The sequence below is a fragment of the Vibrio sp. HI00D65 genome (genome assembly GCF_001635455.1).
In the GTDB taxonomy this organism is placed as follows: Bacteria; Pseudomonadota; Gammaproteobacteria; order Enterobacterales; family Vibrionaceae; genus Vibrio.
This window is the reverse complement of record NZ_LWEH01000091.1, coordinates 1-57,671: the sequence shown is the minus strand read 5'-3', so window position 1 is coordinate 57,671 and position 57,671 is coordinate 1. Positions and strand designations below refer to the sequence as shown.

At 42.9% G+C, this 57,671-nt stretch carries 43 protein-coding genes and 1 pseudogene (1 of these 44 running past the window's edge); 20 read left to right on the top strand and 24 right to left on the bottom strand.

Going from position 1 to position 57,671, the window contains the following annotated elements; translation table 11 throughout:
* The 3 genes and pseudogenes from A3712_RS08875 to A3712_RS08865 form a co-directional block, all read left to right on the top strand.
* On the top strand, window positions 1-1,065 hold the 3' portion of the coding sequence (locus A3712_RS08875) for an ATP-binding protein (RefSeq protein WP_063523130.1). Its footprint begins 660 nt before the window's first position; 1,065 of the gene's 1,725 nt are visible here — the last part of the coding sequence; its start codon lies beyond the left edge, outside the window; it ends in the stop codon at window positions 1,063-1,065.
* Between the two features lie 683 nt (window positions 1,066-1,748).
* Window positions 1,749-2,337, top strand: a pseudogene (locus tag A3712_RS08870) (outer membrane beta-barrel protein).
* Between the two features lie 324 nt (window positions 2,338-2,661).
* Entirely contained in the window at window positions 2,662-3,264 is a 603-nt protein-coding gene (locus A3712_RS08865; RefSeq protein ID WP_063523129.1) for a DUF2971 domain-containing protein, read from the top strand.
* A 92-nt stretch (window positions 3,265-3,356) separates the two neighbouring features.
* Here A3712_RS08865 and A3712_RS08860 read toward each other — a convergent pair whose 3' ends face one another.
* The 4 genes from A3712_RS08860 to matP form a co-directional block, all read right to left on the bottom strand.
* Complete coding sequence (locus A3712_RS08860; RefSeq protein ID WP_063523128.1) at window positions 3,357-4,577, bottom strand: hypothetical protein; 1,221 nt, start codon at window positions 4,575-4,577, stop codon at window positions 3,357-3,359.
* Window positions 4,578-4,720: 143 nt separating this feature from the next.
* On the bottom strand, window positions 4,721-5,032 hold the full coding sequence (locus tag A3712_RS08855) for a hypothetical protein (protein ID WP_063523127.1): 312 nt from the start codon (window positions 5,030-5,032) through the stop codon (window positions 4,721-4,723).
* 105 nt (window positions 5,033-5,137) lie between these two features.
* Window positions 5,138-5,446 (bottom strand): DUF3634 family protein, encoded by a 309-nt coding sequence (locus A3712_RS08850; RefSeq protein WP_063523126.1) that lies wholly within the window; start codon window positions 5,444-5,446, stop codon window positions 5,138-5,140.
* Window positions 5,447-5,469: 23 nt separating this feature from the next.
* Window positions 5,470-5,925, bottom strand: a complete 456-nt coding sequence (matP, locus tag A3712_RS08845) for a macrodomain Ter protein MatP (protein WP_063523125.1) — start codon at window positions 5,923-5,925, stop codon at window positions 5,470-5,472.
* Between the two features lie 189 nt (window positions 5,926-6,114).
* On the opposite strand from matP, the gene A3712_RS08840 reads away from it, so the two are divergent.
* A complete protein-coding gene (locus A3712_RS08840) occupies window positions 6,115-7,767 on the top strand; it encodes an AAA family ATPase (RefSeq protein ID WP_063523124.1) in 1,653 nt (550 codons plus the stop codon).
* A gap of 70 nt (window positions 7,768-7,837) precedes the next feature.
* Window positions 7,838-8,353 (top strand): bifunctional 3-hydroxydecanoyl-ACP dehydratase/trans-2-decenoyl-ACP isomerase, encoded by a 516-nt coding sequence (gene fabA, locus A3712_RS08835; protein ID WP_004742305.1) that lies wholly within the window; start codon window positions 7,838-7,840, stop codon window positions 8,351-8,353.
* A 247-nt stretch (window positions 8,354-8,600) separates the two neighbouring features.
* Here the strand turns inward: fabA and rmf are convergent, their stop codons facing one another.
* The 14 genes from rmf to A3712_RS08765 all read right to left on the bottom strand — a co-directional run bounded on the left by rmf (window position 8,601) and on the right by A3712_RS08765 (window position 30,047).
* Window positions 8,601-8,774: a ribosome modulation factor gene (gene rmf, locus A3712_RS08830; RefSeq protein WP_004742306.1), complete on the bottom strand. Its 174-nt coding sequence runs from the start codon at window positions 8,772-8,774 to the stop codon at window positions 8,601-8,603.
* Window positions 8,775-8,937: 163 nt separating this feature from the next.
* A complete protein-coding gene (locus A3712_RS08825) occupies window positions 8,938-10,680 on the bottom strand; it encodes a DUF3466 family protein (RefSeq protein ID WP_063523123.1) in 1,743 nt (580 codons plus the stop codon).
* A 9-nt stretch (window positions 10,681-10,689) separates the two neighbouring features.
* On the bottom strand, window positions 10,690-12,606 hold the full coding sequence (locus tag A3712_RS08820) for an ABC transporter ATP-binding protein (protein ID WP_063523122.1): 1,917 nt from the start codon (window positions 12,604-12,606) through the stop codon (window positions 10,690-10,692).
* Window positions 12,584-12,844, bottom strand: a complete 261-nt coding sequence (locus A3712_RS08815) for a glutaredoxin family protein (protein WP_082856206.1) — start codon at window positions 12,842-12,844, stop codon at window positions 12,584-12,586. Before A3712_RS08815 ends, A3712_RS08820 begins: the two co-directional genes overlap by 23 nt.
* A gap of 25 nt (window positions 12,845-12,869) precedes the next feature.
* A complete protein-coding gene (gene rlmKL / locus A3712_RS08810; protein WP_063523120.1) occupies window positions 12,870-14,990 on the bottom strand; it encodes a bifunctional 23S rRNA (guanine(2069)-N(7))-methyltransferase RlmK/23S rRNA (guanine(2445)-N(2))-methyltransferase RlmL in 2,121 nt (706 codons plus the stop codon).
* Window positions 14,991-15,497: 507 nt separating this feature from the next.
* On the bottom strand, window positions 15,498-16,049 hold the full coding sequence (locus tag A3712_RS08805; RefSeq protein ID WP_008221983.1) for a cell division protein ZapC: 552 nt from the start codon (window positions 16,047-16,049) through the stop codon (window positions 15,498-15,500).
* A gap of 220 nt (window positions 16,050-16,269) precedes the next feature.
* Window positions 16,270-17,280, bottom strand: coding sequence for a quinone-dependent dihydroorotate dehydrogenase (gene pyrD, locus A3712_RS08800; protein ID WP_063523119.1), 1,011 nt, complete (start codon window positions 17,278-17,280; stop codon window positions 16,270-16,272).
* Window positions 17,281-17,579: 299 nt separating this feature from the next.
* Complete coding sequence (locus tag A3712_RS08795) at window positions 17,580-22,421, bottom strand: NAD-glutamate dehydrogenase (protein ID WP_063523118.1); 4,842 nt, start codon at window positions 22,419-22,421, stop codon at window positions 17,580-17,582.
* A 228-nt stretch (window positions 22,422-22,649) separates the two neighbouring features.
* The gene (locus A3712_RS26645) at window positions 22,650-22,868 is read right to left on the bottom strand and encodes a DUF2835 domain-containing protein (RefSeq protein ID WP_082856205.1); all 219 of its coding nucleotides are present in this window, start codon (window positions 22,866-22,868) and stop codon (window positions 22,650-22,652) included.
* A 220-nt stretch (window positions 22,869-23,088) separates the two neighbouring features.
* Entirely contained in the window at window positions 23,089-25,695 is a 2,607-nt protein-coding gene (gene pepN / locus A3712_RS08785) for an aminopeptidase N (RefSeq protein ID WP_063523116.1), read from the bottom strand.
* A 217-nt stretch (window positions 25,696-25,912) separates the two neighbouring features.
* The gene (locus A3712_RS08780; protein WP_063523115.1) at window positions 25,913-26,596 is read right to left on the bottom strand and encodes a hypothetical protein; all 684 of its coding nucleotides are present in this window, start codon (window positions 26,594-26,596) and stop codon (window positions 25,913-25,915) included.
* Window positions 26,597-26,840: 244 nt separating this feature from the next.
* Window positions 26,841-28,835: a carboxy terminal-processing peptidase gene (gene prc / locus A3712_RS08775; RefSeq protein ID WP_063523114.1), complete on the bottom strand. Its 1,995-nt coding sequence runs from the start codon at window positions 28,833-28,835 to the stop codon at window positions 26,841-26,843.
* Between the two features lie 17 nt (window positions 28,836-28,852).
* The gene (gene proQ, locus A3712_RS08770; RefSeq protein ID WP_004742319.1) at window positions 28,853-29,476 is read right to left on the bottom strand and encodes an RNA chaperone ProQ; all 624 of its coding nucleotides are present in this window, start codon (window positions 29,474-29,476) and stop codon (window positions 28,853-28,855) included.
* A gap of 97 nt (window positions 29,477-29,573) precedes the next feature.
* The gene (locus A3712_RS08765) at window positions 29,574-30,047 is read right to left on the bottom strand and encodes a GAF domain-containing protein (protein WP_063523113.1); all 474 of its coding nucleotides are present in this window, start codon (window positions 30,045-30,047) and stop codon (window positions 29,574-29,576) included.
* A gap of 90 nt (window positions 30,048-30,137) precedes the next feature.
* Here A3712_RS08765 and A3712_RS08760 point away from each other — a divergent pair, with 90 nt between their 5' ends.
* The 4 genes from A3712_RS08760 to rsmF all read left to right on the top strand — a co-directional run bounded on the left by A3712_RS08760 (window position 30,138) and on the right by rsmF (window position 37,501).
* Window positions 30,138-31,934, top strand: a complete 1,797-nt coding sequence (locus tag A3712_RS08760; protein WP_063523112.1) for an ABC transporter ATP-binding protein — start codon at window positions 30,138-30,140, stop codon at window positions 31,932-31,934.
* Between the two features lie 66 nt (window positions 31,935-32,000).
* Window positions 32,001-33,275 carry a paraquat-inducible protein A gene (locus A3712_RS08755; protein ID WP_063523111.1) on the top strand — a complete coding sequence of 425 codons (1,275 nt, stop codon included), beginning with the start codon at window positions 32,001-32,003 and terminating at the stop codon, window positions 33,273-33,275.
* Window positions 33,262-35,919 (top strand): PqiB family protein, encoded by a 2,658-nt coding sequence (locus A3712_RS08750; protein ID WP_063523110.1) that lies wholly within the window; start codon window positions 33,262-33,264, stop codon window positions 35,917-35,919. Before A3712_RS08755 ends, A3712_RS08750 begins: the two co-directional genes overlap by 14 nt.
* A 160-nt stretch (window positions 35,920-36,079) precedes the next feature.
* Window positions 36,080-37,501: a 16S rRNA (cytosine(1407)-C(5))-methyltransferase RsmF gene (gene rsmF / locus A3712_RS08740; RefSeq protein ID WP_063523108.1), complete on the top strand. Its 1,422-nt coding sequence runs from the start codon at window positions 36,080-36,082 to the stop codon at window positions 37,499-37,501.
* Between the two features lie 305 nt (window positions 37,502-37,806).
* Here rsmF and A3712_RS08735 read toward each other — a convergent pair whose 3' ends face one another.
* Window positions 37,807-38,715, bottom strand: a complete 909-nt coding sequence (locus A3712_RS08735; protein WP_197465805.1) for a CvfB family protein — start codon at window positions 38,713-38,715, stop codon at window positions 37,807-37,809.
* A 28-nt stretch (window positions 38,716-38,743) separates the two neighbouring features.
* Here A3712_RS08735 and A3712_RS08730 point away from each other — a divergent pair, with 28 nt between their 5' ends.
* Window positions 38,744-40,099: a hypothetical protein gene (locus A3712_RS08730; RefSeq protein WP_063523107.1), complete on the top strand. Its 1,356-nt coding sequence runs from the start codon at window positions 38,744-38,746 to the stop codon at window positions 40,097-40,099.
* Window positions 40,100-40,199: 100 nt separating this feature from the next.
* Here A3712_RS08730 and A3712_RS08725 read toward each other — a convergent pair whose 3' ends face one another.
* Together A3712_RS08725 and A3712_RS08720 are read right to left on the bottom strand one after the other, a co-directional pair.
* Window positions 40,200-40,685 (bottom strand): PaaI family thioesterase, encoded by a 486-nt coding sequence (locus A3712_RS08725; protein ID WP_063523106.1) that lies wholly within the window; start codon window positions 40,683-40,685, stop codon window positions 40,200-40,202.
* A 178-nt stretch (window positions 40,686-40,863) separates the two neighbouring features.
* Complete coding sequence (locus tag A3712_RS08720) at window positions 40,864-41,751, bottom strand: putative PEP-binding protein (protein ID WP_063523105.1); 888 nt, start codon at window positions 41,749-41,751, stop codon at window positions 40,864-40,866.
* A 207-nt stretch (window positions 41,752-41,958) separates the two neighbouring features.
* Between A3712_RS08720 and A3712_RS08715 the strand changes: the two genes are divergently transcribed.
* Window positions 41,959-43,017: a 3-deoxy-7-phosphoheptulonate synthase gene (locus A3712_RS08715; RefSeq protein WP_063523104.1), complete on the top strand. Its 1,059-nt coding sequence runs from the start codon at window positions 41,959-41,961 to the stop codon at window positions 43,015-43,017.
* 11 nt (window positions 43,018-43,028) lie between these two features.
* Window positions 43,029-43,511, top strand: a complete 483-nt coding sequence (locus A3712_RS08710) for a YajQ family cyclic di-GMP-binding protein (RefSeq protein ID WP_063523103.1) — start codon at window positions 43,029-43,031, stop codon at window positions 43,509-43,511.
* Window positions 43,512-43,698: 187 nt separating this feature from the next.
* On the opposite strand, the gene A3712_RS08705 is transcribed toward A3712_RS08710, so the two are convergent.
* On the bottom strand, window positions 43,699-44,640 hold the full coding sequence (locus A3712_RS08705) for a precorrin-2 dehydrogenase/sirohydrochlorin ferrochelatase family protein (protein WP_063523102.1): 942 nt from the start codon (window positions 44,638-44,640) through the stop codon (window positions 43,699-43,701).
* 480 nt (window positions 44,641-45,120) lie between these two features.
* Between A3712_RS08705 and A3712_RS08700 the strand changes: the two genes are divergently transcribed.
* The 6 genes from A3712_RS08700 to A3712_RS08675 all read left to right on the top strand — a co-directional run bounded on the left by A3712_RS08700 (window position 45,121) and on the right by A3712_RS08675 (window position 50,826).
* Complete coding sequence (locus A3712_RS08700) at window positions 45,121-46,149, top strand: amino acid ABC transporter substrate-binding protein (RefSeq protein ID WP_004742333.1); 1,029 nt, start codon at window positions 45,121-45,123, stop codon at window positions 46,147-46,149.
* A gap of 147 nt (window positions 46,150-46,296) precedes the next feature.
* A complete protein-coding gene (locus A3712_RS08695) occupies window positions 46,297-47,502 on the top strand; it encodes an amino acid ABC transporter permease (RefSeq protein WP_063523101.1) in 1,206 nt (401 codons plus the stop codon).
* Between the two features lies 1 nt (window position 47,503).
* The gene (locus A3712_RS08690) at window positions 47,504-48,601 is read left to right on the top strand and encodes an amino acid ABC transporter permease (RefSeq protein WP_004742335.1); all 1,098 of its coding nucleotides are present in this window, start codon (window positions 47,504-47,506) and stop codon (window positions 48,599-48,601) included.
* A gap of 22 nt (window positions 48,602-48,623) precedes the next feature.
* On the top strand, window positions 48,624-49,388 hold the full coding sequence (locus A3712_RS08685) for an amino acid ABC transporter ATP-binding protein (protein WP_004742336.1): 765 nt from the start codon (window positions 48,624-48,626) through the stop codon (window positions 49,386-49,388).
* Window positions 49,389-49,671: 283 nt separating this feature from the next.
* On the top strand, window positions 49,672-50,337 hold the full coding sequence (locus tag A3712_RS08680) for a Bax inhibitor-1/YccA family protein (RefSeq protein WP_008223498.1): 666 nt from the start codon (window positions 49,672-49,674) through the stop codon (window positions 50,335-50,337).
* Window positions 50,338-50,496: 159 nt separating this feature from the next.
* The gene (locus tag A3712_RS08675; protein WP_063523100.1) at window positions 50,497-50,826 is read left to right on the top strand and encodes a TusE/DsrC/DsvC family sulfur relay protein; all 330 of its coding nucleotides are present in this window, start codon (window positions 50,497-50,499) and stop codon (window positions 50,824-50,826) included.
* A 44-nt stretch (window positions 50,827-50,870) separates the two neighbouring features.
* On the opposite strand, the gene yccX is transcribed toward A3712_RS08675, so the two are convergent.
* Window positions 50,871-51,158 carry an acylphosphatase gene (yccX, locus tag A3712_RS08670; RefSeq protein WP_063523099.1) on the bottom strand — a complete coding sequence of 96 codons (288 nt, stop codon included), beginning with the start codon at window positions 51,156-51,158 and terminating at the stop codon, window positions 50,871-50,873.
* 87 nt (window positions 51,159-51,245) lie between these two features.
* On the opposite strand from yccX, the gene A3712_RS08665 reads away from it, so the two are divergent.
* Both A3712_RS08665 and A3712_RS08660 read left to right on the top strand, forming a co-directional pair.
* The gene (locus A3712_RS08665; protein WP_063523098.1) at window positions 51,246-52,649 is read left to right on the top strand and encodes a methyl-accepting chemotaxis protein; all 1,404 of its coding nucleotides are present in this window, start codon (window positions 51,246-51,248) and stop codon (window positions 52,647-52,649) included.
* A gap of 150 nt (window positions 52,650-52,799) precedes the next feature.
* Window positions 52,800-53,993, top strand: coding sequence for a class I SAM-dependent methyltransferase (locus tag A3712_RS08660; RefSeq protein WP_063523097.1), 1,194 nt, complete (start codon window positions 52,800-52,802; stop codon window positions 53,991-53,993).
* Between the two features lie 55 nt (window positions 53,994-54,048).
* On the opposite strand, the gene A3712_RS27715 is transcribed toward A3712_RS08660, so the two are convergent.
* On the bottom strand, window positions 54,049-57,671 hold a 3,623-nt coding region (locus A3712_RS27715; protein ID WP_443083589.1), incomplete at its 5' end, for a hypothetical protein.

Here is a 57,671-nt window from a genome sequence, read left to right as displayed (position 1 = left end):
TTAAGAACGCCACTTAACGCCATCATTGGGCTGATCGACACATTAAAGTCGACCCAGCTAACAGAAGAACAACAGTCTATATTGCTAAATATGAGCACATCGTCTGAGCTTCTGTTAGCTATCATCAGCGATGTATTGGACTTTTCCAAAATTGAATCTGGTTGTTTCTCGCTAGCACCACAATGGAGCAACGTAAGAGACACTGTAACTTTTGTTTTGTCAGAACAAACAAAGGCTGCAGACAGCAAAGGTCTAAAGCTCACAGTGTCTAGCTATATCCCAGATGGTGAACTTCACTATATAGACCCAAGTCGTTTAGCGCAGATATTGTTTAACCTGATCGGAAATGCCATTAAATTTACGGAGCACGGACACGTCCATGTTTCCATAAAATACCGGCAGAGTTCGTTTTATATAACCGTTGAAGATACCGGAATTGGAATTAGCTCACAGCAGCTATCGTTGTTGTTCAGTCCATTTGTGCAAGCAGATAGCACAATAACGCGAAGGTTTGGCGGCACGGGGTTAGGTTTAGCGATCACCAAGCGCTTAGTTGAGTTAATGCGTGGACGAATATCAGTAGACAGTGAGCCGGGGAAAGGTTCAAAGTTCGAGGTTCAATTACCAGTACTCACCAGAGTGACGAACAGCTGCAACCAACTGGGAGATGGTGATTGTTCTAGAAAACTCAGAAGTCGATACTCGGTACTGGTCGTGGAAGACAATCCAACAAACCAGATGGTGATTAAGTTAATTCTAACGAGGCAAGGCCACGAAGTTTTCGTCACAAGTAACGGTGAAGAAGCGATAGGCTTTATACAAGACAACAAAGATTCCATAGACATAATCCTGATGGACGTTTCAATGCCGGTCATGGATGGTTTAACCACAACCAAATACATGAGAAAGGCAAACATCCAAACGCCAATTGTGGCTCTGACCGCACACACATCAGTTGAAGATAAATGTTCATGTTTAGATGTTGGTATGAATGATTTCGTAACCAAACCAGTAAGAACAAAAGAAATAACAGAAGCTATAGATAGACTAATGCTTGAGATCTAATAAACGTATTCTTAATCGAAGATTAGGTAATATGTTTATTAGGTATTTTATGGTAAATAACCATTATGGTTAAATACACAGTGTAAGATGACTAGAAACGAAGGCAGGGCATCAGATATTGAGCTCTGCCTTATGACTACCAAGCTACATTTAACATAATATACATAATACGCAGTGGTTGTGTGTAAAATCTTCTTGATGTTATAAGCTCCGAGGCCTCAACAAACTGAAAAGCCTGAATAACCCATACTGCTCGCGCATTCCAAGATCTCCAACACATTACTGGTGCCTAATCTGGATTGCCGATTACTTAGTTGGGCTCTTGCAAGTTGAGCTCGCTTCAAGCTCTATCAATTTACATCGTTCTCATTACTCAGGCTTAATTAGCTTGTTTCTGATACTCAAAGGAGATTCTTAGTAAGCTACATAGCATTAAAAATGTGTCCGTAGTTAATTGCACTGCAGTAAACTGTGTAAAAGTGACAACGCAACGTGTTTACTATCCATATTAATCACTTTGTTTGGTGCTCTTTTCATACCTTGTCTTAAATGTGAGATGTTGATACTTCCATTACCTAAAAGGTATTAAAATCATATGTTTAGACAGGTTTCTTATTAACTAATAAATCTTTAGTTTGATAGCATGTTCGCGAAATCAATAACTTACTAAATAAAGGTTCTATATGAAAAACAGTATGGTCGCCCTATCACTATTCTCTATTTTCGCAATGAACTCGGTCGCGCTTGCTAGTGACAAAGAGAACTCAAAAGAGCGTGGCCAATTCTATATTGGCGCAGATATCGGCTTGCATAATGAAACCTAATCAGAATATCTTGGTCGTTCAATTGAAGATTCATCTGACCTGTCTGATCTCAGCTATAACCTAGTTGGAGGCTTCGAATTCAATACACACGACGTTGTTAAATTGGGGCTGGAAGCCGAATACCGCAAACTTGGCAAAGTAACTTATAACGAGATAATGGATATCGAAGGTCAGGCTTTCTTCATCAACGTCAAGCCAAAATTCATTGTTGAAGGCGACGTATTAGATTTGTACGTGTCCCTATTGGCTGGTGTCGGATCTATGGATATGGAGGTCAAAGCTTTGGGAGCATCTGCGTCTAACTCTGAAGCAGCATACCAAGTTGGTGCTGAGCTTGGTTTCAGATAATATCGACATTCATCTTGGCTACCGAAATGCACGAGTTGAGATCGACAGTGTCGATATCTCATCGCAAACCGCCTACGTTGGAGCTCGCTACAAGTTTTAATCCCTTCAAATAACCGTTATTAGCCCATTTGAGTAAAGCTTCGCTATTCAAAGCAAGCTTTACTACCGGTTTTAAGTCCTTTGTCATGATTTAACAAACTCAAACGTTACGTTGTATCTTGTTTAACGTTATTCTGGAAATCTTAAGGGCGACGTATGGCAAAATAAACCACCTAAACAGGCCACTATTTCGTGTTTAAATTATGATCTATCAAACAGTTATGATTAAAAATAAGTTGATTAAGCAATCAAATGCTGTGCATTTGGAGTTGCATTACCAATTAAAGTGTTAACATCAGACAATGTTGTAAACTAGGTGTTTGATATGTTGCCTAAACTTTATAAGTTCAGATCGCTCCATGATAGAAATATACAATCTATATCCGAGTGTTCCTTGTGGTTTGATTACGCTAAATCTTTTAATAACCCTTTTGATTCTAACCACATCTTCAGCCAATGCCTTCAAAATGATTTTAAGGTGATGTGTTTCTCACAGTCCAGCGATCACCCAATACTGTGGTCTCAGTATGGTGATAACTTCAAAGGTATGTGTATTGAATATGACCTGAACTTTTATGAGGGTGACGCAAACCTAAACTGCTTCGCGGTCCAATATGAAAACCATCCAAACAATATTTGTTTACCCTTGTTAGAGAATTTACCGCCATTACGCTTAGGTACCGAACTCTTTAAGGTAAAGCACTCCAATTGGCGCTATGAACGAGAATATCGCTGGGTGCTGCCTAACGAAGAGCTTAAAGGCAATAAATTGTTTCTTAACAAGCAGTGCCTGACTTCAGTCATTCTCTCAGAGCACGCTCCGGCGGATAGAAAGCTTAAACTGCTAATGACATGCCAACGTTTAGGTATTCCAGTCAAACAAGCAATAGCCAAACAGGACTCATTCACCTTTGAAGTCGTTTGTTAAAACCTACCTATGATAATTCCTCGGATTGTCATTACCACAAAGGTGACAGTGTAGCTAAAAGAAAAAGAGCCACATCAATTGTGGCTCTTTCATTACATCTTGTCGGTGATTTTACCTGGTACCCTATTCTGCATTTGCTCAATCGTCGTTGCTGACATTTGAACATTCCAGAACCAATAAGGTCTGTGCTTAATATTAAAGAAATCACTATTGCTCAATGCTTCAAAAATTGAGAACTTTCTTCCTTGAGCCAGTGCTGCTCCGTAGAGGGTTCTTTTTAACACTGGAATATCGTTCACTTCCTCTAACAACGCTCTCTTTATAAATTGGTTTCCAAGACTCCAATCAATGAATTCGACGAGGTTCTGAAGCAGTTTCAGCTCAAGTTGCTCTACCATAGACTCCAGAAACTGAGTATTTGGGATGACTTCAGCACAAGCGTAATATTCTTCATGCCTGTCACTAGCATCTCGATAACCGAGCATAGTTTTCACCAAGGCATCTTCGAAAGTTGAAGAAAAGTGATTACAAATCAAAAACAAAGGTAACACTCTCAAAACCCCAAGAAGGATACCAACGTTCGTATCTTTAACGGACGTTTCTTGTAGCCTTATACGCGTAGCATTTGAAGCCACCACCAAGTGTTGCCAAACCTTGGGTACAATATGCTTGATATTGCCGTCGTTCCACTTGATCAGCTGTTGGCTCATCAATAATGGAAACAACAACCGACAGTTCTCTATACCAATTTGCCTTGCTGCAACTTTAGGATCGAGTATTATTTTCGATTTCTTGCCGTACTTCTCTGTAAACTCACGATTGGAAACAAACTCAACAAGACTCGAGCTAAGTCCCCGACTCTCTGATGAAATTTTGTGTAACTTGGAAAAGTTCAAAGATGGAGAATACGCCGCACTCGCAAACTGATTGTAATCCGGCAATTGTGTGAGCAGAGGGCTTATCAGTGTACTTTGAAGCTTCTCTAACATGAGCGCTGAAGCCGCGTCACTCACATCGTCAATAACATAACGAAGTGTTTGTTGTTTGGCCGCTACCTTCTCACGTTTGGCATTGACTCTATCTTGTTCACAACGCAAAAGAATACGTTGATTATGTGAGATTCGGTCTGCCTCATTAAAGATGACGCTCTCGCAGTATCTATTTTCTAAGCTAAGTAGCGTGTCGACCGTGGATTGGTCAAGTTTATACTTTTCAGATATTAACCACTTAGTAAAACGAGTCTCAACGTTAATTGAAACTTTTCTAGAGATCTCTATGACTTCTGGGGGGTAATTTTTATTTGCTAGCAACAACCGAGACTTTCCTTTGCCCTAATCTTCTTGGCAGCCTATGCCGACTCTATAAGTGAGCTAAATATTAATAGAAATTAGAGATTGGTTCACGAAATTGTTTCATTAAAATTATAATCATTTAGTTATAGTGCATCAGGTGGTGGTTATTCTGATATGTGGAGACGAATATATTTCTCAGGAAAGCTGTACTTAAACTTTTTACACTTCGGCAAGTGCTTTTTAGCCGCTTTACAGATTTTGCTATCTCCAGATGTTTTAACCTTTTTGATTCGTGCATAACCTTTAGCGTGCTTCATCTCAATCATAAGATCACAATACCCTTCTAGCTCAATATGACTCTGGTTGAGACCTTTAAGAACGCTGGTTTTGATCTTTTTTGCGACTGGATTAATCAAAGAGTCATCTGAAAATGCTATTAGTGGCAAACAACACAATAAAAGTAATAGATATCTCATACTGTTCTCTATTCGTAAAAATTGAAAACAGTATGAAGACGATAGAGAGGTGTTTAGGACTAACTTAGTATGGTGTTGTATTAGACAACACGTAATTACCAGAGATTACGCTTTCTTTGAGCCTTTCGATTTAAAGCCGTTATGCGGGAACACATTACGAATTCTCTGTTGAACATTCTTTGGTACATCCTTAGTGAACTTCAGATTGTAACCAGAGCGTTTCGCATATACTTTCAGTTCACCTTTAAACGCATTATTGTGGCCAATCTCTTGAAGGTTGTGTTTGAAACTCGGTGGTAGATGACCTTTGACTTGCTCAATAGCCCCATCATTGAATTTTATTTTTAGCACTGGCCTATCAACAGCAACCAGCCAAAATATCAACACTGCACCAATTAAGATTACATACATCATAACGTCACCACAAATATTGATGGTTACTTATCGTCAGAAAGAAGCTTGCTTAAATCTTCTTTAAGACTCGTTACCGTTTTACTCGCCTGTTCGCTGCGAGATGCTTCACTTACCAGGTATTCGATGGCGTCAGACAAGGTGCAGCCCAACTCATTCGCTCTTTGGGATAGCTTTTCCCAGACGCGATAATCGAGGTCGATCGATTTCTTTTTGGTATGAACTTGCTCAGCGTTAAAATGGCGTTTGCGCTTCGCTCTGATCGCTTGCTTCAGCTTGTTATCAAGCTCTGGAGACATGTTTTCGGAGATCCATTTAAGTACGCCAGTTGGTTGATGCTCAAGCTTTAACAGCGCTTGTATCGCAACCTCAGCTTCACTTGAATCAATATGACAGGTGATCGATTCGCCTTCTTTCCATTTTTTGACCAGATAGTTCCATTTCCAACCACATTCCAAGTTTTCAAGTTGCTGATATTTCATGTCTAATCTCGCGTGTTAATTCTAGTGACAGCGTAACCCAAAATGGACTATTTAACAATTATTGTCTTGAAAGAATAGACCAAAATCATACTTATATTCACTCTGTGATTGATCGCGTCGATATAGAGCTACAACCGAGATCAGTTTTTCTATATACTCCCTACCTTGTTATCCTAATCAGAAACCTAAATGACTCAAGTAGATTGGCGACATGTTACGCCTCAGTACGACGAATATAACACTCAATTAGAGCAATTCCATGACATCTCGCCTCTCCCATTCTCAGTTATTCAACACCGATTCAGAGAAGCGTTAACTCGCTTTATCCGTTTATCTAACCTTTCACGTGTGTTATTGGTGAATTCCCCGGACAACTCGATCTATCGCCAAATAATCGTTGAATCTTTAGTTGCTGAATTAGATGACGATACAAAGCCGGTTATCAAAACCGAATCTTTGAATGCAACCTCTCTGTTTGATCAAGTTCAATCACGTGATGGCAAAGTTGTTGCTACCAAGCCCGGTTTACTCGCTAGAGCGAACAATGGGTATCTGATCGTGTCAGCCAACTTGATTCTTGCTAATCCAGGAAGCTGGTTGCTATTAAAGTCAGCACTGCTTGGTGAAGCTGTGGAGCCAATCAGCAGTAACCCTGAACACTTGAATCAATCACCAACGCTTCCTCTTACATACAATATTAAATTGGTTGTAGTTGGAGACAGATCGCAACTCGGTGATCTTGATTACTTAGATAGCGATATACATACTGGTTTTTGTCTTTTCAGTGAAATTGAACAAGACATCAAGCTATCTGAAGAAACTTTGATTCCATACCTTGGCTATCTTAAGTGGCTCTTGCAACGTTATGATCTACCAAACATTACACAAAACGCGTTAACGGCTATTTTGACCGCTGGGGCACGAGAAACGGAAGATCAAAGTTACATTCCACTGTGTCCAATTTGGCACAACGCATTGCTGAGCGAAGCACTGGTTGAAGCCAACAACGGTGAAATTGATATTCAGCATATCCAACAAGCTCAACAACACAAATACAATCGAGAATCATACCTTCCAGAGCGCGCTCTAGATGACATTCGTGATGGCCAAGTCATCATTGAAACCGAAGGTGAACAAGTTGGCCAGGTAAATGGCCTCACCGTCATCGAGGTGCCGGGTCACCCAATCTCTTATGGTGAACCTGCACGTATTTCATGCGTTATTCACTTTGGTGATGGCGACATTTCCGATGTTGAACGTAAAGCAGAGCTTGGTGGTAACCTACATGCAAAAGGCATGATGATCATGCAGGCATTTGTTAGCAGTGCATTAAACCTTGAAGATCCATTACCATACGCTGCATCAGTCGTGTTTGAACAGTCGTATTGTGAGGTGGATGGCGACAGCGCTTCTCTCGCAGAGCTTTGCTCTCTAGTAAGCGCACTGTCTGAGTACCCTATCGACCAACAGATTGCTGTAACAGGCGCTGTCGACCAGTTTGGTCGTGTACAAGCCGTTGGTGGCCTTAATGAAAAAATCGAAGGCTTCTACCATGTTTGTAAGCACCAAGGACTCACTGGAAAACAAGGCGTCATTCTGCCGAAATCGAATCTAAGGCATCTTGCTCTTAAACCAAACCTTATCGAAAGCATCAAAAACGAAGAATTTCACATCTGGTCTGTATCAAATGTAGACGAAGCTATTCCTCTAATTATGAACAAACCATTTAGAGACGATGAAGAAGAAAGCGTTCTTAGCAAAATCGCGGAACGTATTGAAAACTTTGAAAGACATGAGCACCCATTGGGAATTGTGGGACGCATCAAAAACTGGTTTGTCTAGTACTGATCGGACTTGTTTAGCGTACACCTGTTCACTAAGATGCACCTATCAAAAATCGGAGTAATTGATAATGCAAAACAAACGTGATTCTTACACTCGCGAAGAGCTTCTAGCCTCAAGCCAAGGCGAACTATGGCCACAAGGTCCTCAACTACCAGCACCAAACATGTTGATGATGGACCGCATCACTAAAATGTCTGAGACTGAAGGTGATTTCGGTAAAGGTTTGGTTCTTGCTGAGCTCGATATTACTCCTGACCTATGGTTCTTTGATTGTCACTTCCCTGGTGACCCTGTAATGCCAGGGTGCCTAGGTCTAGACGCTATGTGGCAACTGGTTGGTTTCTACCTTGGTTGGGTTGGCGGAGAAGGTAAAGGCCGTGCTCTAGGTGTTGGTGAAGTTAAATTTACTGGTCAAATCCTACCTACAGCGAAAAAAGTAACATACGAGATCCACATGAAGCGCGTTGTTAACCGTCGTCTAGTTATGGGCCTTGCAGACGGCCGTGTACTTGTTGACGGCAAAGAGATCTATGTTGCTAAAGATTTGAAAGTTGGCCTTTTCCAAGATACGTCAGCATTCTGATTGAATAGCTAGATTGAAATAAAGCAGCCATTGGCTGCTTTATTTTTGTCTTCGAGATGTTTAGTTATAGTGCATCAATACCAATTTTTAAAATACGAATATGCCAAATCCACCAGCATTGAATGATACTTCAATACCATAGAAACATTGCTCTCTGCAGTTGCAAACTTTACCTTACCCTAAAACTAACAAGGCCCCATTGCATTTAAAACAATGAAGCCCTGATCTTGAATTCGTTACGCTCTATCTACTTGTAGAGACCTGCTTGTTTATCATCTCTGGCATCTCGCCAGCCACCTAACCAATAAGACCGAGAATCCATTTGGCTGTATGGGCAAGCTTCTTGTGACCTACCATTTAAACCAGCTTTATAGCCTTGAGATTGTGCTCGTTCTAGTCGATCACGCTTTTGTCTCTTCATAGTGCAGTCCTCATACGGGTATTTCGATTTTTCTAACATACAATGATTACAACTTTGCGGAGTTTTTGTGACTCCAAACTTAAGAATTGACCAAGTTATCAATTTTCTCAAGGCGAAAAAAAGCCCGAGTTCAGAATTGTGAACTCGGGCTCAAGAGAAAAAATTATTCAAATTTTCTACGGAACCCTAACAGACCAAGTACGGTCAAAGTTAACCAACCTAGGCTACCACCTTGACGGTCAACCTTATCTGAGTCGGCACTACGAGTTTGAATATCAGCTTTAGTTGCACCAGCAATAGGTACAAGCTTAACCGCTACCACCTCTTCTACTGCATTAGATGACGCGCCACCACAATATGAGTTGTGAGACGTTGAATCGAACGCTTGTTCCTTGTCTCCTCTACCATCTCCATTGGTGTCGATCATACACTTGATCGCAGTCGCTGAGATTACACCAGCATCGTTGATGTCCGTTGCGTCAATGATTCTAAACTTGTTGTTTTCACCAGAGGCATCACCATCATTGGTCAGATCATCTAGCCACCAAGCTTTGCCATCAAACAGAGCAACTCTTGATGTGTCTGTACCAATCGCATTATACGGATAGATAAAACCACGATGTCTACGTTCACTACCATCAACTTCACGAGTCGTTTCAGCATCGATCTGGCCTACAAATTCATTGTAGTTATTTACCGCTTTAGCTTCACCACTAGAACCTTCAAAGAAGATACCACCAGTTAAAAACTCCGCTTTAGGAGATGCAGCATTTTCAACAACAAAGATCTTATTACCTGCACTGCCTTTTTCTGGCACGTAACCATTGCGTTTGGCATAACCAACTGCGAACAAGTTGTCGTTAATATCAGTCGCAACGGAGTTACTGTATCTCGCATCATCGCGAGACGAGCCTGACTTAGCTTCTGCGCCACTAACCTGCTTAGTTGTCCATGTCGCACTTGTTAGAGCTAACGAATCACTCACAAAAACACTGGCATTCATGTCTTGTAGGTCACCACTACCATCGGCTGTATTATAGCCAACACCGTAAAATCGAGAACCTGATTCAACTATTGAACGCATACTTCCTTGGGCAAAATAATCCCCCTGCTGAGCATTACCACTTCGAATCCAATCGATTTCTTTTGTTGTAGTACCGTCCCAAATCGCAGCTTTTGAGCTAAACGTCGTATCTGAAGTATCAGTGTCGGGACCTTCTACAGATACACTACCTACGTTGTAAACAGTGCCGTTACTCGCCTTGATCGCTCTCCATGCACGCGTTTCAGAAGTGCCATCTGGTGCAACACCTTCAGTATAAAGTGCATTGTTACGGATAGCACCTTCCGACTTAATACCTAATGGTTTAGCATCATTATCTAAAGAGTTTATAGCAGTATTACGACTCTCAAATGTTATAAATGTGGGCTTATCATCTACAATTCCATCTTCGACAAAGGCTTTGGCATTAACATGAGTAAGATCATTTCTTTCCTTACTCCAAGTTGCCCAACGCTTTTCAGCCCAGCTGTCACAAGTTGAGTATCTAAGCTCTCGGTAACAGTAGTTTTTAAAGTCGTCACTTTCTTGAATGTATTGGAACGGAGCATCCATAGCAAACGGCACTTCTTCGCGATAGCTTACCGCTTCAAGCGTATTGCGAGTTTCACCAGCAAGTTTGAATGTGGTGTCAGCACAGTTTGTTGCCGCTGAGTCAAAACATCCTAGTGCAAGGTCATTCATTCCGTCGGTAGCACTGCCAGGCTGGATTGCTACACCGAAGATTTCAGATGCACCGGTAATCGAAGGCGTTACTTCAACTACCTTATAGAGCGCAGCGTTGGCATTAGTTGCAGCTAGAACAAGGGATGCAACTGTTGTTAATTTAAATTTAGTACAAGTCATTATTACTTCTTAACTTTCCTGTTGTAGTGCCTCGAGCTCTTCCCAGCGCTCAAATGCAACTTCAAGCTCCTGCTCTGTAGCAGTTAGCTTATCTAAAACTGGCTGTGTCTGCTCTACAGATTTCGAAAAGAAGTTTGGATCGTTAACTTCTTCCTGAAGAGCTTCAATTTGTGTTTCCAATTCTTCTAAACGTTGTGGTAACGCTTCTAGTTCTCGCTGTAGCTTATACGATAACTTCTTAGGTTTAGCTTTAACTGGTGCAGTTTTGGGAGTTTCCTCAACTACTTTCGCTGGCTTTGATGGCTTTTCAACCTGTCGGTATTCAAGTGCCTGCTTTCTTTGTTGTTGAGCATCGTGGTAGCCACCAACAAATTCTTCAATCACGCCGTTGCCTTCGAAGATCCAACTTGTCATCACTGTATTATCAACAAACTGACGATCGTGGCTTACTAAAAGAAGCGTACCCTGATAGTTGGCAAGCAAATCTTCTAAAAGTTCCAAAGTTTCGATATCTAGATCGTTGGTTGGCTCATCGAGAATCAGCAAATTGTTCGATTTAAGGAAAATACGAGCTAATAACAGGCGGTTTTTCTCACCACCGGACAACGCTTTAACAGGCGTACGAGCACGTTTAGGCGAGAATAAGAAATCTTGTAAGTAGCTAAGCGCATGACGCTCACGGCCACCTACTGTTACTTCTTGCTTACCATCCGCTAGGTTATCGATAACCGATTTCTCTGGGTCAAGGATTTCACGGTATTGGTCAAAGTAAGCCACTTCAAGTTTCGTACCGCAATGCAGACGACCTGAATCAGGTTTTAGTTGATCAAGAAGCAACTTAAGAACCGTACTCTTACCACAACCATTCGGACCAATCAGTGCAATACGATCGCCACGCATGATGTTGAAGCTGAAGTCTTTAACGATCTGTTTGCCTTCGAAGCCAAAGTTAATGTTCTCAGCTTCAAATACAATCTTACCTGAGCGCTGTGCGTCATCGATTTGAATAACCGCTTTGCCCTGCACTTCACGACGATTCAAACGCTCTTCACGTAGCTTCTTAAGCGCACGAACGCGACCTTCGTTACGAGTACGACGAGCTTTGATGCCCTGACGAATCCATACTTCTTCCTGAGCGAGCTTTTTATCGAATTCAGCGTTCTGCATCTCTTCAACACGAAGCGCTTCTTCTTTCTCAACTAGATAATTTTCGTAGTCACCAGGGAAAGAACTCAGCTTACCGCGATCAAGATCTACGATACGTGTTGCCATCGATTTAATGAATGCACGGTCGTGCGAAATAAAGATGATTGAGCCACGAAAATCTTTCAGGAAGCCTTCTAACCATTCGATAGTAGCAACATCCAGGTGGTTAGTAGGTTCGTCGAGTAAAAGCACGTCAGGGTCGCACACAAGCGCTCGAGCAAGGGCTGCTTTACGTTGCCAACCACCAGATAAATCTGTCAGCTTAGTTTCAGCTGTCAGCTTTAAAACACCTAAAACATTGGTTACACGGTCTTCAAAACGCCATGCATTAGCGTGATCCAACTGTTCTTGTACACGAGTAAGGCGATTTAGATTCTTTTCACTAGGGTCGGTTGCGATCAGATCAAGAAGATCATGATAGATCTTTAGCTGCTCACCAATCTCAGCAAGGCCACCAGCCACATAATCATAAACTGTGCCTTCTTCGTTACGCGGCGGATCTTGTTCCAAGCGAGACACAACTACATCTTGCGTGATTTGCATCTTGCCGTCGTCCATGATGATGCTGCCAGAAAGCACTTTCATCAACGTAGACTTACCGGCACCATTGCGCCCTACTAAACAAACACGCTCATTTTCTTGCAGAGCGAAGTCTGCACGGTCTAATAATGGGTGGTCGCCAAATGCTAGCTGCCCATTATGAATTGTAAGTAATGCCATTCTTCTTTAACCAATCATTAAGTTCTAACAAGCCAAATGGCCAGTTGAGCTCTGAGTGTTGAGAACCGTCAGAGCTTTCAAATTTGAGCACCGGAATAGTGACCCCGTAACGGGGAAAGAGCTCATCATCGAATGCAATATCAACAATATTGACATGACGGCTAATGTTCAACTGTTCCGTGAGTTGGAATGCCATCTCACATAGATGGCACCCTTCTGTACTGTATAGAGTCAGCACTATATATCCTTATACGATCTCTTGATTACTTGTGTGTAATCAACCAGCAGTTATGAATATGCTTATTACGAGAGAAGTCTAGAGGCAGTGTTTTAGAAGAGATATTCTGAGCTTTAAGGTCCAGTTCTTCTAATGCTTCTAAATCCATTTTGAAGTGACGTTTATTGTTAGAGAAAACAATCGTACCTTCTTCACGAAGCAGACGCTTTAGGTTCTCCATTAGCTGGATATGATCGCGTTGAACATCGAAAGATTGATCCATACGCTTCGAGTTTGAAAACGTTGGTGGATCAATGAAGATCAGGTCGTACGAGCCTTTCTCTTTAGCTAACCATTGTAAGCAGTCAGCTTGAACAAATTGATGTTGACGACCGACACGGCCGTTAAGCTCCATGTTCTCTTTCGCCCACTCTAAGTAGGTATTAGACATATCGACAGTAGTCGTAGAGCGTGCGCCACCCACAGCAGCGTGTACAGATGCACTACCTGTATAAGCAAACAGGTTTAGGAAATCCTTACCTGCCGCCATTTCACCGATACGACGACGAGTAATCTTATGATCAAGGAATAAACCTGTATCTAGGTAGTCGTGAAGGTTAACAATCAGCTTAACTCCGTACTCGTTTACTTCTAGGTTCGATGAATCTTGAGAAAGCTTCTGGTATTGAGAGCGGCCTTTTTGCTTCTGACGAACTTTCAGCACAACGTTATTGGCTTCAACGCCGGTCACTTGAATAGAAGCACGGATGATATCAGTTAGACGACGTTTTGCTTTCTCTTCCGGTACATCTTTAGGTGCAGCGTATTCTTGAATCACAAGGTGACCTGGGTATACGTCAATCGCTACATTGTATTCTGGTAAGTCTGCATCATAGATACGGTAACAATCTAATTGCTCTTTCTTAGCCCACTTGCCAATTTTGCCGATGTTCTTATTAAGACGGTTCGCGAAATCAGGTGCAATCTGCTGCTCTTGCTGATCTATTTGGCGCTCTGACATCGGACGATCAGAAATTGAGTAGTTCTTTTGGTGACAAGGTAACGCACCGTTATTCAATTTGAACTGTTTGTCTGCACGCATACGCAAACAGCTTAGAAGCTCGTCTGAGCTAGAGAAGATAGATGCGTTGCAACCACCAAACTCAGCTTTTAGCTGTGCACCAAATGCGGTGTAAAGTGCAATCAAGCCAGGCTCTGTACCTAGACGCTCACCATAAGGTGGGTTTGATACAACCACGCCATTGTCGAATTCAGCAGGACGCTTAACAAGTGCAGCATCACCTACTTCAAATTGAATTAAGTCTTCAACACCAGCACGACGCGCATTGTCACGTGCAGTCTTGATCATTCGCTCGTCGTTATCATAACCGTAGAACTTGCACTCTACTTTCTTAACACCACGGCGACCTTGAACATTCGCTTCTGACTTAACTTCAGCCCATAGCTCTGGTTGAAAATCTTCTAAAGATTCGAAACACCATTTCTGACGCTTAACACCTGGAGCCATATTCGCAGCCATCATTGCCGCTTCAATCACAAGCGTACCTGAACCACACATCGGGTCTAAAAAAGGTTTTGTTGCGTCCCAGCCACTACGAAGAAGAATCGCTGCAGCAAGAGTTTCGCGCAATGGTGCGCGACCTGATTCAGGACGGTAACCACGCTGGTGAAGACCGCTGCCGACCATATCAAGGCCAAGAATCGCTTTGTCACGGTGTAAACGAACGTGAATGCGAACATCTGGGTTTTCTTTGCTAATAGAAGGACGAGGTAATGACTTCTTCTCGAAGCAATCAACGATAGCGTCTTTCACTTTCATCGCGCCATATTGGCTGTTGCGGATTTCGCGGTTAGTACCATTAAAATCAACCACAAAACGCTTAGAGCTATGGAATTGATTAACCCAGTTAACCGCAGTGGTCGATAGATACAAATCCATGTCGTCCTGACAAGTGAATTCAGAAAGGACACGTACAAATCGAGAAGCCAAACGACTCCACAAACAACAACGATAGATTTGCTCATTGGTCGCTTTGAATTTAACACCTGCCTGAACAGGTTTTGCGTTTGTAATCCCTAGTTGGGTTAGTTCTTCAACTAATAAATTCTCAAGGCCGTTTGAGGTAACCGCTAGATATTGATTCATAGTGTTCTTTTATTGATAAAAATGAGCTCGATTATACCTGATTTTGTTACCAGAGCATCACTCTAAACTCGTCTTTTCATTGAATCTTTCTACTAACTGGCCAGCAAACACTCAGCACTGAAGCGATCGCTTACCCACATCCCCTTAAAACATAAGACCTAACGAACTCACTCGTTCAACATCCAACTTCCGAGTAATTCGCCTTTGTGAATTTATATTCACACCAAATCTGGTATATACCAAGATAAAAATAAGAGTGGAATTTAGCTACAAAAGGACAAAAACAGGGAATAAATATGGGTAAACTACACTTTTGGGGAAGTAAACAAGGTGGAATTAAGATAAAAAAATCGTCTTAACTTCACTATTTTGGTGGTTAATGAGTGATGCATTTATCAGGATGAGGTTTTTTAGGCACAAAAAAATCGGCTATTAAGCCGATTATTTGGAAGGTTTGATAAGGATTTTCGCTGCTACGTATGGCCGAAATGATGTATTAAATTTGAGTTAGCCAACCATCGCAATATGGTGAGATTGATGCAGAATCGCGTTAGCATCAAGCATTCTATCGTGCATCACCTTGATCGAGTCACCAAAGCGTAATCCCTTTGAAGGAGTCAGTAGGAACTCTTCTAGGTCTACAAATGCACATAAGCTCGCACACTCGCCCACTTCTAACACGATGAAGTAACCAAGGCTATGCTCGTTATTCATTTGTACAATATCCCCTTCCTGAGGATACTCATGTCCTGCACCTTGAGGTGCGAAGAACCAACTCTTTGGTTGTACAGGCTTGTGGAAACGCTTCGCAGCCACGCAGTAAAGCGCAAGTTCTGCTTGGCGAGGCTCAGATAGCTCTAAGCCAGAAATTTGTTCTTTGAAGGTTTGGTATGAGGATGCGTCATCAACGGTGAATTCATTATCTCGAAACGCGCAGTCCACCAGCTTATTGCGGACCAGATTCGTTTTGAAAATCATATCCTCTCCGAGGTTTAGCATTAATGAACATTGCTGCTCATCGTAATACCAACTCCATGTATCGCTAGGTTTAAGCATCATTTCGTCTCACACTGTTGAACCATTCCATTAGGTAAAACGCAAATTACCTTCAATTGCACTAATTTTACTGAGCAATAGGCAAAAAAAAAGAGGAAATGAATTCCTCTTTCTTAACGCTTTTCTCTACAACTCAGGGAGTTACAGTGTCTCTTTTAGTAAGACGATGTCAGTTTATAGATACTTCTGAGATTGATGTTCTATAACGACCATAGTTTGTAAACTACAGGTTTTTGACAATGTCAGCTACAAGGCGTGGCCCCTTGTAGATAAAACCAGAGTAAACTTGAACAAGCTTAGCACCTGCCATCATTTTCTCTTTTGCAGCAACATAAGAGTCAACGCCACCTACCCCGATGATCGGCAGTTGGTCACCTAGCTCTTGGTGAAGTTTACGAACTACTTCAGTGCTACGAGATTGAACTGGACGTCCACTTAGGCCACCCGCTTCGTCGCAGTGTTTCATGCCTTCGACAATTGAACGATCCAAAGTCGTGTTTGTTGCGATCACACCATCGATCTTATTTTTGATCAATGATTCGCAAATTTGGCTGATTTCATCATCACTTAGATCCGGAGCAATCTTAAGAGCTAGCGGAACATACTTACCATGCTTATCTTTTAGTTCTGCTTGTTTTGCCTTAAGTTCAGACAGCAAATCATCGAGTGCTTCACCATATTGTAGAGAACGTAGCCCTGGTGTGTTTGGTGAAGAGATATTTACTGCAATGTAACCCGCGTATTGATATACCTTCTCCATACAGATCAAGTAGTCTTCTGCACCCTTTTCAATTGGCGTGTCCTTGTTTTTACCGATGTTGATACCTAAGATGCCGTCGTAGTTTGACTTCTTAACATTCTCAACCAGGTTATCTACACCTAGGTTATTGAAACCCATTCGGTTGATGATACCTTCAGCTTCAACAAGGCGGAATAAACGAGGTTTATCGTTACCTTCTTGTGGGCGTGGCGTAACAGTTCCTACTTCTACAAAGCCAAAACCCATTGCGCCAAATGCATCAATACATTCGCCGTTCTTATCTAGGCCAGCCGCTAGGCCAACTGGGTTTTTGAAAGTGAGACCCATGCACTCTACAGGTCGGTGAGGTAATTGTTGGCGATACAAAAGATCAATAGGTGTGCCAGTAAAGCGCTTGAAGTTTTGAATTGCGAGATCATGTGCCTTTTCGGCATCAAGTTGGAAAAAGCCAGTTCTGGCTAGACGGTAAAGCATTGTGCCTCCGATAGAAAAAAGCCCCGTGTAAACGGGGCGATATTATTTACTTATTTCCCCAACTATTCAATCTATTACTGGCTGTAAGGGAAAGATAATCGAGTTTGCTAACAAATGAGCTTCTTTATTAAGCAAACGTTATCGTATATTGAGCATATCGAGTACCTCTACTTCACTTTCCAACGAATCACTTTACTCCACAGTGAATTGACCAACACTTTCAAAGCATAAACAAATCGCCCCCCAAAACAAAAAAGGCAGACCAAATGGCCTGCCCTTTATTACTGTCTATCTAATCGTTAGTCTTTAGACATGCAGTTTAGATTCAGTAGCATCAATTCACGTAACGCAACTGAGAACTTAGCAAACTCATGCACAGAACCCACTTTGAATTCGTTCAGGATGCTTTCCCAGCGGTGTAGAGAAACAGAGTTACTTTCCATCCACTCATCGAGCGCTTTAATCACATCAAGATCTGAGCCACAACCACAGTTAAGTACCTGACCCGTTAGCTGGCGTTGTTGCCAATCCAGATCTTCTCTGAATGCAGCACGTGCCAATGCTTGCCAGTTGTTATCGACTGCTTGACCATTGATTTGCTTCAAGAACCAGTGCAGAGACAAACGGTCGCCCAGATTGAAGTAAAGTTTAGACGCTTGTTGCACTGTTTTACCCGTTTCACGAGCTACTGTGGATATATCCAGTGCTGAGTACAAGCTAGACAGACGCGCAACTGAATTCGCTAATTCAGTGGTTACGCCTTGCTCAATCCATACTTGAGCCATTGCTTGATGCTCTTCTACTTCTGCAGCAACTAAATTTTCATCCAGTTTCTCAGTAATCGCTACTACATCGCCTTGGTAAAGTTCAACTAGTGCTTTCACAGATTGCTTGCCAGTACGGTTTCTTAGCAACCAACGAGTCAAACGGCGCAGTGTACGACGTACGTGGTACAGCAACTCATATTGAGCCTGTGAGCTAGAGATATTATCCAATTCACGGATGCTCTTCAGCACTTGACCCAAACCATAGATTTCACGTGATGCCGCGTAAGCATTGGCAATATCGACAATGTTTGCGCCCGTCTCTTCTTGCAGACGAGTGATGAAGTTACAACCCATCTCGTTAACCATTTGGTTAGCAAGTGCAGTAGCAATGATCTCTGCACGCAGTGGATGGTTATCCATGTGTTGAGAGTAGTTACGGCGTAACTCAGTTGGGAAATATTGCATCAATTGTTGGGCATGGAACTCATCATTCGCAATATCGTCGCTCACAAGATCTTCTTTCAGAACCATCTTACCGTAAGCGATCAATACAGATAGCTCTGGTCGTGTCAGACCTTGACCTTGCTTCTCACGCTCTAACAGAGTTTCGTCATCTGGGATGTATTCTAGGCCACGATCCAGATACCCTGCTTTCTCCATTGTATGAATGAAGCGGATTTGTTCTTTAACTAAACTCACACCCTGATGTTCAGTCACCGAGATAGACTCAGCTTGGCAATACGCGTCATCAAGTACAATCTCACCAACTTCATCTTCCATAGATTCTAGAACTTGGTTACGTTGCTTAACCGTTAGATCACCATTAGACACCAAGCCATTCAAGAAGATCTTAATGTTCACTTCGTTATCTGAACAGTCAACACCACCCACGTTATCAACAAAGTCTGTGTTCACTCGGCCGCCGGTAAGCGCATATTCAATACGACCCAATTGAGTCATACCCAAGTTACCGCCTTCTCCCACAACTTTTGCTTTCAAATCGCCGCCATTGATACGCAACACGTCGTTAGCACGGTCGCCAACATCAGTGTGAGTTTCATTTGAAGACTTAACGTAAGTACCAATACCACCATTCCAAAGTAGATCGACTTCCATAGATAAGATCGCTTTGATCAAATCATTTGGCGCCATTGATGCTTTCTTGGTACCCAGCATTTTCTGAATTTCAGGCGTTAGAGAGATAGACTTCGCTCGACGAGAGAAGATGCCGCCACCCTGAGAAATCAGTTCTTTGTTGTAATCTTCCCAGCTTGAACGAGGTAAATTGAACAAACGATCACGCTCTACCCAGCTTGATGCTGAATCTGGATTCGGATCAATGAAGATGTGCATGTGGTTAAATGCCGCTTGTAGACGGATGTGCTTAGATAGCAGCATACCATTACCAAATACGTCACCTGCCATATCACCAACACCGATAGCAGTGAAGTCTGTAGTCTGGCAGTTAATACCCATTTCACGGAAGTGACGCTTAACCGATTCCCAGCCACCTTTCGCTGTAATACCCATCGCTTTGTGGTCGTAGCCGTTAGAGCCACCCGAAGCAAATGCATCACCTAACCAGAAGTTGTACTCTTCAGATACTGAGTTCGCTAAGTCAGAGAACGTTGCTGTACCTTTATCTGCTGCTACAACCAAGTACGGGTCATCTTCATCATGGCGAACCACATTCTTAGGCGGGATAACCTCACCTTCAATGATGTTGTCTGATACGTCTAGTAGTGCACGGATGAAGCGCTTGTAACAGCGTTGACCTTCAGCAAAGATTTCATCACGGCCAGACATAGTGTGCTGACGTTTACAAACGAAACCACCTTTTGCACCCACAGGTACAATTACCGTGTTCTTAACTTGTTGTGCTTTAACTAGGCCCAGAATCTCGGTACGGAAATCTTCTTGACGGTCAGACCAACGAAGACCACCACGAGCCACTTTACCACCACGTAGGTGAACACCTTCAATATCTGGTGCGTATACGAAGATCTCAAACGCAGGCACTGGAGCCGGGATATCTGGAATCTCGCTTGGCCTCATTTTCAGAGCCAACCAAGGTTTAGCTTGCTTGTTCTCGTCTACTTGGTAATAGTTAGTACGTAGCGTTGCAGTGATCATCTCCATGTAGCGACGAATAATACGATCATCATCCAAGCTTTCTACATGATCGAGCTGCTCAGTGATCTTCTTAATAAGATCTTGTTGTCCCTTGGCGCTGCCCCTCAGTTTAGGATCAAAACGCTTACCAAATAAGCTGACTAGACCTTTAGCTAGATCTGGGTAATGAGACAAGGTGTCTTCAATGTATTGTTGACTGAATGGGAAACCAACTTGACGCATGTAACGAGCATAAGCACGCAAAATTGAAATTTCACGACCAGCTAGACCAGCACCTAGTACCAAACGGTTAAAGCCATCGCTGTCTAATTCACCAGCCCAGATTGCTGCAAATGCTTGTTGGAACAGATCACGAGCTTCGCGAAGATCAATCGTTTGGTCGCTCTTATGAAGCATAGAGAAATCTAAGATCCAATAAGTAGTACCGTTAGTCTTACGAACTTCATATGGTGATTCACCGATAACGCGCAGACCAAAGTTTTCAAGCATTGGCATCACATCAGAAAGGTGAATTGGCTCTGCACTGTGGTAGAACAGTTTTAAGCGTACTGCTTTCGAGTCTGCAGCTTCTTCCTGAGGACGGTAGAAAAGCATACCAAGTTTGTTATCTTCACTCAGTGCTTCTAAACGCTCAATATCTGCAACAGCAGAACCTGGCATCATGTCTTCTTTGTACGAACGTGGGAATGCACGCATGTACTCTTTCGACAATGGAAGACCTTTGCTCTCACCGAAGTTTGCAATGATTGATTCAGATAAGCGGTCATCCCACGTAGACGATACTTCCATTAAGTTTTGCTCGATTGTTTTCACGTCCACATCCATGTTGTTGTTATCAACACGAACAATATAGTGTGTTCTTGCCAGAGGGCTTTCAGAGAAATACGTTGTAAATTCAACTTCTTCTTCACAGCCAAAGTATTGCTTCAAGATTCGCTGAGTTTGGCGACGAAGCTCGGTGTTGTAACGATCTTTTGTTACGTAAACCATACAGCTAAAGAAACGGCCAAACGGGTCTTTGCGTACAAACAAACGCAAAAGATCACGATCTTGCATTTGTACTACACCGGTACCTACTTCAAGTAACTCTTCTTCTCGAGCTTGAAGCAGTTCATCACGTGGGTAGTTTTCAAGAATGTTGTGCAGCGCTTTGTATGAGTATGAACCTTCACGGTAACCACTTGCATCCAAGATTCGTTCTACTTTCTCACGAACTAGAGGAATGGTTTCAACGGCTTGGTTATAAACTGCAGAGGTGTAAAGACCAGTAAAGCGATGCTCACCAATAACCTTACCACTCTTATCGAACTTCTTGATACCGATGTAATCATTGTAAGCTGGGCGGTGAATGCGTGAAGCCGTGTTGCCCTTTGTTACGATAAGTACATACGGCTTTTTTGCTTCTAAACGCGCCGAATCAGAAAACTCAGACAACTTAACGTTACGTACACGATCTGAATTCGCAAACAAACCAAGACCTTGCTCCTTGGTCGGTTGCAGCTCTGTATCGCCGTTAACTGAAACTAGGTCATATTCCTTATAACCCATAAAGGTAAAGTTGTGTTCACCTAACCAACGAAGAAACGCCAACGTCTCATCAAAACGTTGGCCATCTACTGGAATGCTTTCTTTTTGCTGTTCAACTTGGTCAGTGACTTCTTTCAGCTTTTCAACCATCGTTAACCAGTCGTTAACCACTAGGCTAGTGTCAGTGAAAATGTCTAGAAGCTCTGTCTTAAGTGCCGTCATTTCTGCTTTGCTACTTAGACGGTCAACCTCGATATGGAACAAAGATTGGAAAACACCTTCACCACTGCTCACACCCACTACACTTCCCGAATCAGAACGAGAGATTTGCGTTGGGTTATGCAGCATAAGGTGAGAAGAAAGGTCTAGGCGAGTCAATGCCATTTTTACAGAATCAACAAGGAAAGGACTGTCCGGTACTACTATCTCCACGATAGTGTGAGTGGACTGCCAACCTTGACGACTTACTGTAGGGTTGAAAACGCGTACCGAGATTTCGTCGGCTTTCTTTTCGTTGATGTGGTGCCATAAACTAACTACAGCACCATATAAATCGGATTCATTTCTCTGAGTCAGGTCGTCATGAGAAACGTTACTAAACAAGTGTTGAGCAAGTTGAGTTACGAGAGGTCGATGAGCAAGGTCAAGTTTGTCTTGAATCAGCTTGTAAACTTTTTCAAGTAAAACTGGAACCACAGTTTCACGTGCGGTCATAGTCACACTCCACAATTAGAATTGTATTTTATTATTAGGGGTATCACTTAATCTGTTGTTTGAATTACGCCGTTGAGCGCTTGTCTATTAACGAGTTAAGCAAAGGTAATGCATTGGCTTATTGTAAAAGCATTATTGAAAAATGGTTAATTGTTTTAACTGTGGTAGGAGGTGAAATGTTTGATTATGTGATTAAGATTCCTTTTAACTCACCAGGCATGCCAAGCTTTACAGAGCTTCCAACTTGATAAACTTATTTTTTTGGTCAGTTGTCAGCCTAAATTGCCCTCTAACCCCTATTTGTGTAAGAAAAGGTCTGAATCGAGTTGCAGGTAACTGTATGCGCAATCCTGTTGTTGTTATTACTTGAACTTGACTTGCTGCACCCGAATAACTGGTCAAAAATTGCTGATATGAGATGTTGAGTTGGAAAATATAGTGATTCATACGATACCTGTATAAATGTACAGATCCAGTTTTTTTTGGTACTTAACGCCGTCTAACTGTACAGCGTTCTGTCTAAAAAGCTGGAGAGTTAACTTTAGCTTACTTAAATATCGCTCCCCCATAAACAAAAAATCAGTGGTAGATGCTCTCTACCACTGATGAATTTTCTATATGAGAAAACCGCTTCTTAGCAAGCTGCTTACACTATTGAGTTCTTCACTTAAGCTTCTAGTGCTTTTGTTACTTTCTCAAACAGGTCTTTTGCAAGATTATCCATGTTCTTCAACGTCTCAAGCTCTGTTTTAATAAGTGCTTGACGCTCGTCATCATACTTACGGAACTTAAGCAGTGGATCAATCAGACGCGAAGCAACTTGTGGGTTACTGCTGTTTAATTCACGTAAGATCTCACCAGCAAACGCATAACCCTGTCCCGACTTCTCATGGAATTGAACCGGGTTCATGTTAAAGAATGAACCAACTAAGTTACGTGTACGGTTCGGGTTCTTCAAGCTAAATGCCTGATGTGACATAGACTCTTTGATCGCTTCAAGAGCATTTGAACTTGGGTTAGTGCCTTGCAGCGCAAACCATTTATCCATTACAAGGCCATCATGTTTCCATTTGTCGCTGTAATCTGCCATCAAGCTTTCACGACAAGGCAATTTTGCACTGTTAGCAGCGCCCATTGCAGCCATAGTGTCAGTCATGTTGTTTGCTGTTTGATACATCTCAACAACCAAGTCGTTACCCTGCTCTGTATGAGCTAAGTAGCTTAGACAAAGTTTACGCAGAGTACGCTTACCAATTGAGTCGTGATCAATTGTATAGTCCGTTAGCGGATGGCTGTGATAAACCGCAGCCAACTCATCTTCAAGCTCTGCTGCTAGCGTCACCTTCATCGAGTTAAGCACAGAAGCGACAGCATCAATATCAACACGTTCATACCAGCCTGACACTTCATTGTGGCTTGGTAGTGAAAGCATTTCTGCGATGAATGCCGGTTCTAGCGAATCACTCAGTAGTACGCCGCGGAATGCATCAACAACAGACGCTGATAATTCAAACTTCTGACCTTGTTGAACATTCTCAACGTTACTGCGAATGTACTTAGCCAATAGCATTTGACCCGCATCCCAACGAGAAAACTCATTGCGCGCATTTACCATTAAGAAAATAAGCTCTTCATCTGAATAGTCGTATTCAAGTTTTACTGGCGCAGAGAATTCACGCAGCAATGATGGCACTGGTTTCTCGCTTACGTTCTCGAACACAAAAGTCTGTTCAGCTTCTTTCACATCTAATACATTGTGAACAGGTTTACCGTTACATTGTAACTCAATCACATCGCCTGTCGCTGTGTACAGTTCGATGTCTAGAGGAATATGCAGGGCTTGCTTTTCAGCTTGCTCATGCGTTGGCGCGGTTACCTGGCGAGTTTTTAGTGTGTACTGTTTTTTCTCTGCGTCGTAATGGCTTTCTACAGACAGCGTCGGTGTACCAGATTGGCTGTACCATAAGCGGAACTGAGACAGCTCAACGCCCGATGCATCTTCCATTGCTGCGACGAAATCTTCACACGTTGCTGCCGTACCATCGTGGCGTTCGAAGTAAAGCTTCATGCCTTTTTGGAAGCCTTCTTCACCCAGTAATGTATGAATCATACGAATAACTTCGCTGCCCTTTTCGTACACAGTCAGAGTATAGAAGTTATTCATTTCTATCACTTTTTCTGGACGAATTGGATGAGACATTGGGCTCGCATCTTCTGCGAACTGAGGGCCACGAATAATACGTACGTTGTTGATACGGTTTACTGCACGAGAACCGAGATCCGAAGAGAACTCTTGGTCACGGAATACGGTTAAACCTTCTTTCAGACTCAATTGGAACCAATCACGACAAGTCACTCGGTTACCCGTCCAGTTGTGGAAGTATTCGTGACCAATTACCGCTTCAATACCTAAGTAATCGGTATCCGTTGCTGTTTGATCGTTCGCTAAAACAAACTTAGAGTTGAATACATTGAGCCCCTTGTTCTCCATCGCACCCATGTTGAAGAAATCTACCGCGACGATCATGTAGATATCAAGGTCGTACTCTAAGTTAAAGCGCTCTTCATCCCACTTCATTGAGTTAATCAAAGACACCATTGCGTGGTTTGCACGGTCTAGATTGCCTTTATCAACAAAGATTTCTAGGTCAACTTTACGGCCAGAATGCGTGGTGTAGGCATCTCGAAGGACGTCGAAGTCACCAGCTACTAGAGCAAACAGGTATGCTGGTTTTGGGTGCGGGTCTTGCCATTTAACCCAGTGACGACCATTTTCTGCCTCACCTTCATCAACACGGTTACCATTACTTAATAAGAATGGGTTTTCTGCTTTGTCCGCGATAACAGTAGTCGTGAACTTTGCCAATACATCAGGACGATCCATGTAGTAAGTAATACGACGGAAACCTTCCGCTTCACATTGAGTACAGAAAGCGCCACCTGACTTGTATAAACCTTCTAGTGCACTGTTACCTTCTGGGTTCACTTCAGTAACGATGGTTAACGTAAATTCCTTCGGAAGATCAGTTAACGTTAGTTCAGTTTCAGACTGCTCGTATTGCGTCCACTCATTGCCCTCAACCAACACAGAAACCAACTTCAAGCCTTCACCATCCAGTACTAATGTTGAGCTGTCTTTTTCTTGCTTAACACTAGACACCGCAGTAATGATAGATGCTGAATCGTATAAATCGAAAGTAAGATCGATTTCAGAAATAGTGTGAGATGGTGATTGATAATCTTTACGATACTTGGCTTGAGGTGTATGTGCCATGACGAGTTCCTTTTGATCGTTATACGTAATAAATTTTTAACTGTATATATCTAAAGGTTGATCGCCAATAAAACAAGGGGAATATTAAAAAAAGGAGGCATTATAGGAAAATGCCTCCATGTTTTGCTATTTTACCAATCAAACCAGATAGGAACGCCTAAGAAATAGTCTAAATATCAGATTATCAAAAATCTCAAATTTGATGTTAAAACGAACACTATCGGATTCGGTTCAGCACCGCGAACATGTCTCCCTCTTCGCCTTGTAGTGTTAAAACATCACTGTTTAGAGTGTATCTAGTACCATGCTCACCATTTTCATAAAGCAGAACTAATTGGTCGCCTTCGGTGTAATACACACCACGACGAATAACTTCGCCACCTGCTTCATCAGACACGCGGAACATGAAGATAAAGTCAGGCTGCAAGACCAAATCCATTTTTTGGATGTTGCTCGCTCTTAAATCGCTACCCGATAGCTCCGCGCTAGACCAAATACCCGCCAGTGCGTTGGGTAGTGCTTTGGTAAACATCACACCATTAAGATTCAGCATGTTGTGGTTACTGCTGTAAGAATAGACTTGAGGCTCAGACGTGTTCAGGCCCAGAATAATCGTGTCTTCATTGGCATTATATAAACCTTCCCAATGGTCCACACTATAGTCTTTTTTCTGGATATCGATAGTAAACGAGTAGTTTGAATCGAGAGTCAGCTTAATTGCTCTAAAGTTTTTAGCGCCTTGCTCCGGATCTGGGTTCATTAAATACCAGTCACCAAGCAACAAAGGAAGGTCAAAATGGGATAAGTTACTATCACTTTTTGATTGTTGACCGTTAGGAGTAACTTCATTCCCAAAAGCAGCAAAACTTAAACAAGATAAAAATAGTAGAATCCATTTCATAAGCGCCCCCTCGTTTTTCTTTAAGCTTAGGCACGTAATGAATAGAAAGCGAAGAAATATGATCCAGGTCACTTAATTTTAAATACGAAGTAACTTAAATGTCATTATTTGCCAAACAGAAATCTAGAAAACCACAGGGCATTCCCTTACTAACTAGCAATAAAAACCAAAAGAGACACATCAGACCGAACAGATACAAAAAAGCGAGCCTAAGCTCGCTTTTTAATTTCAACAGGCGGTAAGCCTATTTCTTTATCATATCTAGCATGATTGCAACCGACTCATCAAGATAAGCGTCAGGGGCTTCATAGTCGTTCGGAACATCGTCCAACGTTTTGAAAGGCTCTAACTTAGCGACTTTTTGACGTTGATTAATACGTTCTAAACGAAGTGCTTCCGCATCATCACTCTCTTGCTGGCGAACCTTTTCATTCAGAGAAAGTTCGTTGTCGTCTTTATCCGCCTTATACTTTTCAATATCTTGCGCAATAAAGCCGAATTCCATGTCTGTCGCGATACGAGCTTGGTGTTTAGCCGTTAACGCCGCGACTTCCTCATCATTACGCTGTAACACTGAGTACTTCGCTTTGTCGATGCTATCCCAAGGTAATGCATTATCTTCAACACTTTCACCTGTATCTGCTGGATCAATTGGCGTTGGGTAAGCAATATCAGGAACTACCCCTTTGTTTTGCGTACTACCACCATTGATACGGTAGAATTTTTGGATTGTGTATTGAACATAACCCAACTCTTTATCGAACAAATCATATATATGATTCAAAGAGCGATGCTGTTGCACCGTTCCTTTACCGAAAGAGTTCTCACCCAGGATTATCGCACGACCATAGTCTTGCATTGCAGCGGCAAAGATCTCAGATGCTGATGCACTGTAACGATTCACCAATACCGTTAACGGACCTTGGTAACTGATCTTACCATCGGTGTCACTGTTCACTTTGACACGACCATAGCTGTCACGGACTTGGACAACAGGTCCCTCTTTGATAAATAGACCAGAGAGTTCCGTTGCTTCGGTCAATGCACCGCCTCCATTGTTTCGAAGATCGACAATAATACCTTCAACACCTTGCTCTTTAAGCTCAGTAATCAACTTGTCGGTATCTTTCGAAAGACCAACGTAGAAGCTTGGTACTTCTAGTACACCAATCTTCTTACCATCTTTCTCTATAACTTCTGATTTAACAGCGCGGTCTTCTAGACGAATCTTATCACGGACAATTGTGACAACGTGACTTTTTGCATCTTTACCATCTGATAAGATCTGCAGCTTAACTTTGGTCCCTTTCGGACCTTTGATAAGTTGTACTACATCATCTAAGCGCCAGCCGATAACATCAACAATCTCTTCGCCATCTTGACCAACACCAACAATACGGTCGCCATCACTCAACTGCTTACTGTTAGAAGCAGGTCCACCAGCAACTAAAGAACGAATAACGGTGTAGTCGTCTGTCATTTGAAGCACAGCACCAATCCCTTCCAGAGATAGGTTCATCTCAGATTGGAATTGCTCTGCATTTCTCGGAGAGAGATAACTAGTATGAGGGTCAACCTCTCGCGCAAATGCGTTCATGTAAATCTGGAAAGCATCTTCGTTGTGCGATTGCGTGATACGCTTCATCGCATTGTTGTAACGCTTTGCCAAAACTTCTTGAATTTCTGGCCACTCTTTACCAGTCAGTTTTAGATTCAAAGCATCATATTTAACGCGTTTTCTCCAAAGCTCATTCACTTCAGCGATATCTTTCGGCCAAGCAGCCTCACTACGATTCAGTTCAATAGTCTCATCGGTATCGAACTTGATCTCGTTATCGAGCAAAGACAGTGCATACTGAAAACGTTCAAAACGCTTCTGCATAGACAAATTGTAAACATCGAAAGCAATCTGGTTATTGCCTGCTTTTAACTGGTCATCAATTTGTTTAGATGCCGCAGAGAAAGAGTCAATATCAGCTTGAGTGAAGATATTACGATTGTAATCTAGCATCTCTAAGTAACGATTAAAGATAGCTTGAGAAAAATCGTCGTTGAGATTGAAGTGTTTATAGTGGGAACGAGTAAATCGAGAAGTAACACGTTTACTAGCAGTTTCGTGTTGGACCTCAGGAGCGAGTAGAGGTAAATCGTCCTGATCTAATTTGGCTTCAAGAGCCTGAGCTGAAGCTGCTAGCAAAAAGCTAGCAGCAATCAGTGTCAATTTTGAACGGCATTTCATGCGTAGGAGTATCTCCTTTAAGCGCGCAAGTGCTCCGCTTTAACAACCATTTGTAGGCCGTTTGCTAACTGAACACGTACATCTTCCTTATTGATTTCAACAATGGTCGCAGCCATGTTTCCTTTACCCATGTTCACATTTACTTCTTTGCCAGCGATGAATTCGTCAGCATTCAAAGCACGTGTTTCTACAGGCTTTTCTACTTTTGGTGCTTTAGGCGCTTGGCGACGAGGCTGTGGAGCTTTCTTCGCCTTAGGTTTCGCTTTGCCTTCTTCACGAGCTTTTTGTGCTTGCTCTTTACGACGAGCCTGAACTTTAGCTTTGCTTTCTGCAAGTGTAGCTTTAGCGTGCTCAACGTGCTCTTCTTCTAATGTGCCACACGCGTTGCCGTCTAGGTCAACACGCTCTGCACCAGCTTTTACGCCGTGCAGGTAACGCCATGATGATGTGTACTGTCTTAACGCTGCACGAAGCTGAGTCTTACTTACTTTTTCGTCTTCATTTAGACGTTCAGCAAGATCTTGAAAAATACCAATTTTAAGTGGCTTCGCTTCACCCTCTAAAGTAAAGCATTTAGGGAAACATTCAGCAATATATGCAATAACTTCTTTGCTGTTTTTTAACTTTTCAGTGTTTTCCATGTGGGTTCCTGGTTTTTGCGGTTTTCCGCGAGCATTAAGAAAATATTTTTACGTATTATAGAGAGATGCTTGGGAAAAACCACAGTAAGAGAATAATTTATGCCTTGTTCGCGTGCGAATTAAGCAGCTTTTCCACTTCAGCCATTAAAAACGTCAGTCCTTCCTCGTCAATTTCGCTAAATCGACCAACATTTGGGCTATCGATATCAAGCACACCCGCTACTTTTCCATCAATCGAAAACGGAATTACGATTTCTGAGTTACTTGCCGCATCACAAGCAATGTGACCCTCAAACTCATGCACGTCGTATATACGTTGAACTGAGTTCGTTGCCACTGCCGTACCACACACACCACGGCCAACAGGAATACGCACACATGCAGGCTTACCTTGAAATGGACCAAGAACCAATTCATCGCCCTTCATTAAGTAAAAGCCTGCCCAGTTAAGATCGTCAAGCTCCATCGACAGTAATGCACTGATATTTGATAAATTTGCGATCATATCGGTTTCTGATTCGATTAATGCAACGGCTTGTTTGGTTAAGCGATGGTAATGTTCTATTTTCATTATTAACTTCCAATTAAATTGAGACTTCCATTATTAAGAGAACACAGTAGAATGCGACCACCCACCTAAATAGGACTTATTCTCATTAAAATGACCAATTCAGATGACACTATTAGCCGTTCTTGGCTGATAACTCAAGTAAAAAAGCACAAGTCTAAACTGGTGTTTGCCAACATCATTGCGGTCCTCGCGACACTAATCAGTGTCCCTATCCCACTACTCATGCCACTCATGGTGGATGAGGTACTTCTCGACCAGCCAGCATCTGGGCTTGAAATGATGAATCATCTGTTACCAACCTCAATGCAAACCCCTACTGGCTATATTGCATTAACTCTTTTACTTGTCATCTTAATGCGTACATTCAGCCAAGGGCTAAATATCCTTCAAGGACGTCAGTTTACCCTAGTCTCTAAAACCATCACATATAAGATGCGCAGCAAAATGATCGACAAGCTTGGTCGTATCAGCATCAAACAGTACGAGACAAAAGGCAGTGGCGGAATCAATGCTCACTTGATCACAGACATAGAGACCATTGATAAATTTATTGGTTCAACCCTGTCTAAATTCCTAATCAGCTTTTTAACTGTATTCGGCACAGCGATCGTTCTATTGTGGCTAGAATGGCGTTTAGGGCTGTTCATTCTACTGGTCAATCCTGTTGTCATATACTTCTCACGTAAACTAGGCAGTAAAGTTAAGCACCTGAAGAAACACGAGAACCAATCATTTGAACGTTTTCAAAACCGGTTAGTAGAGACACTAGACGGCATCTATCAACTGCGTGCAGCTAACAAAGAACGTATTTTCCTTGATGAACTCAAGGTTCAAGCGAACCAGGTAAGAATCGATGCTGACAAATATGCATGGCAATCAGAAGCCGCTGGTAGAGTTTCCTTTCTACTTTTCTTACTAGGTTTTGAGCTGTTTCGCGCAGTAGCAATGCTAATGGTGCTATTCAGTGACTTAACCATTGGTCAAATCTTTGCTGTATTCGGCTACTTGTGGTTTATGTTAGGCCCTGTACAAGAGCTGCTCGGTATTCAATTCTCCTGGTATAGCGCTAAAGCAGCGCTGCAACGCATAAATGATCTTCTGCAACTAGAAGAAGAGAAACGCCCTATTAGTAAGGTGAATCCGTTCAATGATGATGAAGAAGTGACAGTCGACATTGATAACGTTACATTCTCTTACACAATAGAAAACACTGTTTTAAACAACCTCTCGCTGCACATACCTGCTGGTAAAAAAGTGGCATTGGTTGGGGCGAGTGGTGGCGGTAAATCCACGCTAATCCAATTGCTGATCGGGGTTTATCAAGCTGACTCTGGATGTATTCGCTATAACGGTGAAACTACCGATAACATCAGTTTTGATATTATACGCAATCAAATTGCTGTTGTTTTACAACAACCTATACTCTTCAACGATACATTAAGGCATAATCTGACCCTTGGCGCTGACTACGACGAAATGTCGTTGTGGCGTGCACTTGAAGTCTCTCAAATGCAAGACGTGATCAAGCAGTTAAGTAACGGCTTGGATACTCAAATTGGTAGGAACGGTGTTCGACTCTCAGGTGGTCAACGACAACGTCTAGCCATTGCTCGTATGGTGCTGAGCAACCCTAAGTTTGTTATTCTTGATGAAGCAACATCAGCATTAGATACGGCAACAGAGTCTGCACTCCATAAAGCGTTGAGTGAGTTTTTGAAAGACCGCACAACTTTAATCGTGGCTCATCGCTTATCAGCGGTGAAACAAGCCGATCTAATCTATGTTTTAGAAGATGGACAAGTCACACAGACGGGAACACATGGTGAACTGGTTGAACAACAAGGACTATATCAAACACTCTATGGCAGTGTGCAATCGCACGCCTGATAGTTATTGTCCTAACTACATACACCACACTTCTAAACTGACACACAACTCAATACGGGAGGTCGCATGACCTCCCCATCGGTAACCCAAAGTTTATCAACGACCAAGCATCAAAGCGACAGCAGCTCTGTTCGTTTGTGCCAGGGTTGTGAACTTCCTATCGACAAAGTGGACATCCCATTAGGAAAATCCGCCTATTGCCCGAGGTGTGGTACCCAGCTTTACCGAGGTGGTACCCCTAGCCTTTCTGGAAACCTAGCAATCGCGATAACCTGCTTGTTGCTGTTTATCCCGTCCCACTTTCTTGATTTCATTAGCATTCGTCTTATCGGGGTGATGATCCCCGCTACGCTGCCATCCGGCGTATTTACCTTGATGAATGAAGGCTTCCCGCTCCTAGGTTTGCTTATCCTATTCTGTAGCTCAATAGCGCCGTTGCTCGTTTGTAGTTCTGTATTAATCAGCCACTTCTCGCTTCGCTTTGGCCTCTTTACACCATTTCGCTACTCGCTAGTTATCATTCAAACCTTAAAACATTGGATGATGCTGGATGTGTTCTTAGTGAGCGTGGCGATCTCCTGTTTTAAGCTGCAAGACTACTCTGACATTTTTGTTGGTCCCGGTTTGATTGGCCTGATCTTACTCCAGCTATTTAGCGTGTTACTGGTGAGCCGCATTAGTGTTCGCCGCTATTGGGAAGCGTGGGCAAAAGAATCGGAATATAGTTTTACCAAAAACAAGAACGTGCACTGCCACAACTGCCACCTTTCTCAGCCTGACGGTCACGCTTGTGTCCGTTGTCATCATGCTTTGTATCACCGCAAGCCTTACTCGATACAAAAGACATGGGCACTTCTTTTTGCTGCCGCCGTTGCGATTGTGCCAGCGAACGTGATTCCTATATCTATTCTTATTACAAACGGCCAACAACTCGAAGATACGATCATTTCCGGTGTCGCCTCTTTAATTAATAGCGACATGTACGGCATCGCTGCCATCATTTTTATTGCGAGCATTGTTGTTCCCGTGGCCAAAATTCTTGGACTTGCTTACATACTGATTTGTATTCAAATGAAACGAGCGCTTTACCACAGACAACGCATGACCATCTATTTTATCGTGAAATGGGTGGGAAAATGGTCCGTTATGGATCTGTTCGTTATTTCGATAATGATGACATTGGTCGACCGCGGACAAATTTTAAACTTCACACCAGGTTATGGTGCAGTCGCTTTCGGCGTGGTTGTTGTTCTAACAATGCTGGCAGCGGAAAGCTTAGATCCTAGGCTAATTTGGGATAACTATACCTCTAAAGATGAGTCAGTGAATGAACGACAATAACCAATCACAAACATCATATTCACCGGAAGTCAGAAAAAATAAAGGGATTTCTCCTTTGTGGATTCTGCCGATCCTCACCGTCGCACTTGCAGGCTGGCTAGTCATGAAATCAGTCCATGATGCAGGCCAGCGTGTGCAGATCTACTTCTCAGATGCGGCAGGCTTAGTCGCAGGACGCACCACAATTCGCTACCAAGGCTTAGAAGTGGGTATGGTCCGCGATATTACCCTCTCGAAAGACTTATCTAACATTTATGTTGATGCTGATATCTATCCGGAAGCAAAAAAGCTACTGTCTAAAGGCACTCGTTTTTGGTTAGTGAAGCCGACCGCAAGCTTGTCTGGAATTTCTGGGCTAGATGCGTTGGTATCCGGTAACTACATTGCGATCCACCCAAGTGAGACTAAACAAGAGCTTGAAACTGTTTTCCAAGCTTTAGAGTCTGCACCTTCAGACTTGTTGGCTGCCGATGGATTGAACATATCACTGACCACAAAAGATTTGGGTGGCGTATCTGTTGGCTCTCAGATTGTTTATCGTAAGATTCCGATCGGTGAGGTCTACAACTACCAACTTAATGAAAGCGGAAAGTCAGTCACGATTCAAGCAGCTATTAAAGATGAATACAGCCATATCATTACTGACCAAAGCCGTTTTTGGAACGTCAGTGGCTTAGGGGCAAGTATTGGATTTTCTGGTGTTGATGTCCGCTTGGAAAGCCTAAGCGCTCTGTTAGGGGGTTCTATCGCAGTAGACTCTCCAGGAGATGGTCAGCCAGTTGAGATGAACACCAAATTTAAACTCTACCCAGATCTAAAAACCGCTGGTCGTGGTATCTCTATTAAGATTGCTGTCCCTGATGATAATAAGATCAGTGCAACTGGCGCTCCAATCATGTACCGCGGCATAGAAATCGGTCAAATTACCGACTTATCACTCAGCGAAGGTCGTGAAAATGTCATCGCATCTGCAGCTATCCAGCCTGCGTTCAGTGATTTTCTTAACAGTGGCAGTAAGTTCATTCTCGAAGAAGCTGAACTATCGCTGACAGGAATGAAGAACATCGCTAACTTGGTGACGGGCAACTTCTTAACGCTATTCCCAGGTGAAGGTGAAAAAGCACGACGTTTCACTGCTATTCGCAAAACGGAATATAGCCAAGAGCAAGAAAAGTCCGTTGCTATTCGCCTTACCTCGAACAACTCTTTCGGTCTCGATGTAGGCACACAACTGCTCTATAAAGGCATACCTGTTGGCTCAATCATAAAAGTAGGCTTAGTTGATGGCGTTGGCACTGGCAGCGATAAGCACGAAGTGTTCATGGATGCGTTGATCGACAATCAATACGCTCACCTTATCAAAAGTAATAACCGCTTCTTCGTTACAGGCAGCGCGAGTGCTGAGCTTACTGAATCGGGGTTAAGTGTGACCGTCCCGCCAGCGAAACAGCTACTGACAGGCTCAATTAGCTTCGTAAGTGAAGGTAAAGATCAAGCAAGAGAAAGCTACCAACTTTTCCAAAGCAAATCACTCGCAGAGATTGCAAAGCTCAACCAATCTGGCTCTAAAACACTATCGCTGTTCGCAAGTGAGTTACCGTCAATTTCTAAAGGTAGCCCACTGCTCTACCGCAACCTACAAGTCGGTAGTGTGAGTGATTTTCAGCTTGCTGACAGCGGCGTAAGAATCCAAGTCACCATCGAAAACCGCTACACGCACCTACTAAACAACAATACCGTTTTTTGGAATCATTCTGGTGTTGAGGTCGACGCGTCTTTATCTGGTATTAGTATCAAAGCGGCTCCGGTAAAAACTCTAATTCAAGGCGGCATTTCATTTGATTCACTGCCGGGTATCGACAACAAACTCGGTGATGTTTGGAAGCTCTATAACGACTCTAAATCTGCTCGTAAATTTGGCCGTGCCATCACGATTACGTCTTCAGGTGATCAAGAAGTGAGTAAAGGCACGCCAATTAAATATCAAGGCGTCAATGTCGGTGAAGTGACTTTAGTCGTTCCGAATTTCACTAAAGGTGGCATTGAGATTACGGCTCGTATCCTTCCTAAATATGTCGATAAGATCGCTGTTGCGGGCAGCCACTTTTGGCTAGCTGAGCCGGAGATTGGTCTGAATGGGATTAAGAATGTCTCCTCTCTGATTTCTAAACACATCAAAGTTGAACCGGGTAAAGGAAACAAAACCACAGCATTCAAGCTAAGTGATGGTCCAGTTCAACCTGAAGGCAAGATTTTCACACTACAAAGCGAAAGTCGTGGTTCAGTATCAGAAGGTACGCCAATTCTGTTCCGCGAGCTAGAAATCGGTACAGTCATTGATGTTCAACTTGGTGAGTTTGCAGATCGTATTATCTCTACCATTCAAATCAAACCAGAGCTCGCTTACTTAATTCGTGCCAACAGTGTGTTCTGGAATGTGTCGGGTGTGGATGTGTCTATCGGCTTGTCTGGTGCAAACATCAAGGCAGGTACTGTCGATAGTTTAATCAGAGGCGGTATTACTTTCTCAACACCACCAACCGATGAACTGCAGCCTTTGGCAGAAGAAGGCCAGTCGTTCTACTTGTATCCTAAAGCCGAAGACGAATGGAAATCTTGGAGAACGGCCATCCCCCGCCCATAGACGTGGCTCGATAGCCCCGGTTCTCTGAGCGAATAGCCGACAATTCATATCTAAATGCAGCCTTAGGGCTGCATTTTTATTGTTTAAAACAAATTTGGTTTAGGACAGTCTCATTTTGCTTTAAACTGCCCGCATTCACGCTAAAAATCGAGATACCCTTTTGCACGCTAACGTATATATCCCAGAAGAATTCCTTACTCATATTGAAAGCATTATGCCTAGCCATTTAGATATGGCTTCATTTGTCGCTTCTTGTCAAAAGCCACTTCGTAAAAGTATTCGAGTGAACACTCTTAAGATCAGTATTGAAGACTTTCTGGTGCGCGCAAAAGATAAAGGTTGGGAACTGGAACCTGTACCTTGGTGTGAAACGGGTTTTTGGATCACTGCCGATGAAACTGAAGCGCCACTAGGTAACACTGCCGAGCACATGTCTGGTTTGTTCTACATCCAAGAAGCTAGCTCAATGATGCCACCGTCAGCTCTTTTTCAAGGTGAAGAGAACTATCAAGCAGTTCTAGATACCGCTGCGGCTCCAGGTTCTAAAACCACTCAAATTGCAGCGCTGATGGAGAACCGTGGTGTGTTGGTTGCCAATGAATACGCAGCAAGCCGAGTTAAAGTGCTTCACGCTAACATTGAACGCTGCGGCGTAAGAAATGCAGCACTCAGTAACTTTGATGGTCGTGTGTTTGGTGGCTGGTTACCTGAACAATTCGACGCTGTATTACTAGATGCACCCTGCTCTGGTGAAGGCACAATTCGTAAAGATGCCGACGCAATGAAAAACTGGACGTATCAATCGGTTGTTGAGATTGCAGACACGCAAAAAGATCTGATTGAAAGTGCATTCCACGCTCTTAAACCTAATGGTGTTTTGGTCTACTCGACGTGTACGCTAAGCACAGAAGAAAACCAGCAGGTGTGTCATCACTTAAAAGAGACCTTTGGTGATGCGGTTGAGTTTGAATCTTTAGAATCCCTATTCGATAACGCGAAAGCAACAACAACAAAAGAAGGATTCCTACACATCTTCCCTCAGGTTTATGATTCTGAAGGCTTCTTCGTTGCACGCATCCGAAAATTAGCGTCTGTGACACCACCAGAAGTGAAAAAGCGTTTAGGTAAGTTCCCATTCGAGAAGGCTTCGAAGAAAGCACACCAAGAAGTTGCAGAGCAGCTTTTAAGTGCGTTGGATATCGAGCTACCATCAGATACTCAAGTCTGGACTCGTGACAAAGACGTCTGGTTGTTCCCTAATGCATTGGAACCAATGATCGGTGAATTCCGTTTCTCTCGCATGGGCATCAAGATCGCTGAAACCCATAAAAAAGGCTACCGTTGGCAACACCAAGTGGCAACGACATTAGCCACAGGCAACGAAGCAAACATCGTTGAGTTCACTATCGAAGATGCTCGCGAATGGTTCATGGGACGAGACGTTCGCCCAGAAGACTTATCAGGCAAAGGTGAAGTGCTGGTCAAATACAATGGCGCAATCATTGGCCTTGGTAAGTGGGTTGGCAATCGAGTGAAAAACGGCCTGCCACGAGAGTTAGTGCGTGATAAGAACCTGTTCTAGAAAGAAATTACACCCTTATAGCTTAATAAGCAGATAGGCGAAAAAAAGCCCAAACAATGCACGTTGCTTGGGCTTTTTCAATTGAATTTGAGTCATAACATCTATGTAGAAAGGTATTCAAAACCACAACTAATTACAAAACAATCAATTCAAGCCGCTATTTTTAATGTCAAAAATCGAAAGTTGGGGAAATTAAACTAAATTTCCTTTAGTAAAAAATCGAAACGAATAGCATAGGCTCTTCAGAGCCCTTTCCCCTAAGCCCAAACAGGAAAGTTTGGACTTTTTTTGACTGAGGGTTTGGCTTATTTAACTAGGCTGATGCCTTCTTTATCGATAGAGATCTTGCCAGCTTTGTACAAGCCACCGATTGTCTTTTTGAATGTACCTTTGCTGGTTCTGAAAGCAGAGAAGATTGCTTCAGGTGAAGACTTATCATTCAAAGGCAAAAAGCCGCCTTTCTTCTCAAGCAAGTCTAAGATCTTAACACTTAGGTCATCCATCTTAGCTACACCCACTTTTTGAAGAGAAAGGTCAATCTTACCGTCTTCTTCACGAATGTTTTTAATGTAGCCTTTCAGAGTCTTACCAATAAATAATTTACCGATAATGTCTGATGGGAAAATCATGCCCCAGTGTTCGCCGTTAACGATCGCTTTGTAGCCTAGCTGGCTGCGTTCAGCGATGATTAAGTCAACTTGCTGGTTACGTTTGTAATTCGCCGGAGTATTGTCTAACCATTTGTTAAACTTAGTTGTACCTACGATGCGGCTAGATGCTTTATCAATGTACACATATACTAAGATTGACTGACCTTCGTTTAATCGACCACGTTGTTCGCTGAAAGGAACCAGTAGGTCTTTGCCTTTAACGCCCCAGTTCATGAATGCACCGGTGCTGTTTACACCTTCAACAGTCATCAAGCCAAACTGGCCAACTTGTGCGATAGGTTTTTCAGTCGTTGCAGCGATCTGGTTGTCAGAATCAATGTATAGGAACACATCTAACTTTTGACCAATTTCAACACCTTCAGGAGTAAATCGTTTCGGCAGCAACACCGTTCCATAGTCGCTAGCGTCAAGGAATACACCGAAATCTGCTTGTTTTACTACTTCTAAGTTGTTTATTTGACCAATATTAATCATCAAGATTGTCTCTACTTTAAATTTGGCGGAGATTATACGTGATCTCTGATATGCTTTCGCTAGTTTCATTCATATTTTTACATTCTAGGAGCCATCGTTGATCACCGTTGATAAACAAGATGCGATAACACTCAAAATTAACCATGCAATGGCTAAGACAAAAAAGCTCGACATGGATGTTTATCTATTCATCCCCGGTGAACTTGGACTTACTCCAGAAGTACTTTCTGAGAGCGCATTTTTTTATAGCTCAATCACTCAAAAACGCGCGTACTATAGTGATAAAACACTACTGCCTCTGGTACACAGCCGTTTGGCAAAACGTGGACGACTGTCTACCACTCAATACCGTGTAAGTTTGAGCTTGTTCGCCTACCAATATGTTATCGCTTTAGATAAAGCCGTAAGCAGCTTAAACAAAAATGATAGTAACGACGTAACCGCAGACGAAGTGGATGAGGTCATCGAACTGGCTTTAGACATATTAAAGAAGCTGCGCCGAAGTATTCCTTATGAAGAAAACCTGAAACGCTACTACGCCAATATCGACAACTACCTATCTTGGTATACCGAGCAAAAATTCCTATCGCTAGTGTCACACATGCCTCGTGGTAGCGAGTATTCAACCATTAAAGAGCGCCTTTTAACCCTTTGCGATAAAGAGACCGCTCACCGAAAACTGAACCGCTATAACTCTGCTAAGGTACGAGAAGACGTAACCCGTTTGAGTAACAAAATGCGCTTATTGCGTCGTTTGATTGAGCACCCTATCGTACTCAAAGAGAGAACCACCTCAATGGGTAAAAACGTTAAACGAGCGGTGAAAGGTGTTGCGACAGGCTTAGTGATGGTGGTTGTCACCACGACAGTTATCCTAGCCCGAGATTTCTTGGGAGAGATTACCGCATCTTTCATCGTCGCGATGTCTTTCATCTATGCGCTACGTGAGATCTTCAAAGACGATTTAAGAGACATTCTTTGGCGCTGGCTTCGTAAAGGCAAGCCAAAGTGGAAACGTCGCTATTACGATCCAACGACCAATAAGTCAGTCGGTCATAAACTCGAGTGGTTGGACTACGCAAGCTTTTCTAAACTCGCAGACCGCATTCAGTCGATACGTAAGAAACGTGTGGTGCAGCGTGAAGAGCAAATCTTACATTACCGCTCGCATACGGAGATGTCGACATCAACGTTTATGAGTGGCTATGAAGAAACGCGTGAAACCTTATCAATCAGCCTAAGAGCACTGACACGCTTAATGGATAAGGGCTCAAATAAGATTTATCGATTGAATGAAGGCCAAGTGAGTCGAGAGTCCGTTGAGAAGCGTCACCTACTCAACCTAATCATCAAAGAGAACAACCACGACAACGAACCCACTTACTATCGTTGGAAGATCGTCATGAACCGTTCAAAGATTGTCGATATCGAGCAAATCACACAAGAGTCATAGAGCGACGACAAGTATTGCTATTACGGTATGTGAATATACATTTACATACCGTTTTTTGGTTCAAACCCCACCCAATATCATTATGAACTACTACTTGTGACTACTTTCTAGATGGGATCTTTTTGATAGAAAGCGTGAGCGTAAATTCTGCCATCGGCTCATCGCCATGAAGAGATGGACACGTCGCGATAATGGTTACTGGCTGATTCACTCGATCCCCGGTCGACATGGTTTCCGCCAGCATAGTGTTGATCAGCTCACCATCAGTACAAGTGAAATGCACATCACCTTCAGGGCGCTTTAGGAAGTTACCTGCAACCTCTTTAAAAGCCAAAGAGATCTTCTCACCTTGCTGCTGAGATTTACTCATCGCAAGAAAGCCCCCTGCTACATCCGCGCCCACAGCTAAAACACCGAAGTACATGCTATTTAAATGGTTTTTGGTTCGTCTTCTGAGCGGAATTTTCACCTCTACACGCTCGTTATCGAGTACCAGAAGCTTTGGTCGACACAGCCAGATGAGTGGGACTTTGAAAAAGCCAAACATGCTTAAATAGAAATTTGCTTTTTGTAGAGGGGTTAACATTCGAATCACCTAGCCTAATTAGTCGTCAGACCAGTTAATCGACTAGCGATGTAAATGTCAAAAAAATGTTACAAAAAAAGAGATATCATCACACAATGATATCTCTTTTATTCTTACAGCGTTAGCGCTTAGTACCAACTTATACAGTAAGTTGATTAATTAAAGCAATAAAACTAAATTATGCCGTCACGACGGTTTCAACACCTTCAAGGTCAGCGATGTAATCTTGTAAGCGCGGATAATCAATCAAACCTTGAGTCACAAGCAAGACGGGTTTCTTAGCGTTCTGTGTCGCTTTCACAATCATGTCTAGCAGCGCAATTACCGCTTCATTCTGTGGGTCAAAAGCATGTTGCTGCGCTTCATTCTGCTTATCAACACCAAGCGTGAAAGACGTTAGGCTGTCGACATTCACTACCACACCATCAAAGTAATGCAGCAGACGTTCACTCAGTAGAACCGCAGATGGCACATCACATGAGAACAACACCTTCAAGCCATTCAAACCACGAGGCAAACCTTGCTCTGCAAGTAAATCGATAATCTTAGCCGCATCGCTTAATGCACGAACATAAGGAACTACCACTTCAGCATTAATACCTTGTTCACGCAGAGTCTTAACGACCTGACACTCCAAAGCAAAGGCTTTGCTGTATTCTTGTGTCGCATAACGCGCAACACCACGAATACCGAGTGCTGGGTTCACTTCTTCCACTTCGCAATTACCGCCTAACAGCGAACGAAAGCCGTAGCTGTCAGCGTTGCTTAACGCGATACGTACAGAAGTATGATTTGGTTGAACTGCCGCTTGAATCGCAGTAACTAAGGTAGAAACGAAATGCTCATCAACGCTTTTGCCACCAAGAATGGCATCTAGGGAGGTTTTCTCTATGTCAGAAAGTGCATCAAAATGGCTTTCAATACTTGGATGGTAGAAGACACGATCCATGACCAATTCAGATAGAGAGACATATAAGTGGTTGGAATTATTATTGTCGTTATAAGAAGGCAGCACATCGCCTAAGACTAGTTCTGGGTGCAAAGTGCTTTGATTTTTTTGAGTCATTGCTGCTCCAGCATTTTTATGTTGTGTTCAAACGAAAATACCGATAGCTGCCTGTTAATACAAGTGAAAATCCCGCATTTAGCGTCGGGCTGCTGATCAAAATAAGAATATTAGTAATAACAGAGATAACTTTGACTTAAGAGAGTTTATTCCTCGGTTCAATTCCGCTATCTTAACCACTTCGCAATAGAATAAAAAAGCTATCACATGCCATTAAAAACTGATGAGTTGAGAACCCAAGCTCTGGGTCCTATGCCAACTCCTGCCGAATTAGGCAACGCACACCCGATTACTGACGACGTTGCTGAGCGTATTGCAAATTCTCGTCGTCAAATCGAAGATATCCTAACTGGTCGTGATAACCGCCTATTAGTTATCGTAGGCCCTTGCTCTGTTCACGATACAAAAGCGGCACTTGATTACGCTGAGCGCCTGAGCCAAATTCAAGAACAATATAAAGACGAATTGTTTGTTGTAATGAGAACCTACTTCGAGAAACCTCGCACGGTTGTAGGTTGGAAAGGTCTAATTACCGATCCAAACCTTGATGGTTCATACGCACTGGAAACAGGTTTAAACAAAGCGCGTCAGCTTCTGCTTGATATTAACAAGCTTGGCCTAGCAACCGCGACTGAGTTCCTTGATATGATCACGGGTCAATACATCGCAGACCTGATCACTTGGGGCGCAATTGGCGCTCGTACTACAGAATCTCAGATTCACCGTGAAATGGCTTCAGCACTTTCTTGCCCTGTTGGCTTCAAAAACGCGACAAACGGCAACATCAAGATCGCTATTGATGCAATTCGTGCATCACAAGCTTCTCACTACTTCTACTCACCAGATAAAAATGGTCGCATGACGGTTTACCGCACTTCAGGCAACCCATACGGTCACGTCATTCTGCGTGGTGGTGATAATGGTCCAAACTTTGATGCAGAATCTGTTAATAACGCATGTAAGCAACTTGCTGAGTTCGACCTACCTCAACGTTTAGTCGTAGACTTCAGCCACGCTAACTGTGAAAAGCAACATCGCAAACAGTTAGACGTTGCAAAAGACATCTGTGAACAGATCAAATCTAACAAAAATCAAATTGCAGGCATCATGGCGGAAAGCTTCATTAAAGAAGGTAACCAGCCAATGACGGATCTTAACAACCTAGAATACGGCAAGTCGATTACCGATCCGTGCCTAAGTTGGGAAGATACCGCGACAATGTTAGACATGCTTGCAACAGCAATTAAAGATAGAAACTTAGCTTAAGGAAATAACACATGCCATCATTTGACATTATCTCTGAAGTAGAAGCAGTAGAACTACGTAACGCTGTAGACAATGCTAACCGTGAACTATCGACTCGTTTCGATTTCCGCGGTGTTGACGCAAGCTTTGACTACAAAGATGAGTCGGTAAAACTGACTGCTCAAGACGATTTCCAGCTCAAGCAAATGCGCGATATTCTTCGTAGCAACCTAACGAAGCGCAATGTTGACCCTAACGCGATGGAAGCGAAAGTAGCAGATCAAACAGGTCGCACTTGGCACCAAACGGTTATCTTTAAGCAAGGTATCGAAACTGATGTTGCAAAGAAAATCGTTAAGCTAATTAAAGACAACAAGATTAAGGTTCAAGCCTCTATCCAAGGTGAAAAAGTACGTGTAACAGGTAAGAAGCGTGACGATCTGCAAGCTGTAATGGCACTAGTTCGTAACGGTGAGCTTGGTCAACCTTTCCAATTCGATAACTTCCGCGACTAATTTTGATTTAAGCAACTATGTTTATTTGTTGCTCATCTATCGTCACGATATTGTATTCGAAATAGCAAAAAGTCACTTCCTGCGAAGTGGCTTTTTATTTATCTGGCTGTTTCGTTAAGCATATCCCTAACCAGCAATTAAAATGCCTAGACGGATATGACTTCTATAAGTGCCGTGCTTATTAGCTTCAGCTTAGAACCTTGGCAGAAGAGAGCTTCAAGTCTTTGCCTACCAAGAGGTTAAATTCAACGCTCGCAGATGGGATGAACACACATACTCTTAAGTTTGCGGCTCTTGCTTGCTCAAGCTTAGTCGAGAGCTCTCCGCTATTAGCATAGCTTTCTCTTTCAGCATCACGACGACACAGGTCCACGTATTCAAATGGGCACTCTTTGGGAGCCAGTACCAGCTCAGCTTCCTGCATCAAGCGTAACGCCTTCATGGACAACAACTCGACATCTTGTTCAAATTCGATCCAAGTTACCTGCTCTTCGCTATCAACGCCTTCTGTCAGTGCTTGTTGGTAATACGCTTCTAATTGCTCTCTATCCGTTACCTGCTCGATAAAACTGGATGATAAAAAGCGCTCCCAAAACTTGCGACGTTCATCGACGGTAGGAAACGATTCTTTGATCGAGTTGCGTTTTGATGCACCAAAGTCTGCGAGAAGACCGATATTCTGAGGTAATACTGTTTCTAGTTTTTCTCTAATATTTCTCACCAAAACAGGCGATGCACCACCACTAGAGATCGCAATTTGGATTCTTCCACGATTTATCATTGAAGGTGTAATGAAGTCGCAGTATGGCAAATCATCAACCACATTGACTAAAATACCCAGTTTCTTTGCATCACTATACACTTGATGATTCAAGCTAGGGTTGTCTGTGGTCGCCCATACTTGAAGGTATTCTTTAGAGATGATTCGTGACGAGTAAAAATTTTGCACCCAGTGAAGTTTGTTCTCATGAACAAGCTGTTGTAAGTAAGGTGCTACCTTGGGAGAAACTAAAGTGACATCAGCGCCGGCTCTCAGCAAGCTGTCTACTTTACGGCAAGCAACCTCACCACCACCGACCACGAGAATTGACTTATTCTCTACATCCAAAAACATTGGGAAATAACGCATGTTCTTCCTTGAGATGACTGCAATAACTATTCAACAATGCTACCAAATTTGGAGCATATTAATAACTATCGAAGTGTAATAAAAATTTTTATTGACCAAATTTCAATCTTTTTTAAGTTTAATCTTTCACCAGTGTGAGATTCATTCAGGATTTTTATCTAGTCAATTATCAATATAAAAATCTAAATCTTGTTGCACCAACAGTGTGAACCCTTGCACTATTTACATTCAGTTAACATTTGGTCATTCTAAATGTGTCCGGATTTGTGATTTCATTCAAAAATCTTTTTAAATTATACATTTGTGAAACTACAGATCCTTTCCTAACCTTATAAACAGTTGATTAAATCGCACACAGTTTCATTTGCAAAATGCAACTAGTTTGATTTGAAAGACAAGGTCATGAAAACGCAACACGTATAGAAAAACTTAAATGAGCACGAGTATCAGGTGTCACCTGGTTAACAAGGAAGGATACAAATGACAAATAAACTAACACTTCTTGCTTCAGTAGTAGCTGCATCAACTGCAATGATGGCAACATCAGCATCAGCGGCAGAAAGCACTCTGGACAAAGTCACATCTCAAGGCTTCTTAACTTGTGGTGTAAGTACAGGTCTTCCAGGGTTCTCTAACCCAAACTCAAAAGGCGAATGGGAAGGAATCGATGTTGAGTATTGTCAAGCTCTTGCAGCGGCTGTACTCGGTGACAAGACTAAAGTTAAGTATGTACCTCTAACAGCAAAAGAGCGTTTCACTGCGCTTCAATCTGGCGAAATCGACGTATTGTCTCGTAACACAACATGGACACTGCATCGTGACACGGCTCTAGGTCTGAACTTTGTAGGCGTAAACTACTACGATGGTCAAGGCTTCATGGTTAAGAAAGATCTTGGCCTAACCAGCGCTCTAGAGCTTGATGGCGCTTCTGTATGTGTTCAATCAGGCACAACGACTGAGCTAAACCTAGCCGATTACTTCCGAAACAACGGCATGTCTTACAAGCCAGTGGTATTTGATACAGCAGCACAAACATCTAAAGGTTTCGATGCAGGTCGTTGTGATGTGCTAACGACAGACCAATCTGGTCTTTACGCACTTCGTTTAAACCTAGCTGACCCAAAATCTGCACAAGTACTTCCTGAAATTATCTCTAAAGAGCCTCTAGGCCCAGTTGTTCGTCAAGATGATGACAAATGGTTCAACGTTGCTAAGTGGACACTTTCAGCAATGGTTAATGCAGAAGAGTACGGTATCTCCTCTAAAAATGCTGACGAAATGCTTAAGTCAAAAGATCCAAACATCAAGCGCATTCTTGGTGTAGATGGGCCTAAAGGTAAAGGCCTTGGCATTCGTGACGACTGGGGTTACCAAATCATCAAGCAAGTTGGTAATTACGGTGAGAGTTTCGAGCGTACTGTTGGTACAGGTTCTCCACTTCAAATCGATCGTGGTGTAAATGCATTATGGAATGCGGGCGGCTTTATGTACGCTCCACCAATCCGTTAAAAGCACACGACGTGATTACTTGTTCGTAAACGTTACTATCAAGCTTTTTAGCGTGATAGCAACGAGCCGAAAAATGAATAATTGAGTAACACGATTTAGGGCGGTTTTTCCGCCCTAAATATTAAATGGATTTGAGGTTATTGCAGTATGAAACCTAACAACACTCTTACTCCTTCCCAGGAAAAACCCGAAGCTAAAAGTGCTAACCTGTTATACAACCCGACTTTTCGATCTGTTGTTTTCCAGATCATCGCCATCGGAGCACTTGGCGCCTTCTTCTATACTATCGTAAACAACGCCCTCACCAACCTAGAAGCCCGGGGCATCGCCACTGGTTTTGACTTTTTAAGTCAAGAAGCGGGTTTTGGTATCGGCCTTACCCTCGTCGAGTACGACGAAACCTTTTCATATGGCCGAACTTTCGTTGTCGGCTTATTAAACACCGCTTTAGTATCAGTACTTGGCATTATTCTAGCAACAGTACTTGGTTTCACTATGGGGGTCGCTCGACTGTCATCTAACTGGCTAGTGAGCCGTTTTGCAGCGGTATACATTGAAATCTTCCGAAATATCCCACTACTACTTCAAATCTTCTTTTGGTATTTCGCGGTTCTTCAAGCTCTCCCATCGGCAAGACAAAGTCTCAGTTTGGGCGAAGCTATCTTCCTAAATGTGCGTGGTCTTTACTTGCCTGCTCCTGTTCTTGAACAAGGAAGCAGCTTCGTTATTACCGCGTTCATTGTTGGCATCATCGCCACCATCATCATTAATATTTGGGCTAACAATAAACAGAAACTGACGGGCCAACAAACACCTATACTTCGAATTGCTCTTAGCTTGATCGTAGGTCTACCTCTCGTTGTCTATTTTGTTCTTGGTATGCCGATTTCAGCTGAATATCCAGAGCTGAAAGGCTTTAACTTCAAAGGTGGTATCAGCATCATCCCTGAATTAGCCGCACTCGTATTAGCCCTGAGTATCTATACGGCATCCTTTATCGCAGAGATCGTTCGTTCTGGTATTAATGCGGTTAGCCACGGTCAAACCGAAGCTGCGATGTCTCTAGGTCTTCCTCGATCTCGCACATTAAAACTGGTTATTATTCCTCAAGCGCTGCGAATCATTATTCCACCGCTAACTAGCCAATACTTAAACCTCACTAAGAACTCTTCGTTAGCAATGGCTATTGGCTACCCTGACTTAGTTTCTGTGTTTGCAGGTACGACTCTCAACCAAACAGGTCAAGCAATCGAGATTATTGCCATGACCATGGGTGTATACCTAACGCTAAGCTTATTGACCTCTGCGTTAATGAATATCTATAACCGTAAAGTAGCATTGGTGGAGAGATAATATGAGCACACATCAATTTCAACCGGATCTTCCACCTCCAGCTAATACCGTTGGTGTCGTCGGTTGGTTAAGAAAGAATCTCTTTAATGGCCCAATCAACAGTATCGTTACCGTTGTTCTAGGTTATATCGCTTTTTCATTACTCTGGACAACGTTCGACTGGGCTTTCCTAAATGCAGACTGGGTCGGAACAACTCGTGATGCTTGTACTAGCGAAGGGGCTTGCTGGGTATTTATCAGCGTTCGTTGGGATCAGTTCATGTATGGCTTCTACCCTGAAGCTGAACTGTGGCGCCCTCGCCTTTTCTACGCAACATTGGCTATCTTTGTCGCGCTATTGGCCTACGAGAAAACACCTAAACGCACTTGGATTTGGTTGTTCTTCGTAAACATCTACCCATTCATCATTGCTGGCTTACTATACGGCGGTGTATTTGGATTGGAAGTGGTTGATACGCACAAATGGGGTGGCCTACTTGTTACGCTTATCATTGCGTTAGTGGGTATCGTTGTGTCACTGCCTATTGGTGTCGCCCTGGCACTAGGCCGTCGCTCTGAAATGCCGATCATCCGCAGTATTTGTACTGTGTACATTGAAATTTGGCGTGGTGTTCCGCTGATTACGGTGCTGTTCATGGCATCTGTAATGCTGCCACTATTCCTTACTGCTGGCTCTGAGACCGATAAATTATTCCGCGCGCTAGTAGGTGTGGTTTTATTTAGTGCCGCTTATATGGCCGAGGTAATTCGTGGTGGCCTGCAAGCTATTCCAAAAGGACAATATGAAGCCGCTGACGCACTGGGCTTAACCTATTGGAAAAAGATGGGGCTGATTATTCTTCCTCAAGCACTGAAAATCACTATCCCATCAATCGTGAACACATTCATTGGCTTGTTCAAAGATACCAGTCTGGTACTTATTATCGGTATGTTCGATGTACTGGGTATTGGTCAAGCGGCGAACACCGACCCTGAGTGGTTAGGCTTCGCAACAGAAAGTTATGTATTTGTCGCGTTAGTGTTCTGGGTATTCTGCTTTGGCATGTCGAGATACTCGATATGGCTAGAAAACAGACTTCACACCGGTCACAAACGATAGTTAATAAGATCAAGGACGTATTATGACGCAACAACTAAACCCAGAATCGCAAGAGTTGATGATTGAACTTAAAGACATGAACAAGTGGTACGGTGAGTTCCACGTTCTTAAGAACATCAACTTAGAAGTTAAAAAAGGCGAGAAAATCGTTATCTGTGGCCCTTCTGGGTCAGGTAAATCGACTATGATTCGCTGTATCAATAGACTGGAGGAGCATCAGAAGGGACACATCTTTGTGTCTGGTAATGAGTTGACTGAAGATCTAAAAAACATCGAAGCCGTCCGTCGTGACGTTGGAATGTGTTTCCAGCACTTCAATCTGTTCCCTCATCTTACGGTATTAGAAAACTGTACCCTAGCTCCAATTTGGGTGAAGAAAATGCCGAAAGAAGAAGCGGAAGCGATTGCGATGAAATACCTAGAACGTGTAAAGATACCAGAGCAAGCAGACAAGTTCCCAGGTCAGCTTTCTGGTGGTCAGCAACAGCGTGTAGCGATTGCACGTTCATTGTGCATGAACCCACAAGTAATGTTGTTCGATGAACCAACTTCGGCACTTGACCCAGAGATGGTTCGTGAGGTCCTAGACGTTATGGTTGAATTAGCGGAAGAAGGCATGACCATGCTTTGTGTAACGCACGAAATGGGCTTTGCGAAAGAAGTAGCCGACCGAGTGATCTTTATGGATGCCGGAGAAATCATCGAAGAGAACAATCCTGTCGACTTCTTCGAAAATCCGCAGTCCGATCGAACTCAAAACTTCTTGAGTCAAATCTTACACCATTAATATGTTATGATTCATAATTAAGATAGGCGGCTTAGGTCGCCTTTTTATTTTCCAAATTGATAGTTGGTTTTAAATAGGTAACGCAAGTATAAAGGTTAAACATCGGGCATCCGTGGCACCTTGATATCAGCGTAAGACATACTTTGTTACACCTTCAGAAATACTTAACTAGCTATTTTGATTATTATTTTAAGTATAAAAGTGGACTGTAGGACTTGATTTTTCGAACTTTCAGCCCCATAAATGTACTAACAATTATTGAAGTCACCTTACGAGGAAGAATATGAACAGCCCTATGTTTTCTCGCACAGCATCTCAAGAAAGTGCTCTGCAAACCAATAAAGTGTTGCGTAATACTTACGCACTGCTGTCTATGACACTACTTTGGTCTGCTGTTGTAGCAGGCGTATCTATGGCGATGAACCTTCCTCGTCCTGGTCTTATCATGATGCTAGTTGGTTTCTACGGCCTACTTTTCCTAACAGAAAAGAACCGTGACAACAGCATGGGTCTAGTCTTTACGTTCCTGTTTACAGGTTTCCTAGGCTACACCATCGGTCCAATCTTAAACATGTACGTTGGCGCAGGTATGGGGGATGTTATCCTAACTGCTCTAGGCGGCACGGCATTAGCATTCATGGGTGCATCGGCTTACGCTCTTACGACTAAGCGTGATCTATCTTTCCTTAACGGTATGCTACTAGCAGGTTTCGTCGTGCTACTTGTAGGTATGGTTGCAAATATCTTCCTACAAATGCCAATTCTGTCATTAGCAATGAGCGGTATGTTCATCCTGTTTTCGACTGGTGTTATTTTGCTTACAACGCAAAACATCATCCGTGGTGGTGAAACTAACTACATCTCAGCGACAGTTAGCCTATACGTATCTATCTACAACATCTTCATCAGCCTACTAAGCATCCTAGGCATCATGGGCAGCGACGACTAATCACTCGCCTAATTGAAGAATATCTAGCCCAAGAGCCCACCTCTTGGGCTTTTTTTATCTATAGGATCAATATTTATCAAGATCGCTACGATAACTATTGAGAAAGGTAAACTTAGTCATGTACCCTATCTAAATAGTTAATTGGATTCTGGACCAAACATGTTTGAATATAACGGCAAGCAAATCGAAACCGACGCTCAAGGCTACCTATTGGATTACACACAATGGGAAGAAGGTATGATTGAAATTCTTGCACAAGACGAAGCCATTGAGCTTACAGAAGCACACTTAGAAGTCGTGCATTTTGTAAGGAGCTTTTACGAAGAGTTCAACACTTCCCCTGCAGTTCGCATGCTTGTTAAAGCGATGGAAAAAGCCCACGGTCCTGAAAAAGGCAGCAGTAAATACCTGTTCAAATTATTCAAAAAAGGCCCAGCGAAACAAGCGACTAAACTCGCAGGCTTACCTAAGCCAGCAAAGTGTCTGTAACAGCAAATTACTGATTAGCTCAATCAAATACTGTAGTCATTTAGCTACAGTATTTGAAACTCCCCAATACGCACATTGCGCTTTTCATCCTCTCCCAACCTTTGCTTAACCACACTATCTACTATTGCGCTCGCAGGGCCCTCTTGCAACCATTGGTATAGTTTGTCTACCTGGCCACTTTCGCCAACAGCCAGCACTTCAACTCGACCATCACTTAGATTCTTAGCGTACCCTGAAATGGCTAACTTCTGAGCTTGTCGACTGGTATGATATCGAAAGCCAACACACTGAACCACGCCTGATACGACAAATATAGATTGTGAATTTTTCATGACGTTGCCTCATAAATTATGTGAATGATATAGTGAGACTTTATTCATTCACCGCTTATTGGTGGACTTACTTCGAGTATAACGATTATGAAAGAAATCCCATTTCGTTGGATTGATAAATATCTCATTCACCTAAAAATCCAAGAAAAGTTCTACCTCCTCTTTTTATTTCCTCTTCTCGCTCTTGTTATACTAACTCTCGCTTTAGATAGTGCAGCGGATTCATTACTGGCTCACCTTTATCAAGAAGAATTGCTCTTAATGAAGGGGCTTATCGAAGCTGGTCAACTCACCAAGGAACAAGTTGCTCAACTGGTTAATAGCTCTGAAACTATCTCCCTTGGTTATGGCTCAGGCTCTGTTTCAGTTATGAATGGTACATTTAGCTTGGTTGCAAACCACGACCAAAATCTTTGGTCTGCGCTTTCAGCTACACAGATATCGATCATTGCGGTAACCCTAACTTTGATTGCACTTGGTGTTTACTACATCATGACTTTCATTGGCGGAGCAATGTTCTCTATGAACAAAGCTCTGAGCACACTCGCGAATGGTGACCTAACTTGTCGTATGAACTACTTCCCTGTTCGTGATGAGTTTAGTGAAATCGCAATTACTATCGACAAGGTTGCGGAACGTGAACAAAACATGGTGCTTTCAATTCAAGAGTCTGTAGCGCTCACGCAGCAAATCAGTTCTGACCTAAATCAGTCGACGCAACAAAGTTCAGACATCTCATGCAATCAGCAAGAACACTTGAACAGCTTAGCAAGCGCAACAGAGCAAATGGCTGCGACAATTCGTGAGGTAGCAACCCTGGCTCATGCGTCGAGTTCACAAACTATGGATGCTCGTGGTGTTGCACAAAGTGGTCAAGTTAAGGTTTCAAATACATTAGAATCTATCTCTAACCTATCTCAAGAGATTCAATCTGCATCACAGGCCGTTGAAGAGCTGGATGCAAATGCCGCGCAAATTGATGAGGTCGTGACAACCATCAATGGTATTTCAGAGCAGACCAACCTACTTGCATTGAACGCCGCTATCGAGGCGGCTCGTGCAGGTGAACAGGGCCGTGGTTTTGCGGTTGTTGCTGATGAAGTTCGTGCCCTTGCCGGTCGAACTCAACAAGCAACGGTTGAGATCCAAAGCATGATTGAATCATTACAACGTAACAGTCAGTCGCTGACAAAGCTGATGGAAGTGACAGTGAACAACGCAAATGAAGGGCAAACATTGATGTCTGAAGTGAATGTTGAGATCGGCTCGCTGGCGGAAAAGAACCAATCAATTTCTGACAGTAGTACTCAAATCGCGACGGCGGCTGAAGAGCAAGGTGTTGTTGCTGACAACATTGCACAGAGCGTCGAAGAGATTCGTCATCAATCAGATAGCATCTGTGAAATGATCAGCAAGAGTAATTCTAATGTTGACCAGCTTCGTAAGCAAAGTGACACCATGGAAGGCCTATTGACAGGTCTTAAAGCATAATCTTTGTCTTTCAAAGGTAGTATTTCAAATATTGCTATCTAACTGATTAAAATCATGACAAGGGCTGCTCGCGTAGCCCTTTCTTATTTGCTTTTCACCTGCACTTCCCCGACAATACCCCTCCTTCAAATTCAACAAACAGAGTAAATTATGACTCCTTCTATTCATCTAGCGAAAGGCCGTGACAAATCATTACGCCGTAAACACCCATGGGTATTTTCACGCGGTATCGATAAAGTCGAGGGCGAGCCAAAACAGGGTGAAACGGTAGACGTATATGCTCACAATGGTCAGTGGTTAGCGAAGGCTGCTTACTCACCATCTTCTCAAATTCGAGCACGTGTTTGGACATTTGAAAAAGAAGAAATCAACAAAGCGTTCTTCGTAAAACGAATTCAAAACGCACAATCATTACGTGAAGACATCATTGAACGTGATGGCCTAACGGGCTACCGCCTGACCGCTGCGGAATCAGATGGATTACCAGGTATCACCATCGATAAGTATCAAGACTACTTAGTTTGCCAACTTCTCAGCGCAGGTGCTGAATTCAACAAAAGCGTATTGGTAGAATCTCTAATCGAATGCTTCCCGGACTGCAACATCTACGAGCGTTCAGATGTAGCGGTTCGTAAGAAAGAGGGGTTAGAACAAGTGGTTGGCGTCCTTCACGGTGAAGAGCCACCGAAATCTATCGTCATTGAAGAAAATGGCGTTAAGATCAGTGTAAATATCATGGAAGGCCACAAAACAGGCTTCTACATGGACCAGCGCGACAGCCGTAAAGAGTCTATGAAATACGTAAAAGGCAAAGATGTCCTTAACTGTTTCTCATATACTGGCGGTTTTGGCCTTTACGCACTTAAAGGCGACGCGAAGCGTGTTATCAACGCTGACGTATCTCAACTCGCACTTGATACAGCTAAATTCAACGCTGAACTTAACGAGTTTGACATTTCTAAGAAGCGCGCCGTGTTCCTTAATGCCGACGTTTTCAAGCTACTGCGTGAGTATCGTGACCAAGGTACTAAATTTGACGTTGTTATCATGGACCCACCAAAGTTTGTTTCAAGTAAGAACAACCTAACGTCAGGTGCAAACGGCTATAAAGATGTAAACATGTTAGCAATGCAGATCCTAAAACCAGGCGGCACGCTACTCACCTACTCTTGCTCTGGCTTAATGGGTACAGACCTGTTCCAAAAAATCATTGCAGACGCAGCGATTGATGCAGGCAGAACCGTTAAGTTCGTCGAGCGCTTCGAGCAAGCAGCCGACCACCTAACAGACACGGCCTACCCAGAAGGCTTCTACCTGAAAGGCTTCGCTTGTAAGGTGCTTTAAGCTATCTCGCTTTAAGTAACGACTTAATAAAAAAGGGCCTTTCGGCCCTTTTTTATTAAAATTGCTCGGGTAAGTTAACGAACAATTGATTCACTAGATTGGTCAAATCAGCATTCACAACAGAGCCGTCACCTTGCGAATTCACAGAATCAAATTGATCACCGACGCTGTCTAGGACAATCGTTTGGGTTTGTCCTGTATTATCGGTATTTTCAGAGATAGTAATGACGAGGTCTTTGTCACCACTACCATTATCGACTTTTTCGATAGTGATATGCTCAAGAAGATCAAACATTGAACTTTCGTTTGGTAGCAACTCAGAAATATCAAGATGGTCTTCACCCAAAGCAAAGTCGGTTATAGTATCGACGTCATCTTGGAACGGTTCGTCGATCCATTTGAATAGGTCATCGCCTTCGTCACCAGTCAGAATATCGTCTCCAATACCACCAATGAGTATATCATCACCAGAACCACCGATTAACGTGTCTTCACCAGTACCACCGCGAAGTCCATCGTTTCCCGTTCCTCCGTCAAGGCTATCATTACCTTGACCACCAAAAATCAAATCCACACCACCTTGACCATAAATAGCATCATCTCCACCACCGCCATGACCGAGGTCAACATAAGCATTCGAAGATGCAGCTAACGTTGTAAAACCACCAGATTCAAGGCCGCCTTGTAAGTGAGAGCTATCTGAGCCCTTACTAAACGTGTCATTCAGCAACTGTTGTGCATTATCAAGTTTTTGTTGGTGTGAGGCATCATTATCCAAACCTGAAGCATGACTATCCCCAAGATAAATTATGTCGTCACCGGAGCCTAGATATACATCATCACCGGCTTCACCAACATCAACGACTAAGCCAGATTGAGTTTGGTCTAAGTTAAACGTAGTCGGAATTTGACCGGAAGGAGCCCATTGTGTGAACGCATATTGAGTTCCAACATTTACTACCTGAACAGAATCTACTACGTCTCCTTCGGACTTAACATCCGCAATAGAACTTAGTGATGTCGACGCGATATTAATTTGAATAATGCTAGAGCTTGTATCTCCATCGTTATCAGCGATCGTGTAGGCAAAATCAAACGAGGTATCCGCCGCAACGCTAGCACCATAAAATTCATAGTCGCCTGTTTCCAAATTAATAACAAATGAGTGTTCGTTATTTATAAACAAAGATAGAGTATTGTTAGAATCATCAAATGAATGATTCGATGAAGACTGGTTTTGTGGGTTAATTAAGATACTGCCATTAAATTGATAAGTTACTCCATCAAATACAATACTTTGGATATAACCTCCATCTGCACCAAAACCATTATCCGCAGAACCAGATGCCCCAATATTACCTGAAACAGGAGTAATAATAGATTGCAAAAGAACAGGGGGTAGCTGACTGATATCTGAAACAATAACAGGGCTAATATCGATACCTTTATCACCATCGAAAGCGACAGGTTCCATATATTCACTCGAAATGTTCGAGCCCATTCCGTATGCAAGTGATGTGACACCATATTTAATTAACTGAGATTCCCATAAAGCCTGCTCAGAAGCATTGATTCTATGATTACTTGAGCTAGGGTCTCCATCGGACAAGAAGTAGCTGATATTACTTCCTCCTGAGACCATATCATTGTTACCCCAGATGCTATCACTACCCGCCAACCACACAGCGTCGTCGTAATCCGTACCACCACCGGCTGTTAATGAATCTATGAGTCCGATTGCGGTATCAACATCCATCCAAATCGTTGAAGGGTTTGAAGGGAATGAGTTATCAGAAGACCAACTACCATTTTCATTAACAACATTCGCATCAGATTCAAATACAGTTAATTGGACTTTGGTTTCTCCAAGCAATTGATACCCTTGAAGCAAAGCTATCGCAGATTGCTTCATGACTAACATGGCATTTCCTGACATCGATGCTGAGACGTCTAGAATGAGTTGCACGTTTGCACCATCTTTAACTACGGGCGTAAGTTCATGAACTTTAGCCTGAGCAACAGGAACATCATCATCAATTGCCAATGATATAGTGCCGGTTTGACTGCCATTGCTGTTTGAGGCAACTACTCCAATATCGATCGACATTTGGTCTAGCGGTGTATTGCTATCCAAATGATCAAATGGTCCAGTCAGGCTTACATCATAGTTACCAGCATCATCGATAGTCGCAGTTAAAATTACAGACCCGTTGACAGTACCAACAAGCATTTGCCCAGCGTTCGAAGAAATCCAAGTAATACCATGTCCATTAGATGTGTAGCTTCCAGAAGGTTCTTGCAAAGTAATACTGTCAGCGTAGAGTACGTCTATATTCCCCGAAACAGATGGTGTCGTACTAGCGTCTTCAGACACATCACGCGAGACACTAGTCACTTCAGGGGAAGGTTTCACGATAGATTCAGTCTCAATCGTAACTTGCGCTGTTGAACTCTCTAAATCACTAGAGTCTTCTGCTTTGTAATCAATGGTCTCTGTAACTTTTGCATCAACTACGTCAACGCCTTTAAAGGTAATATTTGAATTTTCATTAGGGTTCGATGATCCATCTTGAGTTGTAAAAACTCTTAGCTCAGTAAACGGAGTAAACCCACCGTTACCATCAGGAATGGAGACGTTGACAGTCGCGTTACCATTAAAATCAATGGATAACGTATACTCATTTCCAGAATTGGAACTGTTTTCGGAATTGAAGTTGAAAGTACCTACAACGTTACCATCGGAGTCCAGTGCAACAACGTTGATCTCGCCATCAGAGCTACTATTAGGATTGTAATTCCCATAAACGCTACCGAAATCTAAGTTAGCAGATAACATTTCTGCACCACTATTAGCAAAGTTGACAGAAATGAATTCTTTAGAGGTTACGTCAAGTTCACTACTTCCACTCATACTTGTTGATACACCAAAACCGTCCTCTACACCATCCCCATCGTAATTCAAGTAGACCCCAGGGTTGCTAACCACGTCATTACCTGTAGGTGAACTTCCGGTATATTTCCCAGCTGAAATCGAAATAAGGTCATTGAAGTAAGAAATCGATGTACTACCGTTTGATGTATCGATTTCAGAAGCAAGATCAGCCGCATTAAAGCTAAGCTGCTCAGTAATATTTGAATCTACAACATACTCAAAATTATCAGCATCGCCATACTCTTGCCCTATCACAACTTCAGTTTTAGTGCCATCATCTGCAACTTCATACAAAGTACCGAAAATAGGTTCACTCTCGACAATGACCGAAGTTTCAATACCAGCAGCGTCATCTTCTTCGTCGCTTGTATGTGGTGCGAAATCAACAGATGTTACGCAGTCGACAGTTGTTTCCGTGAAGTTATCTGCCTCTGGGCCGTCATTTTGAGCGTTATAAGTTGGTGTATCGCTGTCAACCGCCGTCGCATTGTCGCTATCGGTCGCCGTTAGGCTCACCGCTGGCAGTGTCTCGCCTGCATTCACCGCGTCAACACCCGCTTGCGTCAGTACCACATCGGTGCCGCTGATCGCGTAGTAACCATCGGTGTTTGTGCCCGGCGTGAAGGCCACACTTGGTGTGCCGTCTTCTTCATCCGACGCCGTGAACGTCGCCACCACGGTATCTACCGCCGCGTCGTTTTCATTGAACGCTGCCTCTGCCACCACATCGATGGTTGGGCCGTCAT

Coding starts and splice junctions, on each gene's coding strand:
- A3712_RS08865 (WP_063523129.1), top strand. CDS start 2,662: ATGTTGCCTAAACTTTATAAGTTCAGATCGCTCCATGATAGAAATATA.
- A3712_RS08855 (WP_063523127.1), bottom strand. CDS start 5,032: ATGAGATATCTATTACTTTTATTGTGTTGTTTGCCACTAATAGCATTT.
- A3712_RS08850 (WP_063523126.1), bottom strand. CDS start 5,446: ATGATGTATGTAATCTTAATTGGTGCAGTGTTGATATTTTGGCTGGTT.
- matP (WP_063523125.1), bottom strand. CDS start 5,925: ATGAAATATCAGCAACTTGAAAACTTGGAATGTGGTTGGAAATGGAAC.
- A3712_RS08840 (WP_063523124.1), top strand. CDS start 6,115: ATGACTCAAGTAGATTGGCGACATGTTACGCCTCAGTACGACGAATAT.
- fabA (WP_004742305.1), top strand. CDS start 7,838: ATGCAAAACAAACGTGATTCTTACACTCGCGAAGAGCTTCTAGCCTCA.
- rmf (WP_004742306.1), bottom strand. CDS start 8,774: ATGAAGAGACAAAAGCGTGATCGACTAGAACGAGCACAATCTCAAGGC.
- A3712_RS08825 (WP_063523123.1), bottom strand. CDS start 10,680: ATGACTTGTACTAAATTTAAATTAACAACAGTTGCATCCCTTGTTCTA.
- A3712_RS08820 (WP_063523122.1), bottom strand. CDS start 12,606: ATGGCATTACTTACAATTCATAATGGGCAGCTAGCATTTGGCGACCAC.
- rlmKL (WP_063523120.1), bottom strand. CDS start 14,990: ATGAATCAATATCTAGCGGTTACCTCAAACGGCCTTGAGAATTTATTA.
- A3712_RS08805 (WP_008221983.1), bottom strand. CDS start 16,049: ATGATGCTTAAACCTAGCGATACATGGAGTTGGTATTACGATGAGCAG.
- pyrD (WP_063523119.1), bottom strand. CDS start 17,280: ATGCTTTACCGTCTAGCCAGAACTGGCTTTTTCCAACTTGATGCCGAA.
- A3712_RS08795 (WP_063523118.1), bottom strand. CDS start 22,421: ATGACCGCACGTGAAACTGTGGTTCCAGTTTTACTTGAAAAAGTTTAC.
- A3712_RS26645 (WP_082856205.1), bottom strand. CDS start 22,868: ATGAATCACTATATTTTCCAACTCAACATCTCATATCAGCAATTTTTG.
- pepN (WP_063523116.1), bottom strand. CDS start 25,695: ATGGCACATACACCTCAAGCCAAGTATCGTAAAGATTATCAATCACCA.
- A3712_RS08780 (WP_063523115.1), bottom strand. CDS start 26,596: ATGAAATGGATTCTACTATTTTTATCTTGTTTAAGTTTTGCTGCTTTT.
- prc (WP_063523114.1), bottom strand. CDS start 28,835: ATGAAATGCCGTTCAAAATTGACACTGATTGCTGCTAGCTTTTTGCTA.
- proQ (WP_004742319.1), bottom strand. CDS start 29,476: ATGGAAAACACTGAAAAGTTAAAAAACAGCAAAGAAGTTATTGCATAT.
- A3712_RS08765 (WP_063523113.1), bottom strand. CDS start 30,047: ATGAAAATAGAACATTACCATCGCTTAACCAAACAAGCCGTTGCATTA.
- A3712_RS08760 (WP_063523112.1), top strand. CDS start 30,138: ATGACCAATTCAGATGACACTATTAGCCGTTCTTGGCTGATAACTCAA.
- A3712_RS08755 (WP_063523111.1), top strand. CDS start 32,001: ATGACCTCCCCATCGGTAACCCAAAGTTTATCAACGACCAAGCATCAA.
- A3712_RS08750 (WP_063523110.1), top strand. CDS start 33,262: ATGAACGACAATAACCAATCACAAACATCATATTCACCGGAAGTCAGA.
- A3712_RS08735 (WP_197465805.1), bottom strand. CDS start 38,715: ATGAAACTAGCGAAAGCATATCAGAGATCACGTATAATCTCCGCCAAA.
- A3712_RS08725 (WP_063523106.1), bottom strand. CDS start 40,685: ATGTTAACCCCTCTACAAAAAGCAAATTTCTATTTAAGCATGTTTGGC.
- A3712_RS08720 (WP_063523105.1), bottom strand. CDS start 41,751: ATGACTCAAAAAAATCAAAGCACTTTGCACCCAGAACTAGTCTTAGGC.
- A3712_RS08715 (WP_063523104.1), top strand. CDS start 41,959: ATGCCATTAAAAACTGATGAGTTGAGAACCCAAGCTCTGGGTCCTATG.
- A3712_RS08710 (WP_063523103.1), top strand. CDS start 43,029: ATGCCATCATTTGACATTATCTCTGAAGTAGAAGCAGTAGAACTACGT.
- A3712_RS08705 (WP_063523102.1), bottom strand. CDS start 44,640: ATGCGTTATTTCCCAATGTTTTTGGATGTAGAGAATAAGTCAATTCTC.
- A3712_RS08700 (WP_004742333.1), top strand. CDS start 45,121: ATGACAAATAAACTAACACTTCTTGCTTCAGTAGTAGCTGCATCAACT.
- A3712_RS08695 (WP_063523101.1), top strand. CDS start 46,297: ATGAAACCTAACAACACTCTTACTCCTTCCCAGGAAAAACCCGAAGCT.
- A3712_RS08690 (WP_004742335.1), top strand. CDS start 47,504: ATGAGCACACATCAATTTCAACCGGATCTTCCACCTCCAGCTAATACC.
- A3712_RS08685 (WP_004742336.1), top strand. CDS start 48,624: ATGACGCAACAACTAAACCCAGAATCGCAAGAGTTGATGATTGAACTT.
- A3712_RS08680 (WP_008223498.1), top strand. CDS start 49,672: ATGAACAGCCCTATGTTTTCTCGCACAGCATCTCAAGAAAGTGCTCTG.
- A3712_RS08675 (WP_063523100.1), top strand. CDS start 50,497: ATGTTTGAATATAACGGCAAGCAAATCGAAACCGACGCTCAAGGCTAC.
- yccX (WP_063523099.1), bottom strand. CDS start 51,158: ATGAAAAATTCACAATCTATATTTGTCGTATCAGGCGTGGTTCAGTGT.
- A3712_RS08665 (WP_063523098.1), top strand. CDS start 51,246: ATGAAAGAAATCCCATTTCGTTGGATTGATAAATATCTCATTCACCTA.
- A3712_RS08660 (WP_063523097.1), top strand. CDS start 52,800: ATGACTCCTTCTATTCATCTAGCGAAAGGCCGTGACAAATCATTACGC.